This window comes from uncultured Leifsonia sp. (assembly GCF_945957465.1).
GTDB lineage: Bacteria > Actinomycetota > Actinomycetes > Actinomycetales > Microbacteriaceae > Leifsonia.
The window spans coordinates 1-49,569 of record NZ_CAMFLC010000029.1 but is presented as its reverse complement, the minus strand read 5'-3'; the positions used below and the strand labels follow the sequence as shown (position 1 = coordinate 49,569).

General features: G+C 71.6%; 44 protein-coding genes. 17 read left to right on the top strand and 27 right to left on the bottom strand.

All coding sequences use genetic code 11. The features are described from left to right. Positions 1-27: 27 nt before the first annotated feature. Positions 28-720, bottom strand: a complete 693-nt coding sequence (locus tag Q0Q23_RS13365) for a YitT family protein (protein WP_295124644.1) — start codon at positions 718-720, stop codon at positions 28-30. A 63-nt stretch (positions 721-783) separates the two neighbouring features. On the opposite strand from Q0Q23_RS13365, the gene Q0Q23_RS13360 reads away from it, so the two are divergent. From Q0Q23_RS13360 to Q0Q23_RS13350, 3 genes are all read left to right on the top strand, one after another. Next, a complete protein-coding gene (locus tag Q0Q23_RS13360; RefSeq protein ID WP_295124641.1) occupies positions 784-2,265 on the top strand; it encodes a PLP-dependent aminotransferase family protein in 1,482 nt (493 codons plus the stop codon). Between the two features lie 121 nt (positions 2,266-2,386). Next, positions 2,387-5,809 (top strand): efflux RND transporter permease subunit, encoded by a 3,423-nt coding sequence (locus Q0Q23_RS13355; protein ID WP_295124638.1) that lies wholly within the window; start codon positions 2,387-2,389, stop codon positions 5,807-5,809. A gap of 157 nt (positions 5,810-5,966) precedes the next feature. Next, a complete protein-coding gene (locus tag Q0Q23_RS13350) occupies positions 5,967-6,881 on the top strand; it encodes an arginase family protein (RefSeq protein ID WP_295124634.1) in 915 nt (304 codons plus the stop codon). Positions 6,882-6,960: 79 nt separating this feature from the next. On the opposite strand, the gene hutI is transcribed toward Q0Q23_RS13350, so the two are convergent. From hutI to hutH, 3 genes are all read right to left on the bottom strand, one after another. After that, entirely contained in the window at positions 6,961-8,121 is a 1,161-nt protein-coding gene (gene hutI, locus Q0Q23_RS13345) for an imidazolonepropionase (RefSeq protein ID WP_295124631.1), read from the bottom strand. Beyond that, positions 8,121-9,797 (bottom strand): urocanate hydratase, encoded by a 1,677-nt coding sequence (hutU, locus tag Q0Q23_RS13340; protein ID WP_295124627.1) that lies wholly within the window; start codon positions 9,795-9,797, stop codon positions 8,121-8,123. The genes hutI and hutU overlap by 1 nt, the downstream gene beginning before the upstream one ends. A gap of 96 nt (positions 9,798-9,893) precedes the next feature. Beyond that, complete coding sequence (gene hutH, locus Q0Q23_RS13335) at positions 9,894-11,483, bottom strand: histidine ammonia-lyase (protein ID WP_295124624.1); 1,590 nt, start codon at positions 11,481-11,483, stop codon at positions 9,894-9,896. A gap of 129 nt (positions 11,484-11,612) precedes the next feature. Between hutH and Q0Q23_RS13330 the strand changes: the two genes are divergently transcribed. Further along, on the top strand, positions 11,613-12,371 hold the full coding sequence (locus Q0Q23_RS13330; protein WP_295124621.1) for an IclR family transcriptional regulator: 759 nt from the start codon (positions 11,613-11,615) through the stop codon (positions 12,369-12,371). An 88-nt stretch (positions 12,372-12,459) separates the two neighbouring features. On the opposite strand, the gene Q0Q23_RS13325 is transcribed toward Q0Q23_RS13330, so the two are convergent. After that, positions 12,460-13,524 carry a S1C family serine protease gene (locus Q0Q23_RS13325; protein WP_295124618.1) on the bottom strand — a complete coding sequence of 355 codons (1,065 nt, stop codon included), beginning with the start codon at positions 13,522-13,524 and terminating at the stop codon, positions 12,460-12,462. 108 nt (positions 13,525-13,632) lie between these two features. Here Q0Q23_RS13325 and Q0Q23_RS13320 point away from each other — a divergent pair, with 108 nt between their 5' ends. Further along, positions 13,633-14,031 carry a phage holin family protein gene (locus Q0Q23_RS13320; RefSeq protein ID WP_295124615.1) on the top strand — a complete coding sequence of 133 codons (399 nt, stop codon included), beginning with the start codon at positions 13,633-13,635 and terminating at the stop codon, positions 14,029-14,031. A 7-nt stretch (positions 14,032-14,038) separates the two neighbouring features. Here the strand turns inward: Q0Q23_RS13320 and Q0Q23_RS13315 are convergent, their stop codons facing one another. Genes Q0Q23_RS13315 through Q0Q23_RS13305 form a run of 3 tightly spaced genes read right to left on the bottom strand, consistent with a single transcriptional unit; the run spans position 14,039 to position 16,522 of the window. Next, the gene (locus Q0Q23_RS13315; protein ID WP_295124612.1) at positions 14,039-14,506 is read right to left on the bottom strand and encodes a GNAT family N-acetyltransferase; all 468 of its coding nucleotides are present in this window, start codon (positions 14,504-14,506) and stop codon (positions 14,039-14,041) included. 46 nt (positions 14,507-14,552) lie between these two features. Continuing rightward, positions 14,553-15,032: an SRPBCC domain-containing protein gene (locus Q0Q23_RS13310; RefSeq protein WP_295124609.1), complete on the bottom strand. Its 480-nt coding sequence runs from the start codon at positions 15,030-15,032 to the stop codon at positions 14,553-14,555. Next, complete coding sequence (locus Q0Q23_RS13305) at positions 15,032-16,522, bottom strand: NAD(P)/FAD-dependent oxidoreductase (RefSeq protein WP_295124606.1); 1,491 nt, start codon at positions 16,520-16,522, stop codon at positions 15,032-15,034. Before Q0Q23_RS13305 ends, Q0Q23_RS13310 begins: the two co-directional genes overlap by 1 nt. A gap of 274 nt (positions 16,523-16,796) precedes the next feature. Between Q0Q23_RS13305 and Q0Q23_RS13300 the strand changes: the two genes are divergently transcribed. Then, positions 16,797-18,791, top strand: a complete 1,995-nt coding sequence (locus Q0Q23_RS13300; RefSeq protein WP_295124603.1) for a DEAD/DEAH box helicase — start codon at positions 16,797-16,799, stop codon at positions 18,789-18,791. Positions 18,792-18,974: 183 nt separating this feature from the next. Here Q0Q23_RS13300 and Q0Q23_RS13295 read toward each other — a convergent pair whose 3' ends face one another. Then, the gene (locus Q0Q23_RS13295; RefSeq protein WP_295124600.1) at positions 18,975-19,859 is read right to left on the bottom strand and encodes an aminoglycoside phosphotransferase family protein; all 885 of its coding nucleotides are present in this window, start codon (positions 19,857-19,859) and stop codon (positions 18,975-18,977) included. 187 nt (positions 19,860-20,046) lie between these two features. On the opposite strand from Q0Q23_RS13295, the gene Q0Q23_RS13290 reads away from it, so the two are divergent. Further along, complete coding sequence (locus Q0Q23_RS13290; RefSeq protein ID WP_295124597.1) at positions 20,047-21,417, top strand: aminotransferase class V-fold PLP-dependent enzyme; 1,371 nt, start codon at positions 20,047-20,049, stop codon at positions 21,415-21,417. A 68-nt stretch (positions 21,418-21,485) separates the two neighbouring features. Here the strand turns inward: Q0Q23_RS13290 and Q0Q23_RS13285 are convergent, their stop codons facing one another. From Q0Q23_RS13285 to Q0Q23_RS13275, 3 genes are all read right to left on the bottom strand, one after another. Beyond that, positions 21,486-21,740 carry a DUF6458 family protein gene (locus tag Q0Q23_RS13285; RefSeq protein WP_295124594.1) on the bottom strand — a complete coding sequence of 85 codons (255 nt, stop codon included), beginning with the start codon at positions 21,738-21,740 and terminating at the stop codon, positions 21,486-21,488. Positions 21,741-21,752: 12 nt separating this feature from the next. Continuing rightward, positions 21,753-21,917: a hypothetical protein gene (locus tag Q0Q23_RS13280; RefSeq protein WP_167552371.1), complete on the bottom strand. Its 165-nt coding sequence runs from the start codon at positions 21,915-21,917 to the stop codon at positions 21,753-21,755. A gap of 71 nt (positions 21,918-21,988) precedes the next feature. Beyond that, the gene (locus Q0Q23_RS13275; RefSeq protein WP_295124586.1) at positions 21,989-22,495 is read right to left on the bottom strand and encodes a MarR family winged helix-turn-helix transcriptional regulator; all 507 of its coding nucleotides are present in this window, start codon (positions 22,493-22,495) and stop codon (positions 21,989-21,991) included. A gap of 97 nt (positions 22,496-22,592) precedes the next feature. On the opposite strand from Q0Q23_RS13275, the gene Q0Q23_RS13270 reads away from it, so the two are divergent. Continuing rightward, entirely contained in the window at positions 22,593-23,918 is a 1,326-nt protein-coding gene (locus Q0Q23_RS13270) for a serine/threonine-protein kinase (protein ID WP_295124582.1), read from the top strand. Positions 23,919-23,921: 3 nt separating this feature from the next. Here Q0Q23_RS13270 and Q0Q23_RS13265 read toward each other — a convergent pair whose 3' ends face one another. Further along, entirely contained in the window at positions 23,922-25,229 is a 1,308-nt protein-coding gene (locus Q0Q23_RS13265) for a UDP-glucose/GDP-mannose dehydrogenase family protein (protein WP_295124578.1), read from the bottom strand. A 467-nt stretch (positions 25,230-25,696) separates the two neighbouring features. Between Q0Q23_RS13265 and Q0Q23_RS13260 the strand changes: the two genes are divergently transcribed. From Q0Q23_RS13260 to Q0Q23_RS13235, 6 genes are all read left to right on the top strand, one after another. Continuing rightward, the gene (locus Q0Q23_RS13260) at positions 25,697-26,230 is read left to right on the top strand and encodes an alternate-type signal peptide domain-containing protein (protein ID WP_295124575.1); all 534 of its coding nucleotides are present in this window, start codon (positions 25,697-25,699) and stop codon (positions 26,228-26,230) included. Between the two features lie 40 nt (positions 26,231-26,270). Beyond that, positions 26,271-26,828, top strand: coding sequence for a hypothetical protein (locus Q0Q23_RS13255; RefSeq protein WP_295124572.1), 558 nt, complete (start codon positions 26,271-26,273; stop codon positions 26,826-26,828). A 500-nt stretch (positions 26,829-27,328) separates the two neighbouring features. Then, positions 27,329-27,631, top strand: coding sequence for a hypothetical protein (locus Q0Q23_RS13250; RefSeq protein WP_295124569.1), 303 nt, complete (start codon positions 27,329-27,331; stop codon positions 27,629-27,631). A 3-nt stretch (positions 27,632-27,634) separates the two neighbouring features. Further along, positions 27,635-28,258: a signal peptidase I gene (locus Q0Q23_RS13245; protein ID WP_295124565.1), complete on the top strand. Its 624-nt coding sequence runs from the start codon at positions 27,635-27,637 to the stop codon at positions 28,256-28,258. 395 nt (positions 28,259-28,653) lie between these two features. Further along, positions 28,654-31,296, top strand: a complete 2,643-nt coding sequence (locus tag Q0Q23_RS13240; RefSeq protein ID WP_295124562.1) for a LuxR C-terminal-related transcriptional regulator — start codon at positions 28,654-28,656, stop codon at positions 31,294-31,296. Positions 31,297-31,319: 23 nt separating this feature from the next. After that, positions 31,320-31,673, top strand: a complete 354-nt coding sequence (locus Q0Q23_RS13235) for a twin-arginine translocase TatA/TatE family subunit (protein ID WP_295124559.1) — start codon at positions 31,320-31,322, stop codon at positions 31,671-31,673. Here Q0Q23_RS13235 and Q0Q23_RS13230 read toward each other — a convergent pair. From Q0Q23_RS13230 to Q0Q23_RS13200, 7 genes are all read right to left on the bottom strand, one after another. Next, complete coding sequence (locus Q0Q23_RS13230) at positions 31,661-32,194, bottom strand: MarR family winged helix-turn-helix transcriptional regulator (protein WP_295124556.1); 534 nt, start codon at positions 32,192-32,194, stop codon at positions 31,661-31,663. The genes Q0Q23_RS13235 and Q0Q23_RS13230 overlap by 13 nt on opposite strands. A 17-nt stretch (positions 32,195-32,211) precedes the next feature. Continuing rightward, positions 32,212-33,648, bottom strand: coding sequence for an argininosuccinate synthase (argG, locus tag Q0Q23_RS13225; protein ID WP_295124553.1), 1,437 nt, complete (start codon positions 33,646-33,648; stop codon positions 32,212-32,214). Between the two features lie 58 nt (positions 33,649-33,706). After that, entirely contained in the window at positions 33,707-34,075 is a 369-nt protein-coding gene (locus tag Q0Q23_RS13220) for a MarR family winged helix-turn-helix transcriptional regulator (protein WP_295124653.1), read from the bottom strand. A 28-nt stretch (positions 34,076-34,103) separates the two neighbouring features. After that, positions 34,104-34,445: a D-alanyl-D-alanine carboxypeptidase family protein gene (locus Q0Q23_RS13215; protein WP_295124650.1), complete on the bottom strand. Its 342-nt coding sequence runs from the start codon at positions 34,443-34,445 to the stop codon at positions 34,104-34,106. Between the two features lie 27 nt (positions 34,446-34,472). Next, positions 34,473-34,685 carry a hypothetical protein gene (locus Q0Q23_RS13210; RefSeq protein ID WP_295124550.1) on the bottom strand — a complete coding sequence of 71 codons (213 nt, stop codon included), beginning with the start codon at positions 34,683-34,685 and terminating at the stop codon, positions 34,473-34,475. Between the two features lie 325 nt (positions 34,686-35,010). Continuing rightward, positions 35,011-36,723, bottom strand: coding sequence for an amidase (locus Q0Q23_RS13205; RefSeq protein WP_295124547.1), 1,713 nt, complete (start codon positions 36,721-36,723; stop codon positions 35,011-35,013). Beyond that, positions 36,720-37,754, bottom strand: a complete 1,035-nt coding sequence (locus Q0Q23_RS13200) for an agmatine/peptidylarginine deiminase (protein ID WP_295124544.1) — start codon at positions 37,752-37,754, stop codon at positions 36,720-36,722. The genes Q0Q23_RS13205 and Q0Q23_RS13200 overlap by 4 nt, the downstream gene beginning before the upstream one ends. Before the next feature lie 57 nt (positions 37,755-37,811). Here Q0Q23_RS13200 and Q0Q23_RS13195 point away from each other — a divergent pair, with 57 nt between their 5' ends. Beyond that, positions 37,812-38,423: a TetR/AcrR family transcriptional regulator gene (locus Q0Q23_RS13195; protein ID WP_295124541.1), complete on the top strand. Its 612-nt coding sequence runs from the start codon at positions 37,812-37,814 to the stop codon at positions 38,421-38,423. Between the two features lie 30 nt (positions 38,424-38,453). Here Q0Q23_RS13195 and Q0Q23_RS13190 read toward each other — a convergent pair whose 3' ends face one another. The 7 genes from Q0Q23_RS13190 to Q0Q23_RS13160 all read right to left on the bottom strand — a co-directional run bounded on the left by Q0Q23_RS13190 (position 38,454) and on the right by Q0Q23_RS13160 (position 46,946). Beyond that, on the bottom strand, positions 38,454-39,509 hold the full coding sequence (locus Q0Q23_RS13190) for an alpha/beta fold hydrolase (RefSeq protein ID WP_295124538.1): 1,056 nt from the start codon (positions 39,507-39,509) through the stop codon (positions 38,454-38,456). Between the two features lie 16 nt (positions 39,510-39,525). Next, positions 39,526-40,437 carry an alpha/beta fold hydrolase gene (locus Q0Q23_RS13185; protein WP_295124535.1) on the bottom strand — a complete coding sequence of 304 codons (912 nt, stop codon included), beginning with the start codon at positions 40,435-40,437 and terminating at the stop codon, positions 39,526-39,528. After that, on the bottom strand, positions 40,434-41,180 hold the full coding sequence (locus Q0Q23_RS13180) for a 3-hydroxybutyrate dehydrogenase (RefSeq protein WP_295124532.1): 747 nt from the start codon (positions 41,178-41,180) through the stop codon (positions 40,434-40,436). The genes Q0Q23_RS13185 and Q0Q23_RS13180 overlap by 4 nt, the downstream gene beginning before the upstream one ends. Positions 41,181-41,342: 162 nt before the next feature. Further along, positions 41,343-43,655 (bottom strand): glycoside hydrolase family 3 N-terminal domain-containing protein, encoded by a 2,313-nt coding sequence (locus tag Q0Q23_RS13175; protein ID WP_295124529.1) that lies wholly within the window; start codon positions 43,653-43,655, stop codon positions 41,343-41,345. Positions 43,656-43,699: 44 nt separating this feature from the next. Then, entirely contained in the window at positions 43,700-44,581 is an 882-nt protein-coding gene (locus tag Q0Q23_RS13170) for a carbohydrate ABC transporter permease (protein WP_295124526.1), read from the bottom strand. Beyond that, positions 44,581-45,618, bottom strand: coding sequence for a carbohydrate ABC transporter permease (locus tag Q0Q23_RS13165; protein WP_295124647.1), 1,038 nt, complete (start codon positions 45,616-45,618; stop codon positions 44,581-44,583). Before Q0Q23_RS13165 ends, Q0Q23_RS13170 begins: the two co-directional genes overlap by 1 nt. A 41-nt stretch (positions 45,619-45,659) precedes the next feature. Next, positions 45,660-46,946, bottom strand: coding sequence for an ABC transporter substrate-binding protein (locus Q0Q23_RS13160; protein ID WP_295124523.1), 1,287 nt, complete (start codon positions 46,944-46,946; stop codon positions 45,660-45,662). Between the two features lie 237 nt (positions 46,947-47,183). Between Q0Q23_RS13160 and Q0Q23_RS13155 the strand changes: the two genes are divergently transcribed. Both Q0Q23_RS13155 and Q0Q23_RS13150 read left to right on the top strand, forming a co-directional pair. After that, entirely contained in the window at positions 47,184-48,182 is a 999-nt protein-coding gene (locus Q0Q23_RS13155; RefSeq protein WP_295124520.1) for a LacI family DNA-binding transcriptional regulator, read from the top strand. A 144-nt stretch (positions 48,183-48,326) separates the two neighbouring features. Then, positions 48,327-49,235, top strand: a complete 909-nt coding sequence (locus Q0Q23_RS13150) for a hypothetical protein (protein ID WP_295124517.1) — start codon at positions 48,327-48,329, stop codon at positions 49,233-49,235. The last annotated feature ends 334 nt before the right edge of the window (positions 49,236-49,569 follow it).

The window sequence follows — 49,569 nt, the reverse complement described above, 5'->3', positions numbered from 1 at the left end:
TCTACACCGTCTAATTCGTCGGCAGCGTCAGATGTGTATAAGAGACAGACCCTCCCCACGGAGGCCGGGGCCTTGCTCCGCCGTGCCTTCGAGTTCGCCCTCCAGTGCTGCGTCCGCGGGCGCGGGCTGCGGCAGCCGGATGGCGAAGAACGGGAGGGTGAGACTGCACAGCGGTCCGACGAGCAGCGCGAACGCGAGCGTTCCGATGCCGACGTCGCCGCCGAGGAACCAGCCGATCACGAGGACCGTGACCTCGATGGCCGTGCGCACCGCCCAGATCGGCCACCCGGTGCGGGCGTTGAGGCCGGTCATGAGGCCGTCGCGGGGCCCCGGACCCAGCTTGGGGCCGATGTAGAGGCCGGTGGCGATCGCGAGGAGCGCGAGCCCCGCCGCGAAGAGCAGGACCTGCGCCCACAGCTTGGTCTGCTGCGGGATGAGCCACAGTCCGAGCTGCGCGCTCGGCCCGACGAGGAGCACGTTGAGCACCGTGCCGAGACCCGGCCGCTGCCGCAGCGGGATCCAGAAGGCCAGCACCAGCAGGCCGACGATGTTCGTCACGAGCCCGAACGGGATGCCGGTCTTGTACGAGACCCCCTGCGCCAGCACGTCCCAGGGTGAGACGCCGATGCTCGCACGGACCATCAGTGCGATGGCGATGCCGTACAGGAACAGACCGACCAGGAGCTGGCCGATGCGGCGGGTGAGGAGGAACCGGGACATGATGACAATCCAATCGCTCGATTGGCCTTACAACAAGATGCCAATTGCGATAAAGTGGCCTGCATGTCCGACGCGCACCTGACCGCCCGTTCGCTCGAGTCGCTCCTCGGCGACTGGCGATCGGGGGCGCCCGGGTACCAGTCGCTCGCGGATCGGGTGCGCCTGCTCGTGCTCGACGGCCGCATCCCGATCGGCACCCGGCTGCCGGCCGAACGCGACCTCGCCGGGCGCCTCGACCTCAGTCGCACCACGGTCAGCGCCGCCTACCGCCAGCTGCGCGAAGGCGGCTTCCTCGACAGCGTGCGCGGTTCGGGGAGCGTCGCGCGGCTTCCCGGCCCCGCGCTCGCCCTCCCTCTCGCGGGCGGTGAGGGGATGCTCGACTTCACCAAGGCCGCGCTGCCGGCGGCGGCCTCCCTCCCGGCGGCCGCGCGCGCAGCGGCGGAGGAGCTGCCGCACTTCCTTCCCGACTCGGGCTACGACCCGGTCGGGCTCCCGCACCTGCGCCAGGCGATCGCCGACCGGTACACCGAGCGCGGCCTGGCGACCTCGGCCGACCAGGTGCTCGTCACGGTCGGCGCGCAGCAGGCGATCGCGCTGATCGCCCGCACCTTCCTCTCCCGAGGAGACCGGGCGCTGGTGGAGATGCCCACCTACCCGCACGCGACGGAGGCGCTGAAGCTCGCCGGGGCCCGGCTCCTGCCGATCTCGGTCGCCCCACCGGAGGAGGGCCCGCACGCGCTCGATGCGGAGGGGATCGACGGCTGGGACGCCGATGCCGCCGAGCAGGCGATCAGGCGCGCGAGCCCGACCGTGGCCTATCTCATCCCGGACTTCCACAATCCGACCGGCGCCTCGATGTCCCCGGGGACCCGCGAGCGCCTCCTCGCGGCGGCCGCCGCGCACGGGACCATCGTGGTCGGCGACGAGACGACGGCCGACCTCGACATCGACCGGGTGGGCGAATACCTCCCGCTGCCGACCTACGCCCACCGGAGGGCGGGAGACGCCCCGGTGCTGCTGATCGGCTCGGCGAGCAAGAGCCTCTGGGGCGGCCTGCGGATCGGCTGGATCCGCGCCGAGCGGCCGCTCATCCAACGCCTGATCGCGGCGAAGCCGTCGACCGACCTGGGCACGCCGATGATCGAGCAGCTGGTCGTCGCGCGCATGCTCCCGCAGATGCGGGAGATCATGGAGGAGCGTCGTTCGCAGCTGGCGGCCGGGCGCGCGACCGTGCGGCGGCTCACGGCGGAGGCGTTCCCGGAGTGGCGGGTCCCGGCGCTGCACGGCGGCCTTGCGGCCTGGATCGGCATCGGCGCGCCGGTCAGCTCGGCGCTCGCGCTCGCCGCACGCAACCACGGCCTGCTCATCGCTGCCGGCCCACGCTTCGGGCTCGATGGAGCGTTCGAGCGGTTCCTGCGGGTGCCGATCACGTACAGCCAGGATGAGACCGAGCGGGCGTTCGCGGCCCTGCAACGGGCGTGGGCGGTGGCCTCTTCGGAGCCGGCCCCCTACTTCGAGGCGCCTGCGCTGCCCAACGTGGTGTGAGCATCCACGCCGGCCGAAGTGGTACCACGGCATGAGGAATCCGCCCAGCCTGCAATGAGATACTTTGGCAGCGCCGTCGCCGCCGCCTGCCCTGCACCCACATCCGCCGAGGGGATCCTCCGTGCACTATCTCGCTGTCCTCAGCATGAGGAACCGCGCCCTGATCGCGCTCGTCACGATCGTCGCCGCCGTGTTCGGCGGCATCGCACTCACCAACCTCAAGCAGGAGCTCGCCCCGTCGATCTCGTTCCCGCAGCTCGTGGTGCTGTCCTCGTATCCGGGGGCCTCTCCCGAGGTGGTCAACAACGACGTGAGCACCCCGGTGGAGGCGGCGATCCAGGGGGTGCCCGATCTGGAGTCGACCTCCGCGGTCAGCAGCACCAACCAGTCGATCATCACGGCGAAGTTCACGTACGGCACCGATCTCGCGACGGCGGAGCAGAAGATCGACCAGGCGATCAACCGGATCAAGTCGACCCTGCCCTCCGGTGTCGACCCGCAGGTGCTCTCGGGATCCATCGACGACCTTCCGGTCATCCAGCTGGCCGTCACCGGCGACACCGACCAGCGCACCCTCGGCGACGACATCACCAAGCTCGCCCTGCCCGACATCAAGAACGTGACGGGCGTCAACGACGCCCAGCTCGTGGGCGAGGTCGGCCAGCGCATCACGATCACGCCCGATCCGGCCAAGCTGGCGGCGGCCGGGGTCACCAGCTCGGCGATTAAGAACTCGCTGCAGCAGTACGGCGTGCTGCTGCCCGGCGGCTCACTCACCGAGAACGGCAAGACCCTGACGATCCAGTCCGGGTCGCAACTCACCTCGGTCGCCGACATCTCGTCGCTGCCGCTGGTCAAGGTGTCGTCGGCCTCCGCAGGCTCCGGCTCGGGCGGTGCCGGCTCGGCGACGGGGCAGCAGGGCGCTTCGGGTCAGCAGGGCGCTTCGGGTCAGCAGGGCGCTTCGGGCGCCGGCTCCACGGCCGCGCAGCAGGCGGCGGCGGCCCAGGCGGCCGCAGCCTCCACGCCGGTCACGATCGGCGACGTCGCCACCGTCGCCCAGACCGACGACCCGGTGACCTCGCTCTCGCGCGTCGACGGCAAGCCGGCCCTGACCATCGCCGTGACCAAGCTGCCCTCCGCGAACACGGTGGAAGTGTCGCACAGCGTCTCCGCGCTGATCCCCGACCTCGAGACCAAGCTCGGCAACGGGGCGAAGATCACCGTCGTCTTCGACCAGGCACCGTTCATCACCCAGTCGATCAACTCGCTGGCCGAGGAGGGCCTCCTCGGCCTCGCGATGGCCGTCATCGTGATCCTGGTGTTCCTGCTCTCGGTGCGCTCGACGCTGGTGACCGTGATCTCGATCCCGACCAGCGTGCTGATCACCTTCGTCGTGATGTGGGCGAGCGGCTACACGCTCAACATCATCACGCTCGGCGCCCTCACGATCGCGATCGGCCGCGTCGTCGACGACTCGATCGTGGTCATCGAGAACATCAAGCGGCAACTCGTGCCCGGCGTCGACAGAGCCGTCACCATCGTGCGCGCGGTGCGCGAGGTGGCCGGCGCGATCACCGCCTCCACCATCACCACGGTCGCCGTGTTCCTGCCTCTGGCGTTCGTGGGCGACGTCACGGGCGAGCTGTTCCGGCCGTTCGCGCTCACCGTGACCATCGCACTGCTGTCGTCGCTGCTCGTGGCGCTGACGATCGTCCCGGTGCTGGCCTACTGGTTCCTGCGTGCGCCGAAGGCGCGCAAGCACGAAGGCGGCGAGCACGACGACGAGGCGGCGCACCTGTCGGTCGCCGAAGCGATCGCGTCCGGCCACGACGAGCTCGAGCACCCGTCGCTGCTCCAGCGCGGCTACCTGCCGATCATCCACTGGACGCTCAGGCACTCCTGGCTGACGATCATCGCCGCCGCGATCGTGCTGGTGCTGACCTTCGCGGCGTTCCCCTTCCTCAAGACGAACTTCCTCGGCTCCAGCGGCCAGAACTCCCTGACCGTGACGCAGTCCCTCGACCCGGGCACAAGCCTCCAGGCTCAGGACGACGCCGCCAAGAAGGTCGAGCAGAAGCTGCTCGACACGAAGGGCGTCACGACGGTCCAGGTCTCGATCGGCTCCAGCGGCTCGTCGCTGCGCGACGCCTTCACAGGCGGCGGCGGAGCGACCACCTTCTCGATCACGACCGATCCGAACGCCGACCAGGAGAAACTCCAGTCGACCATCCAGAGCGAACTGGACGGGATCAGCGACGCCGGCAGCATCCAGGTGTCGGCCTCGAGCGGTTTCGGCGGCTCCACCGACATCCAGGTGGACATCACCGCGACCAGCAACGCCGACCTCCAGAAGGCCACCGACTCGGTCGTCGCCGAACTGAAGAAGCAGAAGTCCCTCAGCCAGGTCACCGACAACCTGAGCGCGTCGCTGCCCTACGTGTCGGTGACCGTCGACCGCACGAAGGCGGCGCAGGTCGGCCTGAGCGAGGTCGCAGTGGGCACGATCGTGTCGCAGACGATGCAGCCGACACAGATCGGAACCGTGGCGATCGACAACTCGACGCTGAAGATCTACCTCCAGACCGAGAACCCGCCGACGACCGTCGCCGGACTCTCCGACCTGCCGATCCCGACCGCGACGGGCGTGGTGCCGCTGAACTCGATCGCGACGGTCGCGGAGGCGAAGGGTCCCGCCACCGTCACGACCCAGCGCGGCCTGCGCACCTCCACCGTGACAGCGACGCCGGGCGACAACCTCACCACGGCCAACCAGGAGGTCAGCGCGGCGCTGAAGGCGGCCGACCTGCCCGCGGGGGCGACCGCGAAGATCGGCGGTGTCTCGTCGAGCCAGTCGAGCGCGTTCGGTCAGCTGGGTCTCGCTCTGCTGGCGGCCATCCTGATCGTCTACATCGTGATGGTGGCGACCTTCCGCTCGCTGCGGCAGCCGCTGCTGCTGCTCGTGTCGGTGCCGTTTGCGGCGACCGGCGCGATCCTCCTGCAGCTCGCATCCGGTATCCCGCTCGGAGTGGCGTCGCTGATCGGCGTGCTCATGCTGATCGGCATCGTCGTGACCAACGCGATCGTGCTCATCGACCTGGTCAACCAGTATCGGGCGAGAGGCCTCTCGGTGGCCGACGCGGTGACGCACGGCGCCTCCCGCCGTCTGCGGCCGATCCTGATGACCGCCCTGGCGACGATCGCGGCGCTCACGCCCATGGCGATCGGCCTCACCGGTCACGGCGGCTTCATCTCGCAGCCGCTCGCGATCGTGGTGATCGGCGGCCTGCTGTCGTCGACGGTGCTCACGCTCGTCGTGCTGCCGACGCTGTACAACCTGGTGGAGGGCGCCCGCGAGCGCCGGATGGCGCGCCGGGCGGCCAAGCACGGCGAGGGGGGGACCGGGGGCGCCGGCGGCGCGGGCGGTCCCGACGGCTCCGGCCCGGAGGTGCCCGGCTCCGACGGCCCCGGCGCCGCCGAGCAGGGTTCCGAGGGTGCTCCCAAGCCTCCGGTGTTCACCACGCCGGCGGGCGGGCAGCAGCTCTGACCCGGCGTCGAGGGGCGCCCGAACGCTCTCATCCTGCGCGGATGAGGGCGTTTACGCGCCCCTCGTCCGGCACGGGCCGCTCGGATGTCCGGGATGCCAGACGCGGGATGCGCAGCGCGTCGGGCGGGCATCCGGGAGCGTTGCTAGCGTCCTGGATATGAGCTTGACCACCGGTGCCCTGCCCGTCGACCCGCTGTGGCCCCGGGCCGGGTCGTGGCCGGCGCTCGCGGACCTCCCGCGCGGCACGGCCGTCGACCTGACGCTGCTCGGCCTGCCGACGTGGCGCACCTCCCTGTCGCCGACGGGAGCGCACGCCACGCCGGCGGCGGTGCGCGAGGCGCTCCGCCGTTACTCGCAGCACGTGCCGGGGCTGGCCGTGGAGTCGCTGCGTTTCGCCGACGCCGGCGACGTCTCGGAGCCGGACGGTGCCGACGGCGAGCACCGCGCGACCGCGGCGATGCGGGAGGCCGCGGAGCGTTCGCGGCTGACCGTCGCCGTGGGCGGCGACAACGCGCTGACCGTGCCGGCGGCGCTCGGTGCGTGGGCCGACGCCCTCCCCACGGCCGGGCTCATCACCCTCGACGCGCACCACGACCTCCGCGACGGCGCCTCGAACGGCTCGCCGGTGCGCCGCCTGGTGGAGGCCGGGCTCGACGGCCACCGTGTCGTGCAGATCGGCATCGCCGACTTCGCGAATTCGGCCGCGTACTCAGAACGCGCCGCGGACCTCGGGATCACCGTGGTCCGTCGCGACGCGCTCCACGGCCGGCCGCTCGACGACGTGATGGCCGAGGCGTTGGCGATCGCGGGCGCGGCGGGCGGGCCGGTGCACGTCGACCTCGACGTGGACGTCTGCGACCGGTCGGTCGCGCCGGGCTGCCCGGCATCCGTCCCCGGCGGGCTGGCAGCGTGGGAGTTGCGCCGCTTCGCCCGCCTGGCCGGCGCCTCCCCGATAGTGAGGTCCATCGACATCGCGGAGGTCGACGCCACCGCGGACACCGACGACCAGCGCACCGTGCGCCTCGCCGCCCTCCTCGTCCTGGAGGCGGCCGCCGGCCTCGCCTCCCGCTGACGCGCCGCGAGGCGGCGCATTGTCGGCCGCTCCGGCGGTTTGCGGCGGATTTCGCGCCGCTTCTTCGCGCTCGGCCGGCTCAGGCGACCCGGGTGCGCGCGACGAGGGGGACGCCGGGGCGGTAGGCGAGGTGCACGTACGAGGGGGCTGCGAGCACCGCGTAGTCCGCCCGGGCGCCGGGGCGCAGGTGTCCGACGTCGTCGCGGCGCAGCGCCTCCGCACCGCCGAGGGTCGCCGCTCGCAGCGCCTCCGCGACGGTCATGCCCATGTCGCGCACCGCGACGGCGACGCAGAACGGCAGGGACGACGTGAACGACGAGCCCGGATTGCAGTCGCTCGCCAGCGCCACGCGCACGCCCGCGTCGATGAGGCGCTGGGCGTCGGGGTAGGGGTGGCGCGTCGAGAACTCGACACCGGGCAGGAGGGTCGCCACGGTGCCCGACTCCGCCAGCAGCGCGACGTCGTCGTCGGTCAGGTAGGTTCCGTGATCGACGCTCGCGGCGTCGAGCTCGACCGCGAGCGCCACGCCCCCGCCGGGGCCGAGCTGGCTGGCGTGCACGCGCACCCCGAGCCCGCGATCGGCTCCGGCGGTCAGGATGCGCCGAGACTCCTCCACGGTGAAGGCTCCGGTCTCGCAGAACACGTCGATCCATCGCGAGTGCGGTGCGCACGCATCCAGCATGGGCCCGGTGACGAGGTCGACGTACGCGTCGCGGTCGTCGGCGTATTCGGGAGGCACGACATGCGCTCCCAGGAATGTGGTCTCCGAGGTGACCTCCCGGGCCACGCGCAGGATGCGCTCCTCGTCGCGAACCGTCAGGCCGTAGCCGCTCTTGATCTCGAACGTCGTGGTGCCCTGGGCGCGGAGCTCGGTGACCAGCCGCCCCAGCCGGGCACGGAGTTCGGCGTCGGTGGCGTCGCGTGTCGCCGCGACCGTGCTCCGTATGCCGCCGGCGGAATACGGCCGTCCCGCCATCCGCGCCTCGAACTCCGCGGCGCGGTCGCCACCGAACACGAGGTGCGTGTGACTGTCGACGAAGCCCGGGATGACCGCCGCTCCGGCGGCCTCCACGATCTCGTCCGCGTCCGAGCGCGGCGCCGCGGATGCGGGGCCTGTCCAGGCGACCCGGCCGTCCACCTCGAGCAGCGCGGCGTCGCGGACGATGCCGAGCGGCCCCTCGTGCACGGGGTCGAAGGTGACGAGCTCGCCGATCCCCGTCAGCAGCGTCGCGTGCGACATCAGCCGGCGGCCTCGGTCGAGGCGGCCTCCTGCATGGGGATGCGGAGCCCACGTTCGCGTGCGACGTCGGCCGCGTGCTCGTAGCCGGCATCGACGTGCCGCATCACGCCGGTGCCGGGGTCGTTGGTGAGGACGCGTTCGATCTTCTCGGCCGCGAGCGGCGTGCCGTCTGCGACGACGACCTGGCCGGCATGGATGCTGCGGCCGATGCCGACGCCGCCGCCGTGGTGCAGGGACACCCAGGTGGCTCCGGAGGCGGTGTTGAGCAGGGCGTTGAGCAGCGGCCAGTCCGCGATCGCGTCCGACCCGTCCTTCATCGCCTCCGTCTCGCGGTAGGGGGAGGCGACCGAGCCGGAGTCGAGGTGGTCGCGCCCGATCACGATCGGGGCCGAAAGCTCGCCGGAGGCGACCATCTCGTTGAACTTCAGTCCGGCGAGGTGGCGCTCCTTGTAGCCGAGCCAGCAGATGCGGGCGGGGAGGCCCTCGAAGTGCACCTTCTCGCCGGCCTGGGTGATCCAGCGGCGCAGCTTGTGGTCGTCGGGGAACAGCTCCAAGATGGCGCGGTCGGTCGCGGCGATGTCGGCCGGGTCGCCCGAAAGTGCCGCCCACCGGAACGGGCCACGGCCCTCCTCGAACTGCGGCCGGATGTAGGCGGGCACGAAACCGGGGAACGCGAACGCGCGGTCGTAGCCGCCGAGCTGCGCCTCCGTGCGGATCGAGTTGCCGTAGTCGAACACCTCGGCGCCGGCGTCGAGGAACCCGACCATGGCCTCCACCTGCTTCGCCATCGACAGCCGCGCCGCGATCGTGAACGCCTCCGGATCGGCGGCTGCCCGGTCGTGCCACTCCTCGACGGTGACGCCCTCGGGGAGGTAGCTCAGCGGGTCGTGGGCGCTGGTCTGGTCGGTGACGATGTCGATCGGCACGCCGCGGCGCAGCAGTTCGGGGAAGACGGTGGCGGCGTTGCCGACCAAGCCGACCGACAGCGCCCTGCGCTCCGATTTCGCCGCGGTCACCCGGGCGATCGCGTCGTCGATGTCGTCGGCGAGCTCGTCGAGGTAGCCGTGGTCGACACGGCGTCGGAGGCGACTGCGGTCGACGTCGACGATCAGCACCGCCCCGCCGTTGAGCGTGACGGCCAGCGGTTGCGCACCGCCCATCCCGCCGCACCCGCCGGTCAGCGTCAGCGTGCCGGCCAGGGACCCTCCGAATCGCTTGTCGGCGATCGCCGCGAAGGTCTCGTAGGTGCCCTGCAGGATGCCCTGCGAGCCGATGTAGATCCACGAGCCGGCGGTCATCTGCCCGTACATCGTCAGCCCGAGGGCCTCCAGCCGGCGGAACTCCGGCCACGTCGCCCAGTCGCCGACGAGATTCGAGTTGGCGATCAGCACCCGCGGTGCCCATTCGTGGGTGCGGAACACGCCCACCGGCTTGCCCGACTGCACCAGTAGCGTCTCGTCGGCCTCCAGGTCGCGGAGCGTGGCGACGATCGCGTCGAACGCCTCCCAGCTGCGCGCGGCGCGGCCCGTGCCGCCGTAGACGACCAGGTCGTCGGGCCGCTCGGCGACTTCGGGGTCGAGGTTGTTCATCAGCATGCGCAACGGCGCCTCGGTCTGCCAGCTCTTCGCGCTGAGCTCGGCGCCGCGCGGTGCCCGCACCGGTCGTGATCCCTGCATGGTGTGGTCCTTTCGGTAGCCGCCGAGTACGCGGATTCTCTGCGTATTCGGCGGTTTTCGGCTAAATGTCCGCGACTCGGCGGTCGGTAGACGGGGTTAGTGGAGGTCGGTGATGGTGGTGGCGACGGAGAGAGCGGTGCCGGAGGCGACGAAGGCGACGGCGGCCTCGATCTCGGGCGAGAGATGGCGGTCGGATCCGGGCCCGGGCACGGTCTCCCGCAGCGCCGCGGTCACGGCGGCCGTGGCCGGACCCTGCCGCAGCGGGGCGCGCAGCTCTGCGCCCCGCGCGGCGGTCATCAGCTCGATCGCCAGCACGCGGCCCAGCCCGTCGATGGCGCGGCGCAGCTTGCGCGCGGCGGCCCAGCCCATGGACACGTGGTCCTCCTGCATCGCAGACGAGGGGATGCTGTCGGCCGAGGCCGGGGCGGCGAGCCGCTTCAGCTCCGACACGATCCCCGCAGCGGTGTACTGCGCGATCATCAGTCCGGAGTCCACACCGACCTCGTGGGCGAGGAACGGGGGGAGGCCCTGGTTGCGCGCTTTGTCGAGGAACCGATCGGTACGGCGCTCCGACATGCTGGCGACATCCGCGACGACGATCGCGAGGAAGTCGAGCACGTAGGCGACGGGAGCGCCGTGGAAGTTGCCGTTCGACTCGACGCGGCCGTCGGGCGTGAGCACCGGGTTGTCGATGGCCGAGGCGAGTTCGCGCTCCGCCACGGCGGTCGCGTGGGCGACCGTGTCGCGCGCGCCGCCGTGCACCTGCGGCGCGCAGCGCAGCGAGTAGGCGTCCTGTACGCGCGTGCACTCCGGGCCTTTGTGGCTCGCGACGAGCGGCGAATCCGCGAGCAGGGCACGGAGGTTGGCGGCCGACACCGCTTGGCCGGCCTGCGGACGCAGCTGCTGGAGATCGGCGGCGAAGACCGCGTCGGTGCCGAGCAGGGCCTCCACGCTCATCGCCGCGGTGATGTCGGCCGTGGTCAGCAGGGTGCCGAGGTCGGTCAGGGCGAGAGCCAGCATCCCGAGCATGCCGTCGGTGCCGTTGATGAGGGCGAGGCCTTCCTTCTCGGCCAGGACGACCGGCTCGATGCCCGCCTCCGCGAGCGCGTCGGCCGCCTCCATCAGGTGTCCGTCGACGCGCACCTGTCCTTCGCCCATGGCGGCCAGTGCGCAGTGGGCGAGCGGGGCGAGGTCGCCCGAGCAGCCGAGCGACCCGTACTCGCGCACGATCGGTGTGATGCCCGCGTTGAGCAGGGCGGCGTAGGTCTCGACGGTGCGTCGCTGCGCGCCGGTGCGGCCGGTCATGAGGGTCGCCAGGCGCAGCAGCATCAGAGAGCGCACGACCTCGCGCTCCACCTCCGGGCCGGACCCGGCCGCGTGCGAGCGCACCAGGGAGGCCTGCAGCTGCGCCCGGCGCTCGGGCGCGATGAAGGTGGTCGCGAGCGCGCCGAACCCGGTGGAGATCCCGTAGTGCGGCTCGACGTCGTCGGCGAGCGCTTCGATGATCGCCCGGGAGGCCTCGACCGCGGTGAGCGCGGCGGCGTCCAGCTGCACGGGGGCGTCGTGGCGTGCCACGGCGACGACCTCGGCGATGGTGAGCGGACGCGCGCCGACGGTGACCGTCGCGGTGTCGGACTCGGACGGTCGGGTGGTTGCGGGGGTGGAACCGGTGGTGAGGGCGGACATGCTCCGATGATGCGCCGAGGAGCCACCTCCGCGCCTCGGGATTAGACTGTTCGCTGTCCGGGATACCAGACACGCGCGCGAACGGTAGGCACCTGTGCACGCACCGAGCACCCGCCGATGGAGGAGCCGATGAGCAAGGTCCCCGCCGCGGATCACACTCTGCGGATCCTCGCGTTCCTGGCGACCCAGCGCGGGCCGGTGCCTGCGGCGGCCATCGCGGCCTCCCTCGGCCTGCCGCGCTCGACGGTCTACCACCTGCTCACCGTGCTGACCGAGCACGGATTCGTGCTGCACTTCCCGGAGGCCCGCCGCTACGGACTGGGGGTGGCCGCCTACGAACTGTCGAGCGGCTTCTCCCGCCAGCAGCCGCTGAGCCGGCTCGGGCGCCCGATCGTCGCCGCCCTGGTCGACGCGATCGGCGAGTCGGGACACGTGGCCGTGCTGCACGGCCGCGACGTCGTCTACATCGTGGAGGAGCGGGCCCGGCGCCGGCCGCGGCTGGTCACCGACGTCGGTGTGCGGCTGCCCGCACACCTGACGGCGAGCGGCCGAGCCCTGCTCGCCTCCCTGCCGCCGGGCCAGCTGCGGGCGCTGTACCCCGACGTGGGCGCCTTCGAGGATCGCACGGGCGCCGGGCCGCACTCGTACGCGGAACTCCGCCGCCTCGTCGTGGAGGCGAGGGAACGCGGCTACGCGACCGAGGACGGCGATGTCACCCCCGGGTTCGCGTCCGTCGCGGTGTCGGTGCGCGACCACGCCGGCTGGCCGGCGGCCGGCATCGCGGTCACCTTCCCGCGCGACAACGTGCCTGCCGCCGAGTGGGACGCGCTCGCCGCCCGGGTGCGCGAGGCCGCCGCCGAGCTGTCCCGCCGGATCCGCGGCAGCTGACGCCTGCCGACCGATCGAGGGGCGCGCAAACGCCCTTATCGGACCGTTTTCGGGGCGTCTGCGCGCCCCTCGGCAACCCCTCGCGCCGCTACTCGAGCGTGAGCGTCGTCGTGTGCGTCGCGCCGTCGCGGATGTACTCGACCCTCACCTCGTCACCGGCCGAGTTGGTCACCTGGATCGCGGTGAGCACGTCGATGTTCGTCGCCGCGTGCCCGTTCACCGAGGTGATCACGTCGCCGACCCGCAGACCGGCCTCCTGCGCGGGGCCGCCGGAGACGATGGACTGCACGAAGAGTCCGTCGGTGACGCCGAACTTGGCGGCGGCGGCCGGAGGGATCGGCACGACGGTCAGGCCCGCCTCGGGGTGCGCGACCCTGCCGTGCGCGATCAGCTCGTCCGCGATCGGCAGCGCGAGCGATTCCGGCACGGCGAAGCCGATGCCGACGCTGCCGGTACTGCTCTGGCCGGCCGAGCCGGGAACGGTCGCGATCGCGGTGTTGATCCCGACCAGCCGGCCGCTGCAGTCCACGAGCGCGCCTCCCGAGTTGCCCGGGTTGATGGACGCGTCGGTCTGGATGGCACCGGCGAGCACCGCATTGCGGTCGTCGTCGCTCGGCACGGGGACGGTGCGGCCGAGAGCGCTGACGATGCCGGCGGTCACCGTGCTCGAGAGCCCGAGCGGAGCCCCGAGAGCGACGACCGGCTGACCGACGGCCAGCGACCCGGAGTCGCCGGTGGCGATGACGGGGAGCGGCTCGTCGTCCGACACGGTGATCACGGCGAGGTCGGTCTTGGGGTCCCGTCCGGTGAGTTTCGCCGGCAGCTCGTGCCCGTCGCTGAACCGCACCGTGAGCCGGGCTCCCGAAGCGGCGTCGGCGACGACGTGGTTGTTGGTCAGGATGTGGCCGTCGTCGGTGATGATCTCGCCGCTTCCGTTGCTGGTGCCCCGCTGGCCGACGACCGCGATCGTCACCACGCTCGGCAGCACCTGGTCGGCCACCCGGGCGGCATCGCACGAACCGCTGCGGCCGGCCGAGAGCGCGGCGACGGCGAACCCTCCCGCGACCATCCCACCCCCGATGAGCACGAGCGCCGAGCCCACGACGAGCAGTGCGACGGTCCAGGAGCGGAGGGTGGTCTTGGTGGGGGTCACAGGCGGCCTCTTCTCGACGGTGGCGCCAGGCTAGCGGTAGCGTCGCGGGCGCGCCAGGACCGTCCGCGCCATCGCCGCGGGCGTCTGGAGGGGCGCTACCCTTCGTCCATGGTGAGATTCCTGATCCGTGCGGCCATCTTCGTCGTCACCGCTGCGCTCGGCCTGCTGGTCGCGTCGTGGCTCCTCCCCGGATTCCATCTGGACTGGGAGGGCCTCCTCATCGCCGTGGTGGTCTTCGCCGCGGCTCAGAGCATCCTTGCCCCTTTCATCTTCAATCTCGCCCGCAAGTACGCCTCGGCCGTCCTCGGCGGAATCGGCCTGGTCTCGACGTTGATCGCCCTGATCATCGCGTCGCTGTTCCCCGGCGGCATCCGAGTGGACGACTTCGTGACCTGGGTGCTCGCAGCGCTGGTGGTGTGGGTCGTCACGGCGCTGGGAGGCTGGCTGCTGCCGTTGATCTTCCTGAAGAAGAAGGTGGCCGGCCGGGACGCGGGCGCCCGGGGCTGAGCCCGATTCAGGCGGCGCGCAGCGTCTTCGCGTAGCAGACCGAGTGCGGGTCGCCGACGTACTCGCCGAAGTTCGGGATGCGCTCGTAGCCGCGGCTCTCGTACAGGGCGATGGCTGCGTGCTGCAGAGGGCCGGTCTCCAACCGCAGGAGCGGGATGCCGGCCACGGCCGCCTGAGCCTCCACTGCGCGCAGCAGACCGGCGGCGAGACCGCGGCCCCGCGCCTCCGGGCGCACGAACATCCGCTTGAGCTCGGCGGTGCCGTCCGCTTTGTCGACCAGTGCCGCCATGCCCAGCGCGGCGCCGACCTCGTCGCGACCGACGAACACGGTGACCTCGGCGCGGTCGAGCTCGGACGCGTCGAGCAGGTAGCAGCTCTCAGCGGGGTAGAGCGCGAGCGTGAACTCATTGCTCAGCTGCAGCAGCTCGGCCACGCCGTCGGCGCGGGCGGACTCGACGGACACGCTCGTGATCATGCGGTCGATCGTAGCGATGGCGTGTGTCGGGAAGGTTTCCGACCGATCACTCGGTCGGACGGCCCCCGCGCTCCGACCCGCGGGATTGCTGCCGGCTGATCCCGCGCGCCACCCACTCCAAGCGGCGCAGCGCCTCGCGGTTGCGCACCCAGAGGATCGGATCCGCGATCGGCTTCGGGATCCGCGTGGCCACGCCTGTGATCGCCTCCTCCTCCATGCGCACCACGCAGCCGCTCCGGCGCGGCTGGACGTCGATGACGACGCGTTGGGTGCCGACCGGCCGGGTCTTCGCCTCGAGCTGGAAGCGCCGAGGCGGGTCCCAGACCTCGATCGTCGTCTCGTCGTTCAGCACCAGCGGCCAGATGCCGATCGAGTGGTGCAGCCGCGACCCGGGCTCGGGGAAGTGGCCGTCCGCCGCGCGAAGGCGTGACGCTCCCACCACCCAGGTCGGGAAGACCCACGGGTCCGCCAGCGCGGCGAAGACCTCCTCCGGGGTGCAGGCGAACCGGCGCACGTTGACCGACATCAGGCGATCTCCTCTTCGACGGGTGCGCCGGGGGCGGAGACCCCGGGCGCGAGCGACGGCATGCGCGTGACGCCGAATTCGTGATGCAGCGCGCTGCGGGCCGCGTAATAGCCGGCCAGCCCGTGGACCCCCGGCCCGGGGGCCGCGGACGACGACGCGAGGTAGAGGCCGCGCCCCGGCATCCGCCACGGGTCGCTCGACAGCGTCGGCCGGATCACGAGCTGCGACAGATCCGGCATGCCCGACGAGATGTCGCCGCCGATGTAGCTCGGGTTGTAGTTCTCCATCTGGTGGGCGGTCTTGGTGGCCGTGGCGAGGATGAGATCGCGGAAACCGGGCGCGAACCGCTCGATCTGGGCGATGACCGACTCACTGCGGTCGGAGGTCGACCCCCGCGGCACGTGCGTGTACGCCCAGAGCACGTGCTTGCCGGAAGGGGCGCGCGTCGTGTCGAACAGGGTGGGTTGCGTGACCAGCACGTACGGGTCGTCGCTCTCGCGTCCCGCTGCGACGATGCGCTCCGAACGGGCGATCGCCGCGCGCTCGCCGCCGAGGTGGACGGTCGCGGTCTCGAGCAGCTCGGGATTGCGCCAGGGAACCGGGCCGGACAGCGCGAAGTCGATCTTGAAGACCCCGTTGCCGTTGCGGAAACGTGCGATCCTGCGCAGGTAGTCGGCAGGGAGGCGGTCCTCGCCGAGCCGGGCGGCGATCGCTGCGTGCGTGTCGAACAGCACGGCGCGGGCGTCCGGGAGCTCGCCGAGCGATTCGATCTCGGCGCCCGTGACGACCTCCCCGCCGTGCGCGCGGAGGTCGGCGACCAGGGCATCGGCGATCGACTGCGAGCCGCCGACCGGGATGGGCCAGCCGCGTGCGTGCGCGTACGTCGCCAGCGCGAGCCCCGCCGCGGCGCCGGCGAGGTTCGGCAACGGAAGCGTGGTGTGCGCGATCACGCCGGTCAGCAGAGCGCCGGGCTTCTCGGTGCGGAACGGCAGATTCCACCACGGACCGCCCTGCGAGAGCGCGGTCAGGCCGAAACGGGCGGCGACGAGCGGGTGCCGCGGCACCCGGATGAGGCTCGAGCCGGTGAACTCGGCGACCGCGTCGGCATCGCGGGCGAGCGGCCCGAGGAGCGCGCGCCACGCCGGGCCGTCCGGCCCCAGCGCTTCGGCGGTGCGCTCGATGTCGCGGTAGGCGACCGCGACCTCCCCGCCCGGCAGCGGGTGGCCGTACGACGCGGACGGTGTGATGAAGGGAACCCGGTCGGCCAGCCCGAACCGCCGGAAGAAGCCGGACGCGAACGCGAGCGGGTGCACAGCCGAGCAGATGTCGTGGCGGAACCCGGGCAGGGTGACCTCCTCGGTGCGCATCCCGCCGCCGACCGTCGCGTTGCGTTCGTAGACGTGGACGCTCAGGCCCGCTCGGGCCAGCGTCACGGCGGCGGCCAGGCCGTTCGGCCCGGAGCCGATGACGATCGCGTCGAGGGAGGTCATGCCTCCTGTATACCCCGCTCCTCGCGGCCCGGCAGGGGTGTGCGCGATCGGGAGTGTCTTCCCAGGCTTCTTCCTGTATCGTTGATCGGTCGGCTCTTGACACCGCGCAGTTCGACGCGGATGGGTTTGTCAGTCAGGTGGGCCGGTTCCGCAGCCATTCGGCGAGCGGATTCATCACGATGTGAACGGCCCCGGGCGATGTCTGCAGGGGATTCTCCGGTGCGCTTCAGCGTGCCGCCGCGCATTTCGCACGAGCAACCCAGGAAGAACACGCATGCCCCCGTACAAGAAGACCGATCGACGATCCTCGCAGCCCCACGACGGCGCCTCCCACGGCGCCCCCAGAGGCGCGGGCAGCCGCAGCCCCAAGCACCGCGGATACCGCGACGAGGCGCCCGCATCGGGCAAGAAGGCCCGGTGGAGCGCCGAGGACCGCGCCGCCCGCGGCCGTGACACCTTCGGCACCCGCGACTCCGCACGTGGCGGCTCGGAGCGCAGCGGATCCGCCGGCCGTGGCGGCCGGCCCAACTGGGAACCGCGCGGCAAGGACGCACGTCGCACCGAGCGCGAGTGGGACAACCGTTCGGGCGCTCGCCGCGACGACGACCGTCCGCGTCGCGACTACGACGACCGTCCGCGCCGTTCGTTCGATGACCGGGCGGAGCGTCCGCGTCGTGACTTCGACCGTGACGACCGTCCGCGTCGCCAGTTCGATCGTGACGACCGTCCGCGTCGTCAGTTCGATGACCGGGCGGAGCGTCCGCGTCGTGACGTCGACCGTGACGACCGTCCGCGTCGTCAGTTCGATCGTGACGACCGTCCGCGCCGTCAGTTCGATGACCGGGCGGAGCGTCCGCGTCGTGACTTCGACCGTGACGACCGTCCGCGCCGCCAGTTCGATCGTGACGACCGTCCCCGCCGTTCGTTCGACGACCGGGCCGAGCGTCCGCGTCGCGACTCGTCCTTCTACCCGTCGCGCGACGACAAGCCCGCGTTCAGCGCGCAGGACGACGTCGTGCTCGAGCGCCTCCAGGCCGACGCCATCCAGGCGTCCGACGTGGAGGGCGTGACCTTCGCCGACCTCGGGCTCGGCGGCAACATCGTGCGTGCCCTCGCTGAGCTCGGCGCCGAGACGCCGTTCCCGATCCAGGCCGCCACCACCCCCGACGTGCTCGCGGGCAAGGACGTCCTCGGCCGGGGACGCACCGGCTCGGGCAAGACGATCGCCTTCGGCGCCCCCCTCGTCGAGCGGCTGATGCAGCTGTGGGCCGAGCAGGGCAAGTCGGGCGGCAAGCGCCAGCTGGGCCGCGCCCCCCGTGCGCTGATCCTTGCGCCGACCCGCGAGCTCGCCCTCCAGATCGACCGCACCGTCCAGCCGATCGCCCGCAGCGTCGGCCTGTTCACCACGCAGATCTACGGCGGCGTCCCGCAGGGCCGCCAGGTCGGCGCCTTGCAGCGCGGCGTCGACATCGTGATCGGCACCCCCGGCCGCATCGAAGACCTGGTGGAGCAGGGTCGCCTCGACCTCAGCCAGGTCGTCGTCAGCGTCCTCGACGAGGCCGACCACATGTGCGACCTCGGCTTCCTGGAGCCGGTGCAGCGCATCCTCCGCGAGACCGGGGAGGGCGGCCAGAAGCTGCTGTTCTCGGCGACCCTCGACACCGGTGTGGCCCAGCTCGTCGACGAGTTCCTCGTCGACCCGGCCGTGCACGAGGTGGCGGGCGAGGACCAGGCGTCCTCGACCATCGACCACCGCGTGCTCGTCATCGAGCACCGCGACAAGCCGGCCATCATCGAGCAGCTCGCCGACCGCGACGGCAAGACGCTGATCTTCGCCCGCACTCGTGCATTCGCCGAGATGCTCGCCGACCAGCTCGACGACGCGGGCATCCCCGCGGTCAGCCTCCACGGCGACCTCAACCAGTCGCGCCGCACGCGCAACCTGGCCCAGCTCACCAGCGGCCGCGTGAACGTGCTGGTCGCGACCGACGTCGCCGCCCGCGGCATCCACGTGGACGACATCGATCTGGTGATCCAGGCCGACGCGCCGGACGAGTACAAGACGTATCTGCACCGCTCGGGCCGCACCGGCCGCGCCGGCAAGCAGGGCACGGTCGTGACGCTCATCCCGCGCCAGCGTCAGCGTCGCATGAGCGACCTGCTGCAGCGTGCCGAGATCGAGGCGGACTTCGTCCCCGCGATCCCGGGCGACCAGCTCATCACCGACCTCGCCCTGGCGGCGGCGGCCGACGAGGCGCGCGAGGCCTGATCGATCCAGAGGCCCCCGTACGGCAGCTCCGGCTGCCGCACGGGGGCTTTTGCCTGCGTCGAGGCGGCTGAGAGCGCGCCGCCCGGGCGGGTGCGGGCGCAGTTCGCGCCGTCTCGTCGCCAGTCGGCCTCGTCGCCAGTCCGCCTCGTCGCCAGTCCGCCTCGTCGCTAGTCCGCCTCGTCGCTAGTCAGCCTCGTCGACGAGTTCGTCGAGGGTGTGCCGGGCGAGGGAGGACATCCGCGGGTTGTCGTCGGAGGACATCGCGAGCGCGCTCGCCATCGTCACCGCCCAGCCGCGGGCCCTCCGCCAGGTCGCGGCGTCGGGTGGCGCCGGCAGTGCCCGGCGGAAGCGCTCCCGCGCCTCGCCGTCGAACGTCAGCCACGCCGTCGCCAGGTCGGTGGCCGGGTCGCCCGAGGTCACGTCGCCGAAGTCGAGCACGGCGGCGAGGCCGCCGGCCGGCGTGAGCAGCAGGTTGCCGGGGTGGAGGTCGCCGTGCAGCAGCAGCGGCGGCCCCTCCCATTCGGGCGCGGCCAGCGCCTGACGCCAGGCCTGTTCGAGCGCGGCGACCTCCATGCGCCCGGACAGCGACCGCAGCCGCGTGCGCACGGCGTCCGCCCGAGTCGCCAGCGGAACGCCGCGCACCGGGTTGCGCGGGGCGTCAGGGTCGGGCACGGCGAGTTCGCCGACGAACGCGGCCAGCGGCTCGGCCAGGCCGGCGCGCGCGTCCGCGCCGACCGAAGCGCCGTCGATCCCGTCGATCCATTCGACGATGCTCCACGGGAACGGGAACGCGTCCGAGGGAACGCCGACCCGAACCGGCACCGGTACCCGCGTGTGCACGCGGGCGGCGATTCCCGGCAGCATCTGCTGCTCGTGCTCGATCAGGTGAGCTGCGACCTCCCGCCGCGGGATGCGCACGGCGTGGGTGTCGCCCAGCCGGTAGAGCTGGTTGTCCCAGCCGTCGGACACGAGCCGCAGCGGCGCGGCGAGGTCGGGATGCTGCGCCGCGACCAGCGCGGCGACGAGCGCGGCGTCGGTGGGGATGTCGGCGGCGGGGGTCAACGGCACCGCACGACCCTAACGCACGCCGCCGCGCATCACCCACTGGGCCCGGCGCCACTTCCGACCCGTTCCGGCCACGATCACACGGCAAGGCGCAGGGAACTCGCGTGACGAGGTCGAAACGCGCAGAAAAGCTGCGCCCTCGGGCGAAAAGGTGAGGCGGAGCGTGTGTCAGCATGGATCCGGAGGCCCCATGACTACCGATTCCGCTCGCATGCACAGCGTCACCACCGAGACCAGCGAGCTGGTCGACCTCGTGCTCGACTATTCGCGCCGGCGCATCCTCGCCACGGACACCCCGCTCGACAAGCCGTTGCCGGAGTCGGAGCTCCGCCGGCTCGCCGGGCGCACCGTGTCGGAGGACGGGATGGGCGCCGAGCGTGCCCTGGCGGTCTTCGAGCACGTGCTGGCGCCGGCCTGTATCACCACCGACCACCCGCGCTACCTCTCGTTCATCCCCACGGCCCCCACCAAGGCCGCGACCGCGTTCGACCTGGTGGTCTCGGCCAGCGCCGTCTACGGCGGGTCGTGGCTCGAGGGCTCGGGGGCCGTCTACGCCGAGAATCAGGTGCTGGCCTGGCTGGCCTCCGAGTTCGGGCTGCCCCCGGAGGCCGGTGGCGTCTTCGTGCAGGGCGGCACGCTCGGAAACCTCTCCGCCCTCGTCGCGGCACGCGACAGCGCCCGTGCCGAGCGCGGCAACCCTCCGGGGAGCTGGATCATCGTCTGCAGTGCGGAGGCGCACTCGTCGGTCGCCTCGGCCGCCCGTGTGATGGATGTGGAGGTCGTCACGGTCTCGCCCGGCGAGTCCGGTGTGCTCACGGGCGACGCCGTGCGCCCGGCCCTCGAAGAGCACGGCGACGCGGTGTTCGCCGTCGTCGCGACCGCCGGCTCCACCAACTTCGGAATCGTCGACGACATCGCGTCGATCGCGGCGCTCAAGGACGAATTCGGCTTCTGGCTGCACGTCGACGGCGCGTACGGCCTGGCCGGGATGCTGTCACCGCTGGCGCGTCCGCGATTCTCCGGCGTGGAGCGCGCGGACTCGCTCATCGTCGATCCGCACAAGTGGCTCTTCGCCCCCTTCGACGCTTGCGCTCTGCTCTACCGCGACCCCGAGGCGGGCCGTCGTGCGCACACGCAGCACGCCGAGTACCTCGACACGCTCACCGAGAACGCCGAGTGGAGCCCATCGGATTATGCGGCGCACCTCACCCGACGCGCCCGCGGCCTCCCGTTCTGGTTCTCGCTGGCCTCCCACGGCGCGGCCGCCTATCGCGATGCCGTCACGGCGTCCCTGCAGCTGGCTCGACGCATCGCCGACGAGATCGACCGGCGCGAGGGATTCCACCTCGTCCGCCGGCCGCAGCTCTCGGTCGTCGTGTTCGAGCGGGAGGGCTGGACGAAGGAGGACTACGCGCTGTGGTCCGCGCGCCTCCTCGACGACCAGCGCGCGTTCGTGACGCCGAGCTCGCACGCCGGCCGCCCGAACACGCGGTTCGCCGTGCTCAACCCGCTGACGACGTTCGAGGATCTCGTCGACATCCTCGACACGATGGAGGACTGAGCCCCGCCGGATCAGGGCACGACGAAGGCCCCCGCCGGTCGGCAGGGGCCTTCGCCGTGATGAGGGGGTCAGGCGATGTCGTCGCTTTCGCCGACCCGTCGGGTGACACGCTCGCCGTTCACCGGGTCGACCGCGGTGCGCGTGGTCGCGACGGTGCGGCGACGGCGGGTCATCAGGACGATCCCGAGGATGATGCCGACGGCGCCGGCGATCATCAGGATGTATCCGACGAGATGGAGGTCGATCCAGCTGACCTGCACGTTGAGGGCGAACGCCAGGATCGCTCCGATCACGAACAGGACGATTCCGGTGCCCAGACTCATGGAACCGCCTCCTTATACCCGTCGGCTGCCCGTGAGCAGCCGCACCAGCCAGACGATCACGGCGAGGACCAGCAGGATGATGCCGACCCACAGGAGGAAGTTCAGGGACTGCACGAAGCCGCCGGTGAGCAGCAGGATGATCGCGATGATTGCGATGATGATGAGCAGGATGTTCATGGGAGGGGTTGTCCTTTCCTTGACGTAGTCCACCGAACAACTGCTTCGGTTATCGAACAATCCCCTTGACGTCAGGGGCTTTCGGGCCTATTCGCGTGTCGTTCCGCGCTGATCCGGTCGACCGTCTCCCTCATCTTCGTCAGGAAACGCGTCACGGTCTGGGCGTCTTCCTCGCTCAGCTCCGCCGCCTGCGCGGCGATCTCCTCCTGGGCCGCCATCATGGGCCCGGTGTCGCCGAACGCCGCTCGGGTCGGCACGAGGTCGACCGACCGCCGGTCGGCGTCGTTGGTCCGCCGTTCGACGAGGCCGGCCTGGACGAGCCGGTCGATCAGCGCCGTCGTGGAGGCGCTCGAGACGCCGACGTAGGCGCTCACGTCCTTGGCCGCCGTGCGGCGGCCTCCCGCCGCGTTGTCGATGATGAGGCGGAGGGCGAGGAAGTCGTTCTCGCCGATGCCCATGGCGGCTCCGGTGCGCCTGCGCATCGCCGTCTCAGCCGCTCGATAGACCTGGAGGGCTTCGAGCACGCCGTGGTCCGGCGGCGGCACATCCGCGGGCGGCGCTTCCGGTCGTTCCCTCACTCCTCTCAGTCATCTCCGTGTCGCCGCCGATTTCAACGGGCAGTTCGATGACTTTCGGCGGATTCACGGCATCGCCCGACGCGCGTATGCTCGCGAGGTGCTACCCGACACCGTCCTGCTGGACCGCTATGAGCTTCGCGACCGCCTCGGTCGCGGTGGCATGGCGACCGTCTATCGCGCCTACGATCGCGAGCTGGAACGCTCCGTCGCGATCAAGGTGTTCGCGCCGGGCGAGGCGGGTGACGACGCACGTCGCCGCGGCGAGGCGACCGCCCTGGCGCGGTTGTCGCATCCGAACCTGGTGAGCCTCCACGACGCCCACCTCTCGGCGGACGACGAGGCGGGCCCGAGCTGTCTGGTGATGGAACTCGTCGACGGGGAGGATCTCGGAACCCGGCTGGACCGCGGTCCGCTGCCCGGAGCCGAGGTCGCCGCGATCGCCGCGGGCATCGCCGAAGCGCTGGTCGTGGTGCACGCCGCCGGCATCGTTCACCGCGACCTGAAGCCCGCGAACATCCTCCTCGCCGACTCGGAGGTGCCGGGCGCGCTGCCGCACGCGAAACTGGCCGACTTCGGCATCGCCCACCTCGTCGGCAGCGAACGGCTGACCACGGCGGGAACGATCATCGGCACCGCCGGCTACCTGAGCCCGGAACAGGCGTACGGGAGCGAGCCGGGCCCGCCGGCCGACATCTACTCCTTGGGGCTGGTCGTGCTCGAGTCGCTGACCGGCGTGCGGGAGTACCCGGGCACCCCGGTGGAGGCCGTGACCGCCCGCGTGGCGCGCGACCCCCGCATCCCGGCGTCGCTTCCCGACGATTGGCGCGGGTTGATCGGGGCGATGACGTCCCGCGATCCTCGGATCCGCCCCACCGCGCTCGAGGTCGCGGTCATGGCGCGCGAGCTGGCGCCGCAGCTCGCCGGCTGGGAGGCGCCGGAAGGCGTCGCGCAGCCGTCGGGACCGGGATGGGACGGTCCGACCGTGGCGATGACGCCGCTCTCTCTGCCTCCAGCGATGGCGACGCCGTCGGCGCCGCCCTCAGCGCCGCCGCGCCGCTCCGAGCGGCGCACCGCCCGCCGTCGGCGCGCGACGGATGTGGTGCTCCTCTCCTCGGGCGCGACCGCGATCGTCGCGCTCGCGCTGAGCTTCGGCACCGTCTTGGCCCCGGCCTCCTCCGAGCCGAAGACGGAACCGGCTCCTCGGCCCACGCCCACGGTGACGGCTCCTCCGCAGACGGTCCGGCCGGCGCAGACCACCCAACCGGCGCAGACCACCCAACCGGCGCAGCAGGTGCAGTCACCCGAGCCCCCACCGGCGCCCGCACAGCAGGTTCAGCCGCAGCCCGCGCCGCAGACGGGAGGCGCTCCGAACCAGGGGCCGGGGAACGGCAAGGGCAACGGCAAAGGCAAGGGCAACCGCTGAGTTTCAGCGGCCGAGGCCGTGGTAGGTCCAGCCGGCGGTGCGCCAGGTGTGGGGGTCGAGGGTGTTGCGGCCGTCGATGACGGTCCTCACTTTCACGCGGTCACCGAGTTCACGCGGATCGAGGCTCCTGAACTCGGGCCACTCCGTGATCAGAACCACGATGTCGGCGTCTCGCGCCGCCTCCATGGCGGAATCGGCGTACACGAGCTGGGGCGCGCGCCGCCGGGCGTTCGGGACGGCCTCCGGATCGGTGGCCGTCACGACCGCCCCGCCCTCGGCGAGGCGAACCGCGATGTCGAGCGCCGGCGAATCGCGGATGTCGTCCGAATGCGGCTTGAAGGCCAGGCCCAGCACCGCGACCCGGACGCCCTCGAGACCACCGGCCTCCTCACGCACCAGCTCCACGACGCGTTCGCGACGGCGCAGGTTGATCTTGTCCACCTCATCCAGGAACCGCACCGACTCGCCGTGTCCCAGTTCTCGTGCCCGCGCGCTGAAAGCGCGGATGTCTTTCGGCAGGCAGCCGCCTCCGAAACCGACGCCGGCGTTCAGGAACCGGCGGCCGATGCGGGCATCATGGCCGATGGCGTCTGCCAGCTGTGTCACGTCGGCGCCCGTCACCTCCGCGATCTCGGCCATCGCATTGATGAACGAGATCTTGGTCGCCAGGAACGCATTGGCCGCGACCTTCACCAGCTCCGCCGTCGCGTAATCGGTCACCACCACCGGTGTCCCGGCCGCGACCGCCGACGCATACACCTCATCCAGCACCCGCACGGCGCGTTCCCCACGCGGACCTGCCGGGACGCCGTACACGAGCCGGTCGGGGCTGACCGTGTCCTGCACCGCGAAGCCTTCCCGCAAGAACTCCGGATTCCAGGCCAGGGTCGCGCCCGGGACTCGCTCCTCCACGAGCTCGGCGAGCCGTCCCGCGGTGCCGACCGGCACCGTGCTCTTGCCCACGATCACCTCACCCGGGGCCACATGCTCCAACAGCGACGCGAACGCCGCGTCCACGAACCGCAGATCCGCCGCATCCGACCCCGCCGACTGCGGCGTCCCCACCGCCACGAAATGCACCTGCGCACCCGCCACTGCCGCGAAATCCGTCGTGAACGACAACCGGCCACTACCCAACGCCGACGCCAACACCCCCGGCAGACCCGGCTCGAAGAACGGCGCACGCCCCTCCGACAACGCCGCGATCTTGGCCTCGTCGACGTCCACACCCACCACCGTGTGACCCAGATCCGCCATCGCCGCAGCATGCACCGCACCCAGATAACCCACGCCGATCACCGAGATCCTCACGAATCGTTCTCCTCTGTCTGTCTTGGACGGCTCGTGGTTCGTCGGCTGCTCGAGTGTCAGGCTGTTCGGGCCGAAGCGGATCCGCGGAGGACCTCGTCGAACGGTGCCGGTGCGGGTGCCGCTCGATGTCAGGGGAGGCACCCGCACCACTCGCCGCCGGAGGGGATGATGGTGGCAGCGGGCTGACCGCGGCGATTCCCGAATCTCGTCGCGATGTGTGAAATTCTGTGCGCTAGTGGCGGTTCGCCGCAACGTCCTGAAGGGCAATTCACCCACCGGCGGGCCGAAGATCACCCCCCCTCCCGAAATGCACGCGTTGCATGTATTTCACCTCCGCCTCGCCTCGGCACTCACCCGATCCGTCGCTACCGTGGGCCGGACGTTCGGGGACCGAGGCGGATCGAGGTGCTCCACGACCCGACTCTTCGAACGGCCGAGGAACTCATCAGAGACGGTTGGAGAGACCGATGAACAAACTCACCAAAGGGTTGATCGCCGGTGGCGCCGGGTTGGCGCTGCTGATCGGATCGGCCGGCACGCTGGCCCTGTGGAACGACGCAGCCACTCTCGACGCGGGCGCGGTCGACTCCGGTGTGCTGACCGTGGACGCGACGGGCGGCGCATGGGACAACTCCATCACTGCCTGGTCGCCCGGCGACACGGCCACCTACACCGCCGATGTGTCGATCGTCGCGCAGGGCGACAACCTGCACTCCCAGCTCTCGATCGACCCGTCGTCGATCACCGGCGACCCGGAGCTGCTCGCGGCACTGCAGATCACGATGACCGTCGGCACGACGTCAGGCGGCACCCTCACCCCCGTCGCCGGTGTGCCCAACACCTTCGACGTCGTCTCCGCCGCTCCCACGACCACGGCCCCGATCACCGCGCCCGTGACCGTGACCGTCACATTCCCGCCGGATTCCGTCACCGGGACCGTGGCCCAAGGGCAGTCCGTTCAGCTCAGCGGACTCCAGTTCCTGCTGCAGCAGACCCCCTGACGGCAGCGCGATCGAGTGACGCTCGACGGAAGGGGTGACGATGAGGGCACACAAGGCGGCGCGGTCTGCGTTACCCCTCGCCGTCCTGATCGCGTCGCTCGCGCTCGTTGCAGGGCTCAGCGTCGGGGGAAGCTACGCGCTCTGGAACGGAGACGCACCGATCTCAGGGACGCAGATCCGTTCCGGGACCCTGACCGCAACGGTCGCGGTCGGCGATACAGGCTCGCCGACCGCGACCTCCGCCGCATTCGACCCGGCCGCGTTCGACGGAATGCTGCCGGGCGAGACGCGTTCGGCGACGCTCACGGTGGGCAACGTCGGCACGACGCCCTTCGCCGTGGCCGCCTTCGTGGATGCCGCGTCGGCGGCGAATCCGTACGTGTCGTGGGCCCTGGCGCCCGGGGCCTGCGCGGCGCCGGCCGGCGCCGCGGTCCCGCTCGGCTCGACTCCGCAGAACGTCGGGGGTCCCCTGACCGCGAGCACCTTCGCGTCGTTCTGCCTGACGGTCGACCTGAATCCCGACGTCCCCGCTGCGGCGGCCGGTACCACCATCGCCGATTTCACGCTCCTCCTCGATGCGAATCAGTACCGACCATGACCATGAGACGGCGCATGCGAGCGCACGGCGAGGCCGCCCCCTCCGCGGTGGCGCCCGGACACCCGGGCGGCAGCTGATGGCCGCCCTCACCGCCGCGGTCGTGCTCGCCCTCGCCGGAACCGCCGGTTTCTCCCCCCTCGCCGTGGCTCCCGCCTCGCCGTCCCCGGCAGCGGAGGTATACGTCCTGACAGCGCAGTCGGACAGCGTCGTGCGGACCTCGCATCCGCTCTTCGACGGCTCGATCCTCGTGCCGCGGACGAGCGCTCACGATCGCTTCGCGGTCCAGAACGCTTCGGGGGGCATCGCGTATCTCCGTGTGGCGCTGACGTCCGTCGACGTCCCCGACGAGGCTCTGCGTCGCTCTCTTTCGCTCACGGTCTCGACGCCGCGGGGATCCGGACCGACGGTGCCGCTCGATGCCTCCGGCGCGTGCACGACCCTGCTCGACCCGCAGCCGGTGGCCGCGGGCGCCGCCGTCGACGTCGACGGCGGCGCTGTCCGTGGGCGATCTGAACGGGACCACCGGCCAGGCGGCGCCGATCGGCTTCTCGATCCTGGTGGTTCTGGACGCCGATCCGCTCGGCGCCGGATGCGACAGAGGGGGGTCCGGTGACGGCGACGCCGGCGCGGCTCCGCCGTCGGCCGGCGGGCGTCCTGGAGCGCCACCGCTGGCCGCAACGGGATCCGACGTCATGGCCGCCGTCGGGATCGCGGCAGCGCTCGGTGTCGCCGGGGCCGCGCTCGTGGCGCGCGCTCACGGAGCTCGGCGGCGCACCCGCCGCCGCGCACGAGACGAGGGATGAGTGATGACCACGGTGAGCATCGCGCACCGACGTCGATCGACCGGGACGCGCCCGCCGGGCCGCGTGGCGCGGATCGCCCGCGCGGTCGGGACGGTCGTCACCGCCGCACTGCTCATCCTGGTCTGCGGGCTGCTCGTGGTGACCGTCGTCGTCCCCATCGCGACGGGGTCGAACACCTACACGGTGCTGACCCGGTCCATGGAGCCCGGCCTGCCGCCCGGCACCCTCCTGGTCGTGCGTCCCGCCGGCGCGGGCGGCCTCCACGTCGGTGACGTGGTGACGTACCAGCTCCGATCCGGCGAGCCCGATGTCGTCACCCACCGCATCGTCCGCGTCGAAACGAGTTCGGACGGGACCACGCGATACGTCACCCGGGGCGACGCCAATGCGGTCGCCGATGCGGCACCGGTGCGGGCGGAGCAGGTGCGCGGGCGGGTCTGGTATGCCGTTCCGGGCGTCGGATGGCTCGCGATCCTGAAGAACAGCACCTCGCTGCAGCCCTGGCTGATCGGGATCGGAGCGCTCCTGATCCTGTACTCCCTGCTCTCGATCGTCTCGTGGGTGCGGAACGCACGGCGCGGCAACTCTGCGCCCGTCGCCCACCGTGAGACGTACATTCCGCTCTAGCCGGTCGCGCGCGCGCGACTCGTCGTCGGCGCCCCCTTTCCGCCCAGCGGGCCAGCGGGTGAGCGCACAGGTGACAATAATGAACGCCACGTATGATCTCTACCATATTACACACATACGTTGGGTGATTCAGCGGATGAAGACCCCCGAACGCGGGCCGCGAAGACCACCGAGATGGTCTTCCGCTGAGCGGTATCCCTCGCGATCGGCCTGGGATCATCGCACATGCGCTCCGGCGGCGCGCCCGACCGATCGGGGGACGGGTGGAGACCGGAACCGAGCATGAGGGGGAGACACGGGATGAGTCAGAGAAGGGTCGCCGCGAGACAGCTGCGCGTTACGTTCCGCGCGGTAGCCGGATCGTACGCAGTGACACCCAGCCGAAGGAGTCCAGCATGACCACCACGCACCTGCACGAGACGCGCACCGGCCAGCCGGAGAACGGAGCGGAGCCGTCGCGGCTTCCGCGCCTGTCGCGCTACACCATCGAGCGGCCCGAGCTCTTCGAGCGACTCGACCGAGCCCTGCGCGAGCAGGCGACCATCGTCCGGGCCCCCGCGGGCTATGGGAAGACGTCGCTGGTCCGCAAATGGCTCGACCGCGAGGGCGGCGCGAGGCGGGCGGCCGCCACGTGGATCGACCTCGACCTCGTCAGCACGGGCCTCCCCGGTTTCTGGGAGGCCGTCCGTCGGGCGTTCGACCCCCGCGAGGAATCCGCGTTCTGGGATGCGGACCCGCTCGCCGCGGCGCAGGAGGGCGTCGGCCGGAGCGTCGGCACCGTCGTTCTCGTCCTCGACGGCTACACGCGCGAGTGGGACGGGCTGCTCTCGGGCGAGCTGGTCCAGCTGCTCCGTCGTACCCCGAACCTGCATCTCATGGTCCTGACGCGTGCCCTGACCACCTTCGAAGCCCCTGCTCTCGCCGCGGTGCTCGACCTCGTCATCGTGCAGAACGACGATCTCGCCTTCGCACGGCACGAGCTCGACGAAGTCGTTCGGCTTCTCGGGGCCGACGTCGAGCCGCGCGTGCTCGACCACGTGTGGAAGCGCAGCCGCGGCTGGCCGCTCGCGGCGCGCGCGATGATCCGCGTCTTCGACGATCCGCGTGCGGTCATGCCCGAGGCGGTCGTGGCACGGGCGCTGGAGGACATCTCCGAGACAGTGGTCTCCGAGTTGCTGTCGCACGCGACGATCGGAGCGGACGAGAGGACCGCGCTGCAGCGCGCGGCCGTCGCGCCGTACCTCGCGCCGCACATCGTCGCGCGCATCGAGCCGGATGGAGCCGACGACGGCGCGCTCCTCGTCGCGGAGTCCGCCGGTCTCGGCATGTGGACGTACGCGCGGGGCCAGGGGCGTCTGGTCTACGAGCTCCTCGACCCGGTGCGCGCGCTCCTCCGCTCCCAGCTCGAGGTCGAGTCGCCCGGTGAGGGCGATCGGCTCGCGGGCGAGCTTCTCGACGTCCTCGAGGCGAACGGCGACCCGATCACCGCATTGCGGCAGGCGCTGCGGGGCAGCGACATCGTGGCGGCCGAGACGATCCTGGCTCGCAACTGGACGTCCGCGTTCACCGAGGAGGCCGACGACTACCTGGAGGAGCTCGGCTCCCTCGATCTCGGGGCGCTGCGGTCCTCGGTCATCCTGCTGACGGTGACCGGGCTGCTCCGCGAGAACGTCGGAGGCGACCCGCTGGGAGCCCTCGACTACTACCACGCGGCGGCCGAGCCGCAGGCACTGCGCGGTCGCCGGCTGGAGCCGGTGCGGCAGTACTGGACGGACCTCACGAGCATGATCGCGCTTCGCAAGGTGGGACGGCTCTCCCAGGCCGACGAATTCCTGTCGTCGTTGTCGTCCCCCGACGTCTCCGTGGCCCAGCCGCCCCTCGCCTGGCTCGAGATCGGCCTCACCCAGCTGCGGCTCGGCCGCGACCAGGAGGCGGCGACGGCGTTCGAGCGAGCCGCCGCCGGGGCCGGCGCCGATCCGAACCTCCACGCCTACTCCTCGGGCGCTGCCGCCCTCGCCTATGCCCTGCACGGAGAGATCGACCGCGCGCAGGCGGTGGCGGCTCGGCTGGAGGCGTATGCCGGAGGGGACCACACCCTGCGGTCCAGCGCCTTCATCCCCGTGGCCGTCGCCTCACGGTTGATCGTCACGGAGGCGCAGCCGGGCGACGAGAGCGACCCGACCACTCCCTGGAGCGGCCTCGAGGCCGATCTCGGCGAGCTGCACAGCTACTCGGCCTACGCGTCGGCGCTGCGCGCACTCGCGGCCGGCGAGCTGGAGCAGGCACAGCAGGTCATCGACGCGGAGCTGCTCAGCAAGTCCCCGCACACGCCGAGCAACAGCGAACGGGCACGATTCGTCGCTCTCGAGGCCGACCTCCTGATGTCGCAGGGCAACCTGGTCGCCGCGCAGAAGCTGATCAAGTCGTTCCCGGACGGCACGAACGCCCTGCGGCCCGTGTCCGCTCGCCTTCTGCTGATGTTCCGCGAGTACCGCAGCGCCCAGCTGCTGGCCGAGGCGGTGCTCGGGGACGGCGCGGGCCCACGCACCCGGGTCGAGATGCTGCTCGTGCAGGCCGAGGCGTTGCAGCGACTCAAGAGCGCCCGGGCGGCGACCATCCGGGTGAACGCCCGTCAGGTCGCCGAGGCCAACAACCTGCTCACGCCGTTCGTGCTGACGATCGCCGGCCATTCGACGCCGTCGCTCGCGGTGTCGTCGGACGCCGTCGACGACAACCCTGCCGAGACCGCGCTGGCCAAGGTCAAGCCGCTCTTCTCGGAGGCCGCGATGGCCGCGCAACTCACGCAGCGCGAGCGCATCGTGCTCGACCGCCTGCAGTCGACGGCGAGCCTGGAGTACATCGCGAGGTCCCTGGTCGTCTCCATCAACACGGTGAAGACCCAGACGCGGAGCATCTATCGCAAGCTCGGAGCCAACTCGCGCGACGAGGCCGTCCGCATCGCCTACGACCTGGGGCTCCTGAGGCCCCGGCTCCCGCTCGGACGCACTCGTTACGAGGGTGACGACCGGATCGCCTGATCCGGTCAGGAGGGAACGGCCGCATGTTCGGGAATCTCTTCAGCGGATGGCACATCGTCATCCTCGTGGCTCTGGTGCTGCTGTTGTTCGGCGCCACCAAGCTCCCCGCCCTGGCGAAAGGGCTCGGCGAGTCGCTTCGGATCCTCCGCACGGAGACTCGGAAGCCGGCGAACGGGCAGTCGGACGAACAGGCGGCGGACCCGGCGTCCGATCCGGCGGGTGATCCACCGGCCGCTCCGGCCGTCGGGGAGACCGGCAGCGCGGCCGCCGGCGAGACCGGCAGCGCGGCCGCTGGCGAGACCGGCCGCGAGACCGCTGGCGAGACCGGTGACGGCACGCCGGGCGAGGCCGGAGCGGACCCGGCTCAGCGCGACTGACGCACCGGCGCCGCACTCACGATCTGGATCAGGGCGGCGCGCAGGGCAGCGGGGTCGTCGACCTGGGGGAAGACCTCGTCCTCCAAGCCGCGTACCGCTTCGAAGGCCGTCCGACCGCGCGGCGTGATCGCGACGATGTGGCGCCGTCGGTCGGTGGGGTCCGGTGCGCGGGTGACGAGCCCCTCGCGCTCGAGCCGGTCGACGGTGCGCGACATGGTCTGCGCCTCCACCTGGGCGGCCCGCGCGAGATCGCTCTGCGAGCTGAAACCGAGCTCCACGAAGTGCAGGACGATCAGTCCGGCGTGGGTGAGCCCGCGGGCCTCCAGGGCTTCGGACCATGCTCGCTCGACGGCGCGGGATGCGGCCCCGAGAAGGCGCCCGAGGGGCCAGTTGCCGGGCTCGTGCTCGTTCCGGTCCGCGTCGGGCGTGGTGGAGTCCGGCGACTCGGGGTCGCGGTCGGCCCGCCCGGGTTGCGCGCCACCGGGCGTGCGGCCGGGCCGCCCGCCGTCGGTGCTCGCCACCCGCGCCACGGTGCGCCCTAGTCGGTTCCGGCGTCGAAGGCGGCGCCCTCGGACGAGGCGTCGATCTCGCGGGACAGCGCATCGTCGGCCGCGCTGACGTCGAGCTCCAGGATGGAGCGCGCGCTGCCCTCCTGCAGTTCGCCGACGAGCTCGCCGGTCGGTCCGCCGATCAGCCCGGCCGCGGCGTACTGCTCGAGGCGCGAGCGGGAGTCGGCGATGTCGAGGTTGCGCATCGTCAGCTGGCCGATGCGATCGGACGGTCCGAACGCCGCATTGCCCACGCGCTCCATCGACAGCTTGTCGGGGTGGTAGCTGAGCGCCGGACCGGTGGTGTCGAGGATCGTGTAGTCGTCGCCGCGGCGCAGCCGCAGCGTGACCTCGCCCGTGATCGCCGAGCCCACCCAGCGCTGCAGCGACTCGCGCAGCATCAGCGACTGCGGGTCGAGCCAGCGGCCCTCGTACATGAGGCGGCCGAGCCGGCGCCCCTCGTTGTGGTAGTTCGCGACGGTGTCCTCATTGTGGATCGCGTTGAGCAAGCGCTCGTAGGCGATGTGCAGGAGGGCCATTCCCGGCGCCTCGTAGATGCCGCGGCTCTTCGCCTCGATGATGCGGTTCTCGATCTGGTCGGACGCGCCCAGGCCGTGGCGGCCGCCGATCGCGTTGGCCTCGAGCACCAGCGCCACCGGGTCGCTGAACTCCACACCGTTGAGGGCGACGGGGCGGCCGGCGTCGAACCGCACCGACACGGTCTCCGGGGTGACCTCCACGTCTTCGCGCCAGGCGGCGACGCCCATGATCGGATCGACGATGTCGAGCCCGGCGTCGAGTTCTTCGAGGCGCTTGGCCTCGTGGGTGGCGCCCCAGATGTTGGCGTCGGTCGAGTACGCCTTCTCGCTCGGGTCGCGATAGGGGAAGCCGCGGGCGACGAGCCACTCGCTCATCTCGGTGCGACCGCCCAGCTCCTCGACGAACGCGGTGTCGAGCCACGGCTTGTAGATGCGCAGACGCGGGTTGGCGACGAGGCCGTAGCGGTAGAACCGCTCGATGTCGTTGCCCTTGTACGTGGAGCCGTCGCCCCAGATCTCGACGCCGTCCTCCATCATGGCGCGCACCAGCAGGACACCGGTGACCGCGCGACCGAGGGGGGTGGTGTTGAAGTAGGTCTTGCCGCCGGAGCGGATGTGGAAGGCGCCGCACTGCAGCGCGATCAGCCCCTCTTCGACCAGGGCGCGCTTCGCGTCGACCAGGCGGGCGATCTCGGCGCCGTACTCCGTGGCGCGGCCGGGGACCTCGTCGATGTTCGGCTCGTCGTACTGCCCGATGTCGGCGGTGTAGGTGCAGGGCACGGCGCCCTTCTCGCGCATCCAGGCGACCGCGCAGGAGGTGTCGAGACCTCCCGAGAACGCGATGCCGACTCGCTCACCGACCGGAAGACTGCTCAAGACCTTGGACACGGCTTCCAGCTTAGTGCGGGCGCGCCGCAGTGTTTCGCGGGTCTGGGAGGGCGGTCGCTCAGTGCCCGGAGCCCAGGCCCGGGTGCACGCCGGCCCGGAAGCCGGCGGCGGCCACGAGTCGGGTGAGCGTCGCGATCAGGGCGGCGCGCTCATCCGCGTCGAACGGTGCGAGCAGCGCCTCCTCCTGCTCGTCGGCGAGCCGGTCGCCCGCGGCGAGAACCTCCCGCGCCGAGGGTGTGAGGTGGATGGCGTAGGCGCGGCGGTCGTCGGGGTGACGGCGGCGTTCGACCAGACCTCTGACTTCCAGGTCGTCGATCAGTCCGACCATCGAGTTGCGGTGCAGGCCGAGGGCCGTGGCCAGCTCCTGCTGCGTGCGGCCCTCCTGCCGGGCGAGCTGCGCGAGCACGCCGAAGCGGTTCGGCGTGATGCCCAGCGGGGCGGCCGGTGCCCGAGCGCTAACCGCGCCCGTCCGACGACATCGCCGGGCACTCGCCGCCCGCGCGGGTGGCCGGCTCGAAGTGCCAGGGCTCGTTCGCGTAGGTCTGGCAGAGCCCCCACTCGGAGCCGAACCGGTTGAGGAAGTCCATAGCGTCCGCCGTGCCGACGTCCACGGCGCGTCCGGAGACGTGCGACGAGTCCGCTCCCCGCTTCACCCAGCGCTCGGCCTCCTCTTCGCTCCCGTATTTCTGCACGGCCCGCGCGAACAGGTACTCCTGGTAGCGCAGGGAGCGCCAGCCGTCCACGATCGTGATCGTCGTGCCGTGCTCGGCGACGGCGACCCGGTCGGCGGCGCGCAGGGCCTCCAGGAGCTGCGGGTCGAGCCGCTAGACGGCGGGCAGCCCGCTGTCCAGCGTGAGCGACGTGCCGTCGGGGATGTACCCGTCGTCGTCGGTGAGCTGCGCGGAGTCGGTCGGCACCGGCTCGACACCGACGCCCGCCGATGCGGCGGTGCAGCCCGTCAGGGCGACGAGAGCGGCCAGCGCGAGCGCTCCGGCGAGCAGGGGGCGACGTGCGGGAGCGGAGCGAGGGGGAAGCATGCTTCCACGGTCGCAGCCGCCCCCGCGATCGTCCTCGGCCTTCGGAGGTAATCGCATCGGTCGCGAGGCTGATGCTGCCGTACGCGCCCCACGCGGCGCCGCGGCGCGCACCCCGCCGCCGTGCGCCCCAAGCATCTCGACATTCGTCACGAATGTCGACATTCGTGCCACGAATCATGAGATTCGTCACTAATCCCAACGGGGCTGGGGCGCCAGCGTGTGCGAGGTGCCTCGGCGGGGCGCAGCGGAGATTCGGCACGAATGTCGACATTCGTGCCACGAATCGGGGGATTCGTGACGAATGTCGGCGGGGCGCGGCGCCGTTCTAGGTGAGCCGCGGCGTGCGCGGGGGTTCGGTGCGCCGCCGGCCGGTCGCCTCGAACGCCGCCGCCAGGGTCAGCAGCGCTGCGTCGTCGTAGGCCCGGCCCGCGAACGTCAGCCCGACCGGCATCCCGATGTCGGCCATCGTGCCCATGGGCACCGTCACGGTGGGGATGCCGAGATGCCGCGGCACCAGGTTGCCGTTGGACACCCAGACGCCGTTGCGCCAGCCCAGGTCGGCGGAGGCGGGGTTCACGTCCATGTCGGCCGGTCCCACGTCGGCGGCGGCCGGGAAGACGACCGCGTCCACGCCCAGCGCGTCCATCCACTCCTCCAGGTCGACCCGGCGGGTCTCCTCGAGGCCGCGGACGCCGTCGGCCAGTTCCGGGATGGCGGTGAGCGTCGTTCCGGGGTGCTCGCGCACCCAGGCCGGGTACTCGGCGATGTCGTCGTCGAAGCCGTCGTAGCGGTCGGGAAGCGCGCCGGGCGGCGCGGGGAAGATCCGCGCACCGTCGACGTCGGCGAGCGTGTTCAGCGCGGGGTCGCCGTTGGCGGCGAGGAAGTCGTCCCACGCCCACGCGGAGAGGTCGATGATCTCGCGCCGCAGGTACGCCGGCGTGACGAGGCCGCGGGAGGCGATCGTCGGAGCGCCGGGACGGTCGCCCTCATAGTTGGAGACCACGGGGAAGTCGGTCTCGACCACCTCGGCGCCTGCCGCCTCCAGGTCGCGCCGGGCGGCCTCCCACAGCGCGATGACGGACGCGCGCGTCTCGATGCGGCGACCGGTCGGGCCGCCGATGCCGCCGTCCTCCGCCGTTCCCGCGTCGTCGTCGCGGTTGATGTACATGCGCGGCACGGCGATGCGCTTGCCGGCGAGAGCGCTGCCGGCGTCGCCGGGCGCGAGCGCCGGGTACGACGCCGGACGCAACCGCGACGCGGGCGGGATCGGCACCCACGGCTGGGCGCGCCAGAAGTCGCCGCGGGTCTCGCTGTCGTCGGCGACGATGACGTCGAGCACCTCGAGCAGGTCGGCCATCGTGCGGGTGTGCGGCACGACGACGTCCATGGTCGGCACGAGCGGCCAGTTGCCGCGCACCGAGATCACTCCCCGCGACGGCGTGTACGCGCACAGGGCGTTGTTGGAGGCCGGGGCGCGGCCGGACGACCAGGTCTCCTCCCCGAGCCCGAACGCCGCGAAGCTGGCGGCGGTGGCGGTGCCGGAGCCGTTCGACGATCCCGAGCCGAACGCGGCCGTCAGATAGTCGCCGTTGTACGGGCTCTCGGCGCGGCCGTACACGCCGCGCTGCATCCCGCCGTTCGCCATCGGCGGCATGTTGGTGAGGCCGAGGAGGATCGCGCCGCCGGCGCGGAGCCGCCCGATCGTGAACGCGTCGCGCTGCGCGACCAGGTGCTCGAACGCCGGGGACCCGGCGGCGGCCGTGAGCCCCTGCGCCAGGTAACTGTCTTTGGCGGTGTACGGGATGCCGTCGAGCGGGCCCAGGGTCTCACCGCGGGCCCGGCGTTCGTCGGAGGCCGCGGCCTCCTCGCGGGCCCGCGGATTGCGCACGACCACGGCGTTGAGAGCGGGCCCTGCGGAGTCGTACGCGTCGATCCGGGCGAGGTAGGCGTCGACCAGCTCGGCGCTGGTCGTCTCGCCGGCCTCCAGCGCTCGCCGCAATTCGGCGATGCCGGTCTCGACGACGTCGAAGCGGGTCATCGCGCGACCGCCGGCTGCTGCTGGGTGATGCAGTGGATGCCGCCGCCGCGGGCGAAGATCGGACGCGAGTCCACCATGCTGACCCGGCGGCCCGGATAGGCGGCCTCGAGGATCTCGGTCGCCTCGGCGTCCGCACGCTCCTCGCCGAAGCCGCACGCGATGACGCCGTCGTTGACGACCAGGTGGTTCACATAGCTCCAGTCGACGAAGCCCTCCTCGTCGCGCAGGGTCGCCGGCGCGGGGAGCTCGACGATCTCCCACGAGCGCCCGGCGGCGTCGGTCGTGCCCGAGAGGAACGCCTTCAACTCCCGCGAGACCTCGAAGTCGGGGTGCTCCGGGTTGCGCTGCGTGTGCAGCAGCAGGCGGCCGGGCGAGGGGATGGTGGCGACGATGTCGACGTGGCCGTTCGTGCCGAAGTCGTCGTAGTCGCGGGTGAGGCCCCGGGGGAGCCAGACCGCGTGCGTGGCCCCGATCGTCCGCGCGAGCTCGGCCTCCACGCGTGCCTTGTCGGCGTAGGGGTTGCGGCGCGGGTCGAGCTGGACCGTCTCGGTGAGCAGCACGGTGCCGTCGCCGTCGACGTGGATGCCGCCGCCCTCGTTGACGAGGACCGAGCTGATCAGCTCGGCGCCGGTGCGCTCGGCGACGTAGCGGGCGATCTCGGCCGACTTGCGCCACTCCGACCAGGCCGGGTCGCCCCAGCCGTTGAAGCTCCAGTCGACCGCGCCGAGTACCCCGGGACGCTCATCGTCCACGACGAAGGTGGGACCGAAGTCGCGCATCCAGAACTCGTCGAGCGGCGCCTCCACCTGCTCGACGTGCGACCCGAGCAGGCGGGCGGCGCGCTCGCGCTCGCTGGGGTCGACCACCATCGTCACGGGCTCGAACTCGGCGACGGCGTGGGCGACGGCGGTCCAGGCGGCGTACGCCTCGTCGGCCGAGGCCGCGTCGTCGCCGAGGGTGATGCCGGCGCGCGGGAAGGCCATCCAGGTGCGCTCGTGCTGTGCGGTCTCGGCGGGCATGCGCCAGGTCATGTGAACCTCCGGGCTCTATTGATCGGATGATCAATAAATACCTATACTGGACCCACGATGTCAAGAGCAGCCCGCAAACCGCCCGCCGAGCGCCGCGCCGAACTGGCCGCCGCCGCCCGCGCGCTCGCGCTCGACGAAGGCCTCGCCGCGGTGACGCTGCGGGCGGTCGCGGCGCGCGCCGGAGTGACGCCGGCGCTGGTCGCGCACTACCACGAGTCGATGGACGGGCTCGTCGCCGAGACGTTCGTGAGCGTGGTCACGGCCGAGATCGCCGAGGTGCGGGCGCTCCTGGCGGCCCAGGCGCACCCGGTCGAACGGCTGAGAGCCCTGGTCGGCACCCTCCTCGACGGATCGCGCGACGACGTGACCGTGATCTGGGTGGAGGCGTTCGCGCTCGGCCGCCGCAACGCCGTGCTGGGGGCGGCGGTGCGCGGTCAGATGGACGCCTGGAGCGAGGTGATCGAGAGCGTCATCGAGGGCGGCGTGGCCTCGGGCGACTTCCGGGCCCACGACCCGCAGGCCGTCGCCTGGCAGCTCCTCGGCATGATCGACGGCCTCAACGCCCAAGCGCTCGTGCGCTGGGGCGGCGCGGCCGACCGCGGTTCGTTGCTCGCCCACGCACTGGAGGGCATGCTCGGACTGGCCGTGGGCGCACTCACCCCCGCATGACCTGCGTCGTCGGCGCGCCCGTGCTGCAGGTCACGCCACCCAGGCGGTGAGCTCGGCCAAAAACTCCTCCGGCTTCTCGATGTGCGGCGAGTGGCCGCAGTCCTCGAAGACGACCTCGCGGGTCACGCCGCCCTGCGCCCGGTACGCACCGAGCACGCCCCGGATCTGGGCGAGCATCGGCTGCGGGGGAGCGACCTCCTCGCCCGGCCAGCCGGGGACGACCCCGGCCGCTCCCAGCTGGTTGAGGTCGAAGAACGACGCGTCGTTGACGATCGCGTCGAGCGCGCCGTGGATCCAGAGGATCGGCGGCTTGGTGTCGAGATCGACGATGCCTGAGGTGTCGAAGTAGGTCGGCGCCATCGTGTTGAGCACACCGCGCGTCCCCGGCGCGAAGCCCGGCCACTGCTCGGACGGCTTCGCGTCGCCCGGATAGTTGTCCTCGCCGGTCGCGGTGGACAGCATCGACTCGACCCAGATGTCCTCGTACTCGGTCGTGAAGCCGGGCGCGACGTACGCCGCGCGATAGACCGCGCGCGGCGACGTCGGAGACTCCGCGCCCGTGTCGCCCGCCGCGAGGCGGGCGACGAAGTCAGGGTTCGCCCCGCCGCCGCCGGTGCCGGACGCGTCGGCGTTCAGGAGGCTGCCGTCGCTCGCCGTGCCGCCGAAACCGTACGGGGACACCGTCGAGACGAGCGTGAGGCTGCGCACCAGGTCGGGACGGTCGAGGAGGAGCCGCATGACCACGCCGCCGCCCATGCTCCAGCCGACCAGGTGCACGGCCCCGGTCCCGAGCTCGTCGAGGACGGCGGCGACATCGTCGGCGAAGTCGCCGACACCGCGGGTGGCGTCGACCGGCAGGGTCTCGCTGTCGCCGAAGCCTCGGAGGTCGACCGCGAGGGCGCGTGCGCCCGGCGGGAGTGCGAGCATCAGCGGCTGCCAGAACAGCGACGACGAGACGTTGCCGTGCACGAACACGATCGTCGTGCCGGAGTCGTCCGGTTCTGCCGCGCGCTCCAGCACGTTCGCGGTGTAGCGGGTGGTGGGGATGCTGCGGGCGGCGATGCCGGGGAGCAGTGTTCCCGTCACGAGGGCCTCCTTCGGGTCAGGGCCGATGCGGTTCGGTGTGCGGTTCGGAGTGGAAGTGGGGATGCGGAGGGAAGCCGCCCGGCAGGTGCGGCTTCAGCTGGCGGACGCCGGCCTCCGTCATCACGATCGTGTAGTGGTTCACGTCGTCGGCTTCGTAGGCCTCGAACCACGGCAGCCGCCCGCGCCACTCGGCGACCTCCTCGGGCCGGTAGAGCGGGTCGGCGTCGAGCAGCCCGCGCGGCGCGCGCACGAACGCGATCGGCAGGGTCAGCCCGGCGAGCGCCTCCGCGTAGCCGCCGCTGCCGTCCAGCTCGAGCGCGTTGACGGACATGGCCTCTTCTGAGACGCTCGACCGCAGCGCGGGCGGCGTTCCGACGAGGTCGTAGCGGGCGTACTGCTCGATCGCGTCGTTCCACCAGGGGCCGAGGGCGGGATGCCGGCGCCAGAAGGCGAGGTAGTCCTCCACGCTCGCGAAGGTCATCCGCAGCCGGTCGCGCGCCGGCCCGAGATCGGCCGTGCCGGTCACGGGGAGTCCGCCGTCGACGAGGACCAGGCGTTCCACCCGGTCGGGGTGCCGCGCGGCGAGCCACACCGCGACGAACCCGCCCATCGAGTGGCCGGCGACCACGGCGCGCTCGATGCCGAGCTCGTCCATCATGCGCGCGACGTCGTCGGCGTGGCCGGCCATCCCGTACGGTCCGGGGAGCTCGCCGCTGCGCCCGCGGCCGCGCAGGTCGGGAGCGACGACGCGCACGCCTGGGAGTGCATCGGCGACGAGCGACCACGAGAGGTGGTTCGCGGTGATCCCGTGGATGCCGACCAGCGGCATCCCGTCGGCATCGGCGTGCCACTGGCCGCCCGCGAGGTCGCCGCCGGCCACGGGGACGCGGAAAGGAGCCGGGGCACGCACCGGTCCGGTGTCGCTCACCGCGCGCTCCAGCCGCCGTCGATCGTGTAGCTCGCGCCCGTGACCATGCGCGAGCCCTCCCCGGCCAACCAGAGGGCGAGCCCGGCGACCTCCTCCGGTTCGACCAGGCTCTTGATCGCGGGTTCGGTGAGCATGATCTTCTCGACCACCTCGTCCTCCGGGATGCCGTGCACGCGCGCCTGGTCCGCGATCTGCTTCTCGACGAGCGGCGTGCGCACGTAGCTCGGCTCGATGCAGTTGGAGGTGACGCCGTGTGCGGCGCCCTCGAGCGCGGTGACCTTCGACAGCCCCTCGAGCCCGTGCTTGGCCGCGACGTATGCCGACTTGAACTCCGACGCCCGGATCCCGTGCACGCTCGAGATGTTGATGATGCGCCCGAAGCCGCGCTCGTACATGCCGGGCAGCGCCGCGCGGATCAGCAGGAACGGCGATTCGAGCATGATCCGCAGGATGAGGGCGAAGCTCTCGGGCTCGAACTCGGGGATGGGGCGCACATGCTGGAGCCCGGCGTTGTTGACGAGGATGTCGGTGTCGAGCCGGAGGTCGCCCAGCGGTCCGGTCTGCGACAGGTCGACCTCCCACGCCTCCCCGCCCAGCCGGGCGGCGACAGCGCGCGCAGCCTCTCCGTTCAGATCGGCGATCGTGACGTGGGCGCCCGCGTTCGCGAACGCCTCGGCGCACGCGAGACCGATCCCGCTGGCTCCGCCGGTGATGAGCGCCCTGCGCCCCGAGAGTTCCGCCATCGGCTGCTTCCTTCCCGGGCGCGCCCGCCCACACCCGCACCCTACCCGCGGGGCGTCTCCGCGCGAAAGGATCCGTCGCCGAGGGGCACGCAAACGCCCCTAAAACCAGGTTTTAGGGGCGTTTGCGTGCCCCTCGACGGAAGGCGCCGAAGGGGGGAAGGGTCAGGCGAGCTCGGCGGGAGCGGGAGCCGAGACCGAGACGCGCACGAGGCGGCCGTCGGCCGGCGTGACCGCGTGCGTCGGGCCCGCCACCGCGATGGCCGCGACCGTCTCGCGCTGCGCGCACGACGGGCCGACCCACAGCTCCACGTCTCCGGGCTCCACGATGCGCACGCCGTCGCGGCCGGTGAAGGCCAGCCGGGCCGTCGGGACCTGGAAGGCGATGACGGCCTCCTCGCCCGGCTCCAGCACGACGCGGGCGTAGCCGAGCAGCTGGGCGACCGGACGCGTCACGCTGGCGAACACGTCGCGCGCGTAGAGCTGCACCAGGTCGGTGCCCGCGCGGTCACCGGTGTTGCGGACGGTCACGCGCGCCTCGAATTCGGCGCCGGCGGCGACCGTCGCGTCGGCCTCCAGTCCGCTGCGCTCGAACGTCGTGTAGCTCAGGCCGTGCCCGAACGGCAGCACGGGCGTGCTGTCGGCGCTCGTCACGTCAGACGGGCCGCCCAGCAGCGGGTGGAGGTACGAGTACGGCTGGGCGCCGGCCGACCGCGGCAGCGAGACGGGGAGGTGGCCCGAGGGAGCGACGCGTCCGGAGAGCACCGCGGCGATCGCGCGGCCGCCCTCCTCGCCGGGGAAGAAGGCCTGCAGCACGGCGGCCGGGGCGTCCAGGCCTTCCACCGCCCAGTCGATCGCGTACGGCCGGCCGGAGAGCACGACCACGACGGTGGGCGTGCCGGTGCGGACGACCGCCTCCACCAGCTCGCGCTGCACGCCGGGCAGTTCCAGGCTCTCGACGTCGTTGCCCTCGCCGACCGTGCCGCGGCCGAAGAGACCCGCGCGGTCGCCCACGACGACGACGGCCACGTCGGCGTCGGCGGCGGCGCTCACGGCGGTGACGATGCCGGAACGGTCGTCGCCTTCGACATCGCAGCCGCGGGCGTGCACCAGCTCGGCGGCCGGGAACTCCTCGCGCAGTCCCGCCAGGATCGAGGGCAGCTCGAAGCCGAGCGGCACCTCCGGGTGATGGGCGAGCACATGGTTCGCGAACGAGTAGCAGCCCATGAGCGCTTCCGCCGCGTCGGAATTGGGCCCGACGACGGCGATCCGCGCGGCGGCGCTGTCCCCCTCGAGGGGCAGCGTGCCGTCGTTGGTGAGCAGCACGAGCGATTCCTCGGCGAGCCGCAGCGCGAGCGCGCGGTGTGCGGGGGAGTCCAGGTCGACCGAAGCCGGCGGAGTGTCGAAGGTCTCGTCGAGCAGACCGAGCTCCTCCTTCTGCGCGAGCAGCCGCAGCACCGCCCGGTCGACGAGCGCCTCGTCGGCGAGGCCGGCGCGGATGCGGTCGGCGAGCGGTGCGAGGAACGCGTCACCCGTCGGCAGCTCGACATCGATGCCCGCGGCCAGGGCCAGCTCCGCGGCCTCGCCGCGGTCGGCCGCGATGCGGTGCATGGTGTGCAGGAAGGCGACCGAGAAGTAGTCGGCCACGACGGTCCCGTCGAAGCCCCACTCGTCGCGGAGCACGCCGGTGAGATATTCGGGGTTCGCCGCGACGGGCACCCCGTCGATCTCGGCGTACGAGTTCATCACCGAGCGCACGCCGCCGTCGCGGATCGCCATCTCGAACGGCGGCAGCAGCACATCCCGCACCTCGCGCGTCCCGGCGTGCACCGGTGCGTGGTTGCGGCCCGCCTGCGATGCCGAGTAGCCGACGAAGTGCTTGAGCGTCGCGTGCACCCCGGACGACTGCAGGCCGCGGACGTACGCGGTTCCGATCGTCCCGACCACGTACGGGTCCTCTGCGATGCACTCGTCCACCCGGCCCCAGCGCGGGTCGCGGATCACGTCGAGCACCGGGGCGAGGCCCTGGTGGATGCCGAGCTCGCGCATGGACGCCCCGATCGCGGCGCCCACCTCCTCCACCAGCGCGGGATCGAATGCGGCGCCCCAGGCCAGGGGCGTCGGGAAGGTCGCTGCCTTCCACGCCGCCAGCCCGGTCAGGCACTCCTCGTGCACCAGCGCGGGGATGCCGAGACGGGTCTGCTCCCGCAGGCGGCGCTGCTCCGACCACAGCCAGCTCGCGCGCTCCACCGGGTCGACCGGGCGGGTGCCGTAGACGCGGGTCAGATGCCCGATCCCGGCCGCCGTCGCCTCTGCGTACGTCTGACCCGTCGTCATCTCGCCGTCGAGCGGCGCGACGTTGTCGTCGCCCTTGTCGACCCAGTAGCCGACGATCTGCGCGAGCTTCTCTTCGAGCGTCATCTCGCTCAGCAGGCGGCGGACCCGCTCGGATACGGCCGGGAGGTTGTCAGTAGTCATGCTTCTTTCCTGCGTACGGGATGTCCGACGGGCGCGGGACGCGCTCAGCCCTTGACCGCGCCGGTCAGACCGCCGACGATGCGGCGCTCGAACAGGCTGAAGAAGATCAGGGCCGGGATCATCGAGAGGGAGGTGAAGGCCAGCACCTTCGAGGTGTCCGTCGCGTACTGCGACGAGAACGCCTGAACGCCCAGCGGGAGGGTGAACGTGGCCTGGTCGTTGAGGATGAACAAGGGCAGCAGGTAGCTGTTCCAGCTGGCGATGAACGCCAGGATCCCCACGGTGATGACACCGGGCAGCGACAGCCGCAGCACCATCCGGAAGAAGAAGCCCAGGCGGCTGCAGCCGTCGATGAACGCGGCCTCCTGGATCTCGTCGGGGATCGCCCGCAGGAACGGCACCAGGATGATGATCGTCGTCGGCAGGGCGAACGCGATCTGGGGGATGATGACGCCGGCGAGCGAGTTCATCAGGCCGAGGTTGCGCACGACGATGTAGAGCGGCGTGATGGCGACCGTGATCGGGAACATCAGCCCGGCGGCGAACAGCGCATACAGGAAGCCGTTGGCGCGGAACGGGTAGCGGGCGAGCACGTAACTGGCCATCAGACCGAGTGCGACGGCGCCGACGGTCGTGACCAGCGCGACGATCGTCGAGTTCAGCACCTGGCCCCAGAACACTCCTCCGGTGAGGACGTTCACGTAGTTCGCCGGGTTCCACGGGTTCGGGAAGCCGGCCGGATCGACCGTGATCTGCGAGTTGGTGCGGAATCCGCCGATGATGATGTACGCGATCGGCACGATCATCAGCGCGATGACGATCAGCGCGATGAAGTAGACGGCCGGAGAACCCCACGGCAGGGCCTTGCGCTCGGCCTTGCGCGCGGAGCGCGAGCGACGGGTGGAGGGGGCGGTGAGAGTGGTCATCACGCCGTCCTTTCTTGAGCGGCCCTGTTGCGGCGGCCCTTGCGCTCGGCGTTCTTGGCGGTCGTGACGGCTCCCGCGGTGTCGCGGCGGAGGACGAAGCGCTGGTAGACGAGGGCGACGATCAGGGAGATGAGGAAGATCACGACGGCGACCGCGTTGCCGTAGCCGAAGTTGCCGGCGTTGCGGCCGTTGGCCACCATGTAGGTCGCCATCGTCGAGGTGCCGGCGGTGGAGGCCACGTACTGGCCCCAGATGATGTAGACGAGGTCGAACAGCTGCAGTGCGCCGATGATCGAGAGGAACGCCCAGATGCGCAGGGTCGGGCCGAGCAGCGGGAGGGTGATCCTGCGCTGGATCTGCCAGTACGACGCGCCGTCGAGGGCGGCGGCCTCGTACAGCTCCTCCGGGATGCCCTGCAGGCCGGCGAGGAAGAGGATGACGGCGAAGCCGACGTACTTCCAGGTCAGGATGCCCATCAGGGTCCAGATGGCGATGTTCGGGTCGGACAGCCAGTCGTGGGCCCATGAGCCCAGGCCGACGTTGTGCAGGAAGCCGTTGAGCGCGCCGTTGGTGGCGAGCATCAGGCTCCAGCCGGTGCCGACCACGACCTCCGAGATGACATAGGGCACGAAGATCAGCACGCGGATGATCGACTGGCCCTTCATCCGCCGGTTGAGCAGGAGCGCCAGGAGGATGGCGATCGGGCCCTGGATGACGATCGACATCACGACGATGAAGGCGTTGTGGCCGAGGGCCGCCAGGAAGGCGGGGTCGGTGAGGATGACGGCGTAGTTCTGGAGGCCGACGAAGTCGGTGGGCGTACCGTAGCCCGCCCAGCGGAAGAAGCCGTAGTAAGCGGCCATCACGACGGGGAAGATGACGAACGCCAGGAAGACGATGACGGCGGGGCCGGCCAGGAGGAGGATCTCGGCGCGGAGGCCCCAGCCCGCGCCGCGGCGGCGGCGCGGCTGCGACGGGAGCGACGCGGCTGCGCCGCTCCCGTCGTGCTGCGCGAGATCCGCCGTCGACGCGTGCACGGTCGAGGTTGACTCGCGGGTGTTGCTCACAGTGCGGCCTCTCAGCCCTTCTTCGCGGCGTCGTTCGCGGCCTGGATCATGCCCTTGGCGTCGGTCTTGCCGGCGAGCATGTCGACCACGGCGACGTTCAGCGCGTTGCCGATGTTCTGGCCGAGGACCGTGTCGAGCCACTGCGAGACGTACGGAGCCTTGTTGTAGGCGGACAGCACTTCCTTCAGGTAGGGCTCGGTGACCTGCTTCTGCGCCTCGGTGTTGACCGGCGGAGAGTTGAAGGCCTTGTAGTAGTTGATCTGCTGCGGCGTGGTGGCGATGAAGTTGAGGAAGTCGGCGCACTCCTTCGGAGCCTTCACCGAGCAGGAGTAGCCGTCGACGCCGCCCATGATCGAGCCGGGCTCACCCTTGCCGCCGGACAGCTCCGGGAAGGGGTAGAAGCCGAGGTCGGGCAGGGGCTTCTGGTCGGGCGTGAGCGAGGCGATCACTCCCGGGTCCCAGGCGCCCATGAGCTCCATCGCGGCCTTGTGGTTGGCCACCAGACCGGCCGACGAGCCGGCGCCCTGCTGGGCGGAGGTGGTCAGGAAGCCGTCGTTGAACGGCTTCTGCGCGGCGAAGTCCTGGAGGTCTTGAGCGGCCTTCGTCCAGCACGGGTCGCTGAAGCTCTTCGAGTCGGCGGTCTTCTCCATGGTGGCAGGGGCGCACTCGCGAAGCGCGAACCAGTAGAACCAGTGCGCGGCGGGCCAGGCGTCCTTGGCGCCGAGGGCGATCGGGGCGACGCCCGTGGCCTTCAGCTTCTGCACGTCGGAGCTGAGGTCGTCGATGGTCTTGGGAGCCTCGGTGATCCCGGCCGCCTTGAAGAGGTCCTGGCTGTAGAACAGGCCGCCGGGCAGGACCGCGAGCGGCATCGCCCACACCTTGTCCTGGTAGGTCTCCGCCTTGAACGAGCCGGCGGAGATGACCTTCTTGGTGTCGGAGGACACCTTGTCGGTGAGGTCCATCAGCTGGCCGGCCTGCACCATGGCGGCCATCTTGCCGCCGCCGCGCTGCAGGAAGATGTCGGGGGCGTCACCCGAGTTCAGCGCCGTCTGGAGCTTGCCGTCGAGGTCCTCGTTCTGGATCGACTGCATCTTGATGGTGACGTTGGGGTTCTTCTTCTCGAACGCCGCGATCGCGTCCTTCCAGTACTGCTGGCCGGGCCCCGTGGTGGAGTTCTGCCAGAGCGACATGGTGACTTTGCCGTTGCTTGAGCTGTCGTTGGTGCCGCTGCAGGCAGTGAGTGCGAGCGAGCCGGCGGCCAGGACAGCTGCTCCGATGAGGAGCTTCTTGGCTTTCATGTGATTCCAACCTGTTCTCTTCGTTGAGCGGCATCCACGTGTTCGTCGATGCCCGGTGACAGGAGTCCGCGCGGGTTGTTCGGACGGGCGAAGCCTCTCGCCGTCGCCGATCTGCGGACTCGTCGGGGTCCGGGAGGCTGACCGGACCGTGTCAGTGTCGCAAGCGCTTCTGACGGGTGTCAAACGTTTTCGAAATCCTTTTCGAAATCCTTTTCCAGGTTGCTATGCTGCTCGGTCATGGGACGACGACCAACCATCAACGACGTGGCCGAGGCGGCCGGTGTGTCCGCCGCGACCGTGTCGAAGGCGGTCAACGGCCGCTACGGCGTGGCCTCCCACACGGCCGAGCGCGTCCTCCAGGTCGTGGAGGAGCTCGGCTACGAGTCCAGCCTGGTCGCCAGCAGCATGCGCTCGCGGCAGACGGGCGTGATCGGGGTGCTGGTCGCCGACTTCGAGCCCTTCAGCGCGGAGGTGCTCAAGGGCGTCGGGGCGGCGCTCGCCGAGTCCCGCTACGACCTCCTCGCCTACAGCGGCTCCCGCCAGCTCGCGCAGGAAGGCTGGGAGCGGCGGTCGCTCAGCCGCTTGAGCGGAACCCTCATCGACGGCGTCATCATGGTGACACCGACGGTCGTCAACGCCAACGCCGACGTCCCGATCGTGGCGGTCGACCCGCACACCGGCCGCGCCGACCTGCCCACGGTGGAGTCGGACAGCTTCGGCGGGGCGCGCAGCGCCGTCGACTTCCTGATCGGCCTCGGCCACCGGCGCATCGGCTTCGTGGCCGGCCGGCCGGACCTCCGCTCGTCGGCGGCCCGCGACGCCGGCTACCGCCGCGCACTCGCCGAGGCCGGCATCCCGTACGACCCCGCCATCGTGGGCGTCGGCAATTACGAGCAGGAGAGCGCACGGGAGGCCGCCCGGCGGCTGCTGGCCGCCCCCGAGCGCCCGAGCGCGATCTTCGCAGCCAACGATCTCTCGGCGATCGTCGTGATCGAGGTCGCGCACGAGCTCGGGCTGGAGGTGCCCCGCGACCTCTCGGTGGTGGGCTTCGACGACATCCCGGAGGCATCGCGGTTCTCGACGCCGCTGACCACCGTGCGCCAGCCGATGGGGCGGCTCGGCGCCGCGGCTGCGGAGCTGGTCGTCGCGCTGATGTCGGGCGAGACGCCCGATCCGACGCACGTCCGCCTCCCGACGCGCCTGGTCCGCCGCGCGAGCACGGCACCGCCGGCGTAGCGCGGGTGGGATGGCTCTTCCCCTCCGCCGAAGGGCGCCTTAATGTCCCTATAGCGCCGTTTTGAGGGCGCCTACGCGCCCTTCGACGCCGGGCGCTGTGGATAACTCCGGGAGCGGTGCCTCCGGTCTGGCAGGGTGGCGCGCATGGCACGACAGCGCAGCCCACTTCCACCGCACCTCCTCGACTCCGCGTTCACCGTCACAGCCGCGACCGCGGGCGGCGTGGGGCGCAAGCGGCTCCGCGGAGGCGATCTGCTGACTCCCGTGCGCGGAACGCGCGTCTCGGTGGAGGCGGACGGACTCATCGCGCGCTGCCGTGCCTACGCACTGCACCGGCCCCTCGACTTCGCGTTCAGCCACACCACCGCGGCGCTGCTCTACGGTGTGCCGCTGCCCGGCGTCGGCGACCTCATCCACGTCACGGTCCGCGCCCCGGCTCGCGCGCCCGCCATCCGCGGGTACGTCGGCCACAAGCTCTCGCGCTGGGAGACCCGGACGGTCCACGGTCTGCCGGTGACGACCCCCGAGCAGACCTGGCTCGACCTCGCCCAGCTGCTCGGTCGCGATGCGCTGGTGGTCGCAGGCGACTTCCTCGTCGGTGGCGAGACTCCTCTCAGCGATCGCCTCGCGCTGGCGCGCGCCATCGCCGCCGCGCCGGGCCGCCGGGGCATCGGCCGGGCCCGCGAGGCGATCGGATCGATCAGGCACGGAGCCGAATCACCCGGCGAGTCGCGGTTGCGACTGCTGCTCGCCGATGCCGGACTCCCCGTGCCACTGCTCAATCACGAACTGCGCGATGCGTCCGGAGCGTTCGTCGCCCGCATCGACCTCGCGTACCCGCACGCGCGCGTCGCCCTCGAGTATGAAGGCGACGTCCATCGTGTCGACCGTCAGACCTGGCAGAAGGACATCCGCCGCCGCGAACGGGTGGAGGATCTCGGCTGGAGGATGATCCGCGTGACCGCAGACGACCTCCGCACTCCGGCCGAGCTGATCCGTCGGGTCGGGAGGCTCGTCCCAGGCCGCGAAAACATGCCCCCGCGTGGGATGTAGCGGCGTCGAAGACGCCCGGCAGCGCTCCTCGCGCCGAGCCGCCGCCTGAGGGGCCCCGGGGGCCCGCCGAGGGGCCGCCGAAGGACCGCTCGAGGGGCCCGCGAGGGGCACCCGAGGGGCACGCAAACGCCCCTAAAGTGCCGTTATAAGGGCATTTCGGCGCCCTTCGGCGCCCCTTCGCTCGAAATCGGCGCCACGCGGCCCATGGCAACCGACATGACGGCCGAGGGGGCGCCGAAGGCCGAGCGAAGGGCGCATGAGGCGCCGCCGAGGGGTGCGCGAGGGGTGCGCGAGGGGTGCGCGAGGGGTGCGCGAGGGGTGCGCGAGGGGTGCG

Bases quoted from the DNA above. Each gene is read 5' to 3' on its own strand.
- Q0Q23_RS13235 (WP_295124559.1), top strand. From the start codon at position 31,320: ATGTTCGGGAATCTCTTCAGCGGATGGCACATCGTCATCCTCGTGGCT.
- Q0Q23_RS13160 (WP_295124523.1), bottom strand. From the start codon at position 46,946: ATGAAAGCCAAGAAGCTCCTCATCGGAGCAGCTGTCCTGGCCGCCGGC.
- Q0Q23_RS13255 (WP_295124572.1), top strand. From the start codon at position 26,271: ATGAGGGCACACAAGGCGGCGCGGTCTGCGTTACCCCTCGCCGTCCTG.
- Q0Q23_RS13310 (WP_295124609.1), bottom strand. From the start codon at position 15,032: ATGTCGGTCAACGTGCGCCGGTTCGCCTGCACCCCGGAGGAGGTCTTC.
- Q0Q23_RS13170 (WP_295124526.1), bottom strand. From the start codon at position 44,581: ATGACCACTCTCACCGCCCCCTCCACCCGTCGCTCGCGCTCCGCGCGC.
- Q0Q23_RS13200 (WP_295124544.1), bottom strand. From the start codon at position 37,754: ATGACCTGGCGCATGCCCGCCGAGACCGCACAGCACGAGCGCACCTGG.
- Q0Q23_RS13290 (WP_295124597.1), top strand. From the start codon at position 20,047: ATGACTACCGATTCCGCTCGCATGCACAGCGTCACCACCGAGACCAGC.
- Q0Q23_RS13180 (WP_295124532.1), bottom strand. From the start codon at position 41,180: ATGGCGGAACTCTCGGGGCGCAGGGCGCTCATCACCGGCGGAGCCAGC.
- Q0Q23_RS13305 (WP_295124606.1), bottom strand. From the start codon at position 16,522: ATGACCTCCCTCGACGCGATCGTCATCGGCTCCGGGCCGAACGGCCTG.
- Q0Q23_RS13175 (WP_295124529.1), bottom strand. From the start codon at position 43,655: ATGACTACTGACAACCTCCCGGCCGTATCCGAGCGGGTCCGCCGCCTG.
- Q0Q23_RS13360 (WP_295124641.1), top strand. From the start codon at position 784: ATGTCCGACGCGCACCTGACCGCCCGTTCGCTCGAGTCGCTCCTCGGC.
- hutU (WP_295124627.1), bottom strand. From the start codon at position 9,797: ATGCAGGGATCACGACCGGTGCGGGCACCGCGCGGCGCCGAGCTCAGC.
- Q0Q23_RS13315 (WP_295124612.1), bottom strand. From the start codon at position 14,506: ATGATCACGAGCGTGTCCGTCGAGTCCGCCCGCGCCGACGGCGTGGCC.
- Q0Q23_RS13300 (WP_295124603.1), top strand. From the start codon at position 16,797: ATGCCCCCGTACAAGAAGACCGATCGACGATCCTCGCAGCCCCACGAC.
- Q0Q23_RS13195 (WP_295124541.1), top strand. From the start codon at position 37,812: ATGTCAAGAGCAGCCCGCAAACCGCCCGCCGAGCGCCGCGCCGAACTG.
- Q0Q23_RS13150 (WP_295124517.1), top strand. From the start codon at position 48,327: ATGGCACGACAGCGCAGCCCACTTCCACCGCACCTCCTCGACTCCGCG.
- Q0Q23_RS13205 (WP_295124547.1), bottom strand. From the start codon at position 36,723: ATGACCCGCTTCGACGTCGTCGAGACCGGCATCGCCGAATTGCGGCGA.
- Q0Q23_RS13330 (WP_295124621.1), top strand. From the start codon at position 11,613: ATGAGCAAGGTCCCCGCCGCGGATCACACTCTGCGGATCCTCGCGTTC.
- Q0Q23_RS13350 (WP_295124634.1), top strand. From the start codon at position 5,967: ATGAGCTTGACCACCGGTGCCCTGCCCGTCGACCCGCTGTGGCCCCGG.
- Q0Q23_RS13245 (WP_295124565.1), top strand. From the start codon at position 27,635: ATGACCACGGTGAGCATCGCGCACCGACGTCGATCGACCGGGACGCGC.
- Q0Q23_RS13320 (WP_295124615.1), top strand. From the start codon at position 13,633: ATGGTGAGATTCCTGATCCGTGCGGCCATCTTCGTCGTCACCGCTGCG.
- Q0Q23_RS13365 (WP_295124644.1), bottom strand. From the start codon at position 720: ATGTCCCGGTTCCTCCTCACCCGCCGCATCGGCCAGCTCCTGGTCGGT.
- hutH (WP_295124624.1), bottom strand. From the start codon at position 11,483: ATGTCCGCCCTCACCACCGGTTCCACCCCCGCAACCACCCGACCGTCC.
- Q0Q23_RS13155 (WP_295124520.1), top strand. From the start codon at position 47,184: ATGGGACGACGACCAACCATCAACGACGTGGCCGAGGCGGCCGGTGTG.
- Q0Q23_RS13260 (WP_295124575.1), top strand. From the start codon at position 25,697: ATGAACAAACTCACCAAAGGGTTGATCGCCGGTGGCGCCGGGTTGGCG.
- Q0Q23_RS13280 (WP_167552371.1), bottom strand. From the start codon at position 21,917: ATGAACATCCTGCTCATCATCATCGCAATCATCGCGATCATCCTGCTG.
- Q0Q23_RS13285 (WP_295124594.1), bottom strand. From the start codon at position 21,740: ATGAGTCTGGGCACCGGAATCGTCCTGTTCGTGATCGGAGCGATCCTG.
- hutI (WP_295124631.1), bottom strand. From the start codon at position 8,121: ATGTCGCACGCGACGCTGCTGACGGGGATCGGCGAGCTCGTCACCTTC.
- Q0Q23_RS13240 (WP_295124562.1), top strand. From the start codon at position 28,654: ATGACCACCACGCACCTGCACGAGACGCGCACCGGCCAGCCGGAGAAC.
- Q0Q23_RS13210 (WP_295124550.1), bottom strand. From the start codon at position 34,685: ATGCTTCCCCCTCGCTCCGCTCCCGCACGTCGCCCCCTGCTCGCCGGA.